Here is a 47,274-nt window from a genome sequence, read left to right as displayed (position 1 = left end):
CAGGACACCTTGAGGTGCTGGACCGGTATCTGCACCACCTGCCAGCAGCCGCTGCCCAGAAACCGCAGATCAGCACCAACTTAACGGAGTCCTACTAGGACCCCTTCCGAGGCCTAGAGGCCAGCAACTGCTCGCGCAGCGCAGTAAGTTGATGCGAAGTCTCCACCGCGCGCCCCTCATCCAACGTAGCCAGCGCAAGCAACAACGCATCGGCCACCACAAGCGCCGTCAACGCCTCGGTAGTAATGCCGGTAGGCGTATGCGGCGCCGTCAGAACCGCGTCCACCCGCCCCCCGTACAACTCCGCCAACTCATCCGTGACCAGAACGACCCGCGCCCCCACCGCCCGCGCCCGCTCGATCAGCACCGTCAGCTCGGCCAACGCCCGCCCCGGCTGGAAGATCACCACGGCGTCACCCTGCCGCACGGCGAGCAGATGGTCGGCGAGGGCGAAACCCGTGTCCCCAAAGTAACGGGCCCGCCGGCCGATCCTTCCGAGCGCCAACGCCAGGTGCCGCGCGGCCAGTTCGGACGCCACGATGCCGTAACAGTGGATCTCCGGGGCCTCGGCGAGGAACCCCACCGCGTCCCGCAGCGCCCCGCCCGGCGTCAGGCGCCGCGCGTGCTCGATGCGCTCCTGCGCCTCGTCGAAGACATCGCCCCAGATGTCGTCCAGGTCCCGCCCCACGTGCGCGATGCGCTGCCGAAGGCGCACCTCCGGCGGCACCGCCGAAGTGAAGTCCGACGCCAGCTCCCGCTTGAGCGCGGGCAGTCCCGCATACCCGAGCCGCTGCATGGCGCGGACCACCGTCGCGTTGCTGGTCCCGCTCGCCGCGCCCAGCTCCTGCGCGCTGGCGAAGAGCAGCGACTCGGCGGGGGCGCTGACCACGTACTGGGCGACGGCCCGCTCGGACGTCGAGAGGGTCTCCCACTGGTCGCGCACGGCCGCCCGCAGCCGCGCGAGCCCCGCGCCGGCCCCCGCCTGATCCTCTGAAATTTCCATTACAGCTATTGACTCTCGTGTGATGGCCGTTACTCTCCTGGGCAACGCATTCCAAAGGGAGAGCTTCTCGTAACCAACGTTACAGCAGCTCTCCGTCGCGAGGAGAACAATGGCACTGCCCCTCATCGAGATATCCGGCACCCCGGCCGGCCGCGGCCGCCAGTACGGCGAAGCCGTCCGCCCGCAACTGCACGCCGCCCTCGCCTATTACGAGGAGGCGTTCGGCCAGTCGTCCGGCCTGACCTGGGACCAGGTCACCGCCCGCGCCACCCGCTGGCTCGAGCCGGTCCGCGACTACGCGCCCCACCTCCTGGAGGAGATGCGCGGGATCGCCGAGGGCGCCGGAGTGACCCTCCCCGACATCCTCGCGCTCAACGCCCGCGGCGAGGTCATCTACGACCGCTCCTTCGCCGCCATGCAGGCCAAGGAGACGGCGGCCGACGAGGAACCCGCCGACGGCTGCACCTCCTTCGCCGTCTACGGAGAGGCCAGCGGCGACGGCCACGTATGGGCCGGGCAGAACTGGGACTGGCGGGCCGGGGTCGCCGACACCGTCGTCATGCTGCGCGTCGTCCAGCCCCCGCACCCGACCCTGATCATGCAGGTCGAGGCGGGCCAGATCGGGCGCCAGGGCGCCAACTCGGCGGGCATCGCCCTGAACGCGAACGGCCTCGGCGGGCGCTTCAGCGACGCCATCGGCCTCCCGCAGACCGTCGTACGCCGCAGTGTCCTGGACCAGCACACCATCACCGACGCCCTCGACGTGCTCTGCCGCACCCGCGCCCACATCGCGTCCAACGCCCTGCTGACCTGCCGCGAGGGCTTCGCCGTCGACCTGGAGACGACCCCGGCGGGGCACGGCTGGATGTATCCCACCGACGGACTCCTCGTGCACGGCAACCACTACCAGGCGGGCGTCCCCGCCGCGATCGCCGCCGACTACCGCCCCATGTCGTCCGACTCACTGGTCCGCGTCCCGCGCGCCGAACAGGGCCTCGGCGCCCTGCGCTCCTCCACCGGCGCCGACGAGTCCCGCAAGATCATCAAGCAGGCCATGTCCGACCACCTCGGCCACCCCGAGTCGCTGTGCACCCACCCCGACCCGCGCAAGCCCGAGGTCAAGCACTGGTCCACGCTCGTCTCCTCCTGTGTCGACCTGACCGGCGGCGACTACCACGTCACCGCCGGCACCCCCTGCGACCGCGACTACCAGCACATGCCCTGGAACCTCTACGACGGCCCGTACGGAGACAACAGATGACGACGACCAGGACGAGCAAATCGATCGGGACGACCAGGGCCACCACGAGGCGTCCGATGGTCGCGGGCCTCGCCACGGCCACGCTTCTCGCCGTCGCCGGGTGCAGCGGCGCCGACACGGCCGCCACCGGGGGCAAGCCCGCCGACGCCGCCAAGCTGAAGCTGAGCGCGACGACCGCAGCCGCCAAGGGGCCGCTGGACAAGGCGGACTGGCTCCTGGAGGACGAGCCGGACTCGCTCGACCTCGACACCCAGGGAACGAGCGCGGGCCGCGTCGTCCTCACCAACGTCTGCGAGCGGCTCTACCAACTGCAGCCCGACATGACGACGAAGCCCTTCCTCGCCGAGAAGGCCCGTACGCCCGACGACAGGGCGCTCGTCCTCACTCTCCGGAACGGCGTCACCTTCCACGACGGGTCGAAGCTGACCGCCGACGATGTGCTGTGGTCGCTGAAGCGGCACGCCGACCCGGACATGGAGCAGGCCGACGAGTTCGGCAACGTCAAGTCGATGAAGAAGACCGGCGACCGCGAGATCACCATCCGGTTCAAGGAACCCGACGCACTCTTCACCAAGGCCCTCGCGGGCGACGCGGGCATCATCTGGAACAAGGAGCAAGTGACCGACGCGGGCGAGGACTTCGGCACGCCGGGTCAAGGCGACGCGTGCAGCGGCCCGTACGCGCTCAAGGGCTGGAAGTCCGGCGACTCGATCACCATCGAGGCGTACGACGGCTACTGGGGCACGAAGCCGCTCACCCGACAGGTCACCTTCCGCTGGGCCTCCGACAGCGCGCTGGTCAACGCCCTGAAGACGGGCGCCGCCGACGGGACGTACGCCGAATCCCCGAACACCGCCTCCGCCCTGCGCACCACCAAGGGCCTCGACCAGCACTACGGCCCCTCCACGGCGTCCCTCGTGCTCATCCCGACGGCCCGGGGCGGCCTGAAGGACCCGCAGATCCGCCGGGCCCTGTCCCTCGCGATCGACCGGACGGGCATCGCGAAGTCCGGGTACGGCGGGCTCGCCCAGCCCTGGGCCACCCCGGTCGGCTCCGGCGCCTGGGGATACGAGAAGCCCGCCTTCGAGGCCGCGCAGAAGAAGCTGTCGGCCGCGGCCCCCGCCACCCCCACCGCCGACGACCTCGCCGAGGCCAAGGAACTGGTGAAGGAGGCGGGTGCGCCGGCCGGACCCATCGTGATCGGCACCGACAGCAGCCAGGGCCGGACGGTCGTCGCGAACGCGGTGCGTTCCGCGCTCCAGCGCATCGGGCTCAAGGGTCAGATCAAGACCGTGCCGACGGCCCAGTTCGAGGAGTTCTACAGCGATCCGTCCGCACGGGCCGACATCGACGTGCTGGTCGGCGACTGGTACATCTCCAAGGCCGACCCCATGGGCTTCTACGACAACGGCCTCTCCGACTCCTCCAACAACTGGGTCGGCTTCAAGGACGCGGCGTACGACAAGAAGGTCCGCCAGGCCCTGAGCACCCTGGACGACGCGAAGCGGGCCGAGCTCGCGATCGACGTACAGCAGCGGTTCGTGGACGCGGGCGTCTGGATCTCGGTCGCGCAGGTCCCGACGGCGCTCGTCGTCAACGACAAGCTGACGGGACCCCCGGCGTCGCAGGCCTACCTCTACTACCCGTGGGCCGCCGCACTCGGCCTGAAGAAGGGCTAGGTGAGCGTCGTGCTCGCTCGGATCTCACGGCGGCTCGCGGGTCTCGTCGCGACCCTCTTCGCCGCCTCGTTCGTCATCTTCGCCGCCGTGTACGCGGCGCCGGGCGACCCCGCGGTGTTCCTCGCGGGCGGCCGGGACAAGCTGACACCGGAGCGCCTGGCCCAGGTGCGCGCGCAGTACCACCTGGACGAACCGCTGGTCGTCCAGTACGGCCGGTGGCTGTGGGACTGCGTCCACTTCGACCTGGGGCGCTCCTTCAAGTACAGCGACCAGGTGGCCGACCTGGTGACGGCCCGCTTCCCGACGACGCTCCAACTGGTCGCCTACGCGACGGTTTTGTTCGTGGTGTTCGGCGTCGGCGCCGGCATCCTGGCCGCGGTCAAGCGCTCCACGTGGGTGGACTCCGCCGTCGTGGGCGGCACGACGCTCGCCGCCTCGGTCCCTTCGTTCGTGGCGGCCATCGCCCTGGTCTCGCTGTTCGGCGTGCAGCTCGGATGGTTCCCGGTCTCGGGCTCGGGAGAGGGCCTCGGCGGCACCCTGCACCACCTGACGCTCCCCGCCCTGTCGTTGGCGCTCGGCGCCCTCGCCATCATCAGCCGGGTCACCCGGCAGGCGATGGCGGACGCCTCCGCGTCCGACCACGTGGAGGCGGCACGCGCGTCGGGCGTCCCGGAACGGGACATCATCCGGCGCCACGTCCTGCGCAACGCGCTCGGACCGATCATCACGATGTGCGGTCTCGTCATGGCGGGCATGCTCGCGGGCACGGTGGTCGTGGAGACGGCGTTCGGCATCAGCGGTATCGGCTCGCTCCTCGTGGGCGCGATCAACACCCATGACTTCCCGGTGGCGCAGGCGGTCCTGCTGCTCATGGTCACCGGCTACATCGTGGTGACGACGCTGGTGGACGTGGTGCACCCGCTGCTCGACCCACGCGTGAAGGAGGCCCGTTCCTGATGGCTGCCGCCGCAGTAACTCTCGCGCCTCTGGCCGTACGCCGACGGCGCCCCGTAGGGGTGATCGTCGCCGCCGGTCTACTCGCCCTCGTCGTCCTGGCGGCGCTGTTCGCACCGCTCCTCGCGCCCTACGCCCCTGACGCGATCGACCTCTCGGCCTCACTGGTCGGGACCTCCGGGGACCACCTCCTCGGCACCGACTCATCGGGCCAGGACCTGCTGTCACGCGCCCTGTACGGGACCCGCACGAGCCTGATCGCGCCGATCCTGCTCCTCGCCGTCGCCGCCGTGCTCGGCATCACGCTCGGCGTGCTCGCCGCGTGGCGCGGGGGATGGGTGGACGCGCTGGTCTCACGGATCACGGACGTGATGTACGCGTTCCCGGGCCTGCTGTTCACCGTCCTGATCATCGCGGTCTTCGGCGCCGGCATGACGACGTCCGTACTGGCCCTCGGCCTCGCCTTCACCCCGACGATCGCCAAGTACGTGCGCTCGCTGGCCCTTTCGGAGTCCCGCAAGCCGTACGTCGACGCCTACCGGGTGCAGGGGATGGGCGGTGCGCGCATCTGCGTGGCGCACCTGGTCCCGAACCTGGGCCGCGCGATCCTCGGCTACCTGGTCGTCCTCTTCGGCGAGGCGTTGATGTCCCTCGCGACCCTCTCCTACCTGGGCTTCGGCGCCCAACCCCCGTCATCGGACTGGGGCTTGATGGTGCAGGAAGGGCAGGCGGCCGTGGTCCAGGGCGCGCTGCTTCCGGCGCTCGTCCCCGGCACGGCCATCGCCCTGGTCGTCGTGTCCTTCAACGTGGTCGGGGTCTGGGCCGCCGACCGGCTAGGGAGGCAGTGACCCATGCTGCTCGAGATCGAAGACCTCACCCTTCGGGTGCCGGGAGCGGCCCGACCGCTCCTCGAATCGGTGTCCCTCACCGTCCGGCCCGGCGAAGTCGTCGGCCTGGTCGGCGAGTCGGGCTCGGGCAAGTCGACCACGGCGAAGGCGGCACTCGGCCTCCTTCCCGCGGGCGCGACGACGTCGGGCTCCGTCCGGGTGAACGGCACCGAAGTCCTCACCCTCAAGGGCGAGGCCCTGCGGACCCACCGCGCGCGGACCGTCGCCATGGTCCACCAGGACCCCCGCGCCGCACTCAACCCGGTGCGACGCATCGGCGACTTCCTGACCGAGCGCGGCGCGACCCGCGACCAGGCGGTCGAACTCCTCGCCACGGTCGGCCTGTCGGACCCCGCCCACCGCGTACGCCAGCGCCCGCACGAGCTCTCTGGCGGCATGCTGCAACGCGTGGTCATCGCGGGCGCGCTCGCCGCGGAGCCGAGCCTGCTCCTCGCGGACGAGGCGACCAGCGCCCTGGACGTCACGACGCAGGCGGAGATCCTCGCTCTCCTGCGCCAACTGCGGGCCACCCGGGACCTGGGCCTCCTCTTCATCACCCACGACCTGCACCTGGCAGCCGCGTACTGCGACCGCGTGTACGTCATGTACGCGGGCCGCGTGGTGGAACAGCGCTCGGCGAAGGCCCTGTTCGACACCCCGGCCCACCCCTACACGCGGGGCCTGCTCTCCTGCTCGCCCACCCTGGGCGACACGACCCACACCCTCCACCCGATCCCGGGCCGCCCACCTTCCCTCTCGGACACGTTCCCTGGCTGCCCGTTCGTGTCGCGCTGCGGGGAGGCGGAGGAGGGGTGCGAGACGTGGGTGCCGGAGCAGTTCGGTCTTGAGGAGGGGGGAACGGTGGCCTGTTCTGTTGTGGGCAGGCGTTCCGCAGGGCGGAACGGGTGGGCACAACCCACGATGCCGAGTACCGATTCGACCGAGGTGAGCCACTGATGCCGCAAAATCTGCTGACGGTGGACAGCCTCAGCAAGAGCTACCCCCTGCCGGGCGGCGGCCGCCACCAGGCGGCCGAGAACGTGACGTTCACGGTGGGGAAGGGCGGCTCCATAGGAATCGTGGGCGAATCAGGCTCAGGCAAGACAACGGTCGCCCGCATGCTGGTGGGCCTGGCCCGCCAGGACTCCGGCACGGTGACGGTGGAAGGCCGCCCCCGCGAGGCCCGTACGCCCCGGAAGCGAGCCGCACGCCTGGCCAGGGCCAGGGAGATCCAGATGGTCTTCCAGGACCCCTACCTCTCCCTGGACCCCCGCCTCACCTCCGCCCAGTGCCTCCGCACGGCCCTGCACCTGCACGGCAGGGACGAGACCCTGGCCGCGGGGCTCCTGGACCAGGTGGGCCTCGGCACCCGCGAGGCCGGTGCCCGCCCCCGCGAACTCTCCGGCGGCCAGCGCCAACGCCTCGCCATCGCGCGGGCACTGGCGGTGGACCCCCAAGTGCTCGTCCTGGACGAGGCGGTGGCGGCGCTCGACGTGTCGATCCAGGCCCAGATCCTCCAGCTCCTCGGCGAGATCCGCCGGGACATCGGGGTTGCCCTGGTCTTCGTCAGCCACGACCTGGCGGTCGTCCAGCACATCACGGACGAGGTCCTGGTGATGCGCAGAGGAAAGGCGGTCGAACAGGGCCCCACGCCCCAGGTGCTCTCAGCCCCCAAGGACCCGTACACGACCAGACTCCTGGCATCGGTGCCACGGGAGGGCTGGAACCCGTCGGATGCGACGGCGCTGACGTAAGAGGCGCCCCATAGGGGCGCGGGGAACTGCGCGCCCAGCCACAGCCGGACCGGCAGGAAAAGAGAAGCCCCAGCCAAGGAGCCAGAGCCCAAGGCCCAGGGGCCAGAAAAAGGCAGGAGCCCCGCCTTCCGCTCTCGCGGGAGGCAGGGCTCCTTGGGTACTGCTATCCATGTCCGGATCAAGTCACCGGAACTGTCACACGCCCCACGTGAATGGGGCGCCCCACTACATGGGGGTGACGTTCTCCGCCTGCGGACCCTTCGGGCCCTGCGTGACGTCGAAGCTCACGGCCTGGTTCTCCTCAAGGGAGCGGAAGCCGTTTGCGTTGATCGCGGAGTAGTGGACGAAGACGTCGGGGCCTCCGCCTTCCTGGGCGATGAATCCAAAGCCCTTTTCGGCGTTGAACCACTTCACGGTTCCGGTAGCCATAAGCCCTCCTTGGGCCAAAGGGTTGCCCTGCTCCAGAACCTGCGATTGTTGAAACAACTGCATAAGTCTGAAAACGACGAGAGCCCGCGGGTCACATGCTCCGCAGGCTCTGTACTGCAAGGGAAACCAAACTGCAACTTGCGGCGAGCTTAGCACGCAGGCAGCCGAATGCAATAGGGGGCAAGATCACGTCACCCGGATGTTTGACGGACCCCCCAGAGGGGTTGACGGGCCAGGTCGAAAGCTCTTGACAAGGACGGGATCGGGGCCCCGCTTTCTGCACCGTACCGCAAGGGGGCTAGCCTCCCCGATGTGGACAATTCTCCCGTTGACGCCATCGCCGGGGAGGGCTCAGATCAGCTCTCCGGTCACCGCCGCACCCCCCGGCCACGCGTCGGTCACATTCAGTTCCTGAACTGCATGCCTCTGTACTGGGGCCTCGCGCGCACCGGCACACTGCTCGACTTCGAGCTCACGAAGGACACCCCCGAGAAGCTCAGCGAGCAGTTGGTGCGGGGCGATCTCGATATCGCGCCCGTGACCCTCGTCGAGTTCCTCAAGAACGCCGACGACCTCGTCGCTTTCCCCGATCTCGCGGTCGGCTGCGACGGCCCGGTGATGTCCTGCGTGATCGTCTCGCAGGTACCGCTGGACCAGCTGGACGGAGCGAGGGTCGCGCTCGGCTCGACCTCGCGCACCTCCGTGCGCCTGGCGCAGCTGCTGCTCGCCGAGCGGTACGGCGTGCGCCCCGACTACTACACGTGTCCGCCCGACCTCGGCGTGATGATGCAGGAGGCGGACGCCGCCGTGCTCATCGGGGACGCGGCGCTGCGGGCCAACCTGATCGACGGCCCGCGGCTCGGTCTGGACGTATACGACCTGGGCCAGATGTGGAAGGACTGGACGGGGCTGCCGTTCGTCTTCGCGGTCTGGGCGGCCCGGCGGGACTACGCGGAGCGCGAGCCCGACGTGGTGCGCGCGGTGCACAAGGCGTTCCTGTCCTCGCGTGATCTCTCCCTCGAGGAGGTCGGCAAGGTCTCCGAGCAGGCCGCGCGCTGGGAGGCCTTCGACGCGGGGGTCCTGGAGAAGTACTTCACGACGCTCGACTTCCGGTTCGGGAGCGCGCAGTTGGAGGGCGTCGCGGAGTTCGCGCGCCGGGTGGGCGAGACGACCGGGTTCCCCGCGGACGTGCGGGTGGAGCTGCTGGGCGCATCGCAGTAACGTGCGGGCCCGCGGTCTACCCTGAGCTGCAGACAATGCGCGCGGCTCGGTGGCCGCGGCCGTGCGGCGCGTCCGGGGGAGGCCTTCGTCATGCACCCGCTCGATCCCGGTGAACCGACCGTCATCGGCCCCTACCGACTGCTCGGCCGCCTCGGTTCGGGCGGTATGGGCCGGGTCTACCTGGGTCGCAGCTCGGGCGGCCGTACGGTCGCGGTGAAGGTCGTCCATCCCCACTTCGCGCTCGACGAGGAGTTCCGCGCCCGCTTCCGGCGCGAGGTGGAGGCGGCGCGGCGGGTGGGCGGCGACTGGACCGCGCCGGTCCTGGACGCCGATCCGGAGGGGGCGGTGCCGTGGGTGGCCACGGGGTACGCGGCGGGCCCTTCGCTGGCCGACGCGGTACGTGACCAGTCCGCACTCCCGACCCACTCCGTACGGGTACTGGTGGCGGGCCTCGCCGAGGCGCTGACGCATGTGCACGGGCTCGGCCTGGTCCACCGTGACGTGAAGCCGTCGAACGTCATGCTCACGATGGACGGGCCCCGGCTCATCGACTTCGGCATCGCGCGGGCGACGGACGGCACGGCCTCGCTCACGTCGACGGGGGTCTCCGTCGGGTCGCCCGGCTACATGTCGCCGGAGCAGATCCTCGGCAAGGGGGTGGCCGGGGCGGCGGACGTCTTCTCGCTGGGGGCGGTCCTGGTGTTCGCGGCGACGGGGGCGTCACCCTTCCCCGGCGACTCGTCCGCCTCGCTGCTCTACAAGGTCGTGCACGAGGAGCCGGAACTCGGGCCGCTGACAGGGGAGCTGCGGGACATCGCCCGGCAGTGCCTGGCCAAGGACCCGGGGGCCCGCCCCGCGCCGGAGGAACTCGCACGGCGACTGGCGCCCTCGGGTGTGGCCGGCCTGGTGGCGGCCGGCTGGCTGCCGGGCCCGCTGGTCGAACGGGTCTCCAGAAGCGCGGTGCGGCTCCTGGACCTGGAGACGGAGGGGGCCGGGGTCGCGGAACAGCAGTCGGGCCCGGTGCCGTTCGGCTCCCCGAGCACACACGCCCCGGCGCAGGGTTTCGGCCCCCCGGACCCGTCGTACGCGAATTTCCCGTCCCCACCCCCATACGTCCCCACGCAAACGTCCACCCCAGCCCCAAAGCCCTCGGGGGTGCCGGGCAGGATGACCGTCTCGGTCGCCGCGGCGTCCACGCCGAGTGGGGCGGACGGGCGTGGCCGCAAGGTCAGTTGCACGCTGGTCCTGGGCGTGGCGGGCGCGCTCGCCGCGGTGACGGTCGGCTCGGTCTTCGTCTTCGGCCTGCTCCCGGGCAACGACGACGACAACGCGAGCGACGCGGGAGGCCACCCCCCGGCCGCGACCGCGAGCGAACAGCCGGGCAGCGACGGCGCGGACCAGGGGGCCGACGAGGTCCCCGCGTCCTACCGCGGCACCTGGGAAGGCCAGGCGGTGGCGGCGAACGGCGCTGTCCCAATGGGCACGTTCAGCCTGAAGATAGAGCGAGGCAAGATCGGCGACCGCTTCGCCGTCATGACCCAGACCGACCAACTGGGCGGGACCTGCGCGGTGGACCTGACCCTGAAGTCGGTGACGGACAAGGAAATCGTGGCCGAGGGAAAGGGCCAGGCGAAAAGCGCGGCCCAGTGCACGAAGAACGCCCACACGGTCCGCCTACGCCCCAAGAACGACACCCTCCTCTACCTCTCGGAAAACGAACAATCAGGCAACCCCGAAGCCACCCTCACCCGTCAGGACTGACGAGCGGCCGTCCGGGCGGGCCGCCACCCGTCAGTCCTGCCGCCGTCACATCGGCGTAGTGACAGTGACCGGCTCTCCGCTGCCCGTATAGAGGAGGCCCTTGCCTGGGGCGATGGGGCCGCCGACCATGCTTCGGGTGGTTCGGATGCCGATCAGTTCGCCGCTTGATGAGTCCTGGGGGGAGAGCAGGATGCCTCGGCGGCCCTTCTTCGCTTCCACCTGCCAGCCGGAGAAGCCGCCGCAGACCTCCTCCTCGTCGCCGCCGATGATGAGGCCGAGGCCCCGTTCGGCGCCGCGCTGGACCAGGCGTTTGAACTCGCGTTCGGCGTCGCAGTCCTCCAGGACCTCGCCGTCGTCGATGATCCAGATGATCGGGTCCTCGGGGGTCGCGGACTCCACGACCTCCTTGAAGTCGTCGCTCTCGATGTCGTCGTCCTTGAAGACCTTCAGGATGCCTTCCTGGCCTTCGAGTTCGCGCAGCGGCGAGGGGCGGGGGGCGGCGATCACGAGGCGTACGCCCTGAGTGAGGTACGAACGCGCCAGGTTCATCAGTGTTGTGCTGCGGCCCGACTTGGCCGGGCCCGCCACGACGAACGTCGGCACGCCCTGTGCGAGGTCGGGGCCGAAGCCCATGATGTCGTCGCCGCCGATGCCCGCGAGCGCCCACAGCTTGGAGCGCGAGGCCTCCGGGTCCCGCATCTCCCACGCGTCGGCGAAGGTGATGCGGCTGGGCAGGCTGTCCACGCGGAACGGCTTGCGGGCGCGTGGCACGTCCGCGTCCCGGACGGCCGCCGCCTCGCCGATCTCGGTGAGCGCCGCGGCCTGGCCCTGGCCCGTGGAGTCCTCGGAGAGGAGGGCGAACTGCGTCTCCGTGCCGTGCTCGTTCTTGAAGCCGCGGCCCGGCGGAATCTCCTCCGGCACCTTGCGCGCGTTCATGCCGAGCATCGAGAAGTCGGAGCGGTCGGCGAGCCGCAGGCCGTACTTGTCCTCGGTGAGCGAGGCCATGCGGCCGATGAGGACCTGGCGGTCACCGGTGATGACCAGGTGGATGCCGACGCTCGCGCCCTCGCGCATCATCGCCTGCAGCTCGTCCGTCAGCTCACCGTGGTCGTACTCGCCAAGCGTCGGCAGCCAGCCCTCCCAGCGGTCGAGCAGCACGACGATGTGCGCGAGCCGCTCCTCCTCGGGCACCGCGGCCCGCTGCTCGCCGATGTCGGCGAAGCCCTTGTCGGCCAACAGATCCTGGCGGCGCGTCACTTCACCCTTGAGGCGGGTGATGAGGCGCACCGCGCGCTCGGTCTGGTTACGGCTGACGACGGCCCCGCAGTGCGGAAGCCGGGTCAGCGCGTTGAGCGCGCCGTTGCCGCAGTCGATGCCGTAGAGGTGGACGTCGGCGGACGAGTGCGTACGCGCGATGGAGCCCGCGATCGTCCGCAGGATCTGCGAGCGGCCACTGCGCGGGGCACCGCCGACGAGCAGGTGCCCGAAGGAATGGAAGTCCACCACCACCGGACGCCGCGCCTGGTCGGAGGGGATGTCCTCGAGGCCGAACGGCGCGGGCGCGAGCGCGCCCGGCTTGTCGCTCGCGGCGGGCCGCGGGATCTCGTCGAGCTGGAGCGTCTCGGAGAGCGCGGGCAGCCACGGGCTGTGCTGCGCGGGAATCCCCATCGTCGCGTTCGCGTCCCGCACGGCGTCCACGAGGACCTTGAGGTCGGTGATCTCCTCCTCCTCGCGCGCCGCGGCCTTGGGCTTCACGAGCGCGGCACGGCCGAGGTCCTCCCACCCGAGCCGGCCCGCCCACGGCGCGAGCAGCGCCGGGTCGGTGGCGCCGGGCCTGCGGCCACCGACACGCCCCGACTGGAAGGGGACGAGCGAGGCGTGACCGAGGCGGACGTAGGCGCGGCCGGGCGTGCTCTTGGCGATGTGCCCTGCCGCCGGGTCGTCGATGACGTCGGCGGACTCGGCGCCGTCCGTCACGCGCAGGGCGATGCGGAGGTTGGTGTTGGCGCGGATCTCGGGCGACACGACACCGGACGGCCGCTGCGTGGCGAGCAGCAGGTGGATGCCGAGCGAACGGCCACGCTGGGCGATGTTGACCAGACCCGTCACGAAGTCGGGCAGGTCACGCACCATGGAGGCGAACTCGTCGATGACGATGAGGAGTCGGGGCACGGGCGGGTGCGAGGGATCACGGCGTACGAGGTCCTGGTAGTCCTCGATGTCCTTCGCGTCGGCCGCCGCCAGGATGTGCTCGCGCCGCTTGAGCTCGGCGCCAAGCGACTCCAGGGCGCGCTCCACGAGGTGCGCGTCGAGGTCGGTGACCATGCCCACCGTGTGCGGCAGCTTCACGCAGTCCTTGAACGCGGAGCCACCCTTGTAGTCCACGAGGACGAAGGTCATGTTCTCGGGGGTGTTGGCCACCGCGAGCGCCGCCACGATGGTCTGAAGCAGCTCCGACTTACCGGAACCGGTCGTACCGGCGATCAGGCCGTGCGGCCCGTCCCGCCGCATGTCGATGCCGAAGGGCCCGTCGTACGACTCACCGATGACGGCCATCGTCGACTGGCCGCTCACCTGCCAGCGCGCGGTGATCTGTTCGGCCGTCGGCGGCTCGAGCTGGAGCACGTCGAGCAGCCGGCTCGACCCCGGCAGCGCCGAGTCCTCGGTCTCGCCGCTGATGTCGCGCAGCGGCGAGAGCGCCCGCGCGAGCCGCCCGCACCAGGCGGGGGACACGAAGTCGGGGCGTACGGAACGGATGCGGGCGGCGTCGGTCCGCTCGACGCGCAGCCGCAGTTCGAAGGGCTTGTCGGCGCCCTGCTCGCCGTCGTCGGCGCTCTGGTGCCACGCCTGGAAGGACGGGAAACCGCCGGGAGCGGCCGGGGCGGGCTGCGCGGCGGCCGACGCGGTGGGCCTGGCCGGCAGGCCGATCTCCTCCGGCCGCGGCTCGGCGATCACGACGGCCTGGCACTCGCCGGGCAGGAACCGCTCCTCGTCGTCGAGGCAGAGCGCGTACATCGACACGGCGGGGCCCTCGCGCAGCAGCTTCACCACACCGGGCATGGACCGCAGCCGCCGGGACCCGTCCCACACCACGACGATGTCGGGGTCCCCGAAGGAGGCCGCGCCGCCCCGGTTGTTCTCCTTGGCGGCCTTCTGGCGGGCGGCGAGTATCTGGGTCAGCTCACCGATGCGGGAGCCGACGGTCTCGGCGTCCGTCCCGATCAGCACGTTGGCGTCCTGCGCACCGGCGGGCCGCGAGTGCGGCAGCCAGCGCGTCCAGTCCCACGTCTCGCGCGCCGAGTTCTCGGTCAGGACGTAGAACTGCACGTCGAGCGGGCTGTGCAGGACCGCGGTCTGCGCGACCGCCCAGCGGCCGAGCGCCTGCGCGGAGTCGCCGGGTCCCGCCATGCCGATCACGCCGAGGTCGCGCAGCGAGAGCGCGACGGGCGCGTCCTCGATCTTCCAGGTGACCTCGCGCTTGTGGTCGTCCTGCTCGGGGTCGTCGAGGACGACCTCGGAGTCGATCCGCCCGGTGCCGACGCGGATCAGCAGATGGTCCCCGTCGGTCCGCCGCCGCTCCCACAGCCGCGTACGGGGGCCGGTGCTCAGCGAGAGGATGCCCGCCGGGCTGAGGATGGCCTGCCGCTTGTCGAGCCGCTCGGCGACGAGCGCGTCCTGGGCGTCCTTCTCGATCCGCGCCTTGTGTTCGTTGTACTCCTTGACCTGCTTGGCATGGGACTTGCGCCCGTGCTTCTTGTCCATGAAGTAGTTGCCGAACAGGATCAGCGGGCTGAGCAGCGCCATGATCAGGTAGTACCAGCGCCCGAAGATCATCACGGATACGACGGCACCGACGAGCGGCGTGAGCGCCATCAGCCAGGGCAGCGGGCGCGCCTCGAAATCACGTACCGGACTCGGCAGCCTGAATTTCGTCTGACGCTCGGGGGGACGGAGTCGGGGCGGCCGGTTGTAATCAAGTCCGGCGCCGTCCTCCGACCACTTCAGGGCGGCATTCGGCGGCGTATAGCGGTCGAGTTCGAAAAGGGTGTTGCCGACCGCGATCTGTGCGCCGAGCGGCCATTCCCCTTTCTTCCACGCATTACTGCCCGGATCATTCTCGACGTCACTGTCGGCAGCGTCGGTGCTGTCGGCGGCGTCGCGCTTCTTCTTCTTTTTGCCCGGCTTGTTGCTTTTCTCGTTCTTCTCGGCTTCTTCTTCGAGTTCGTCGTACTTCTTGCCGTCGAGGGTCACGCCGCCTTTGTCACCATGTACGGCGACTTGGCAGGTGCCATCGGTTGCAACTGACAACGTCAGGGCGCGCGAGGGCAGTTCCGGATCATCGACGCGGATGTACGAGGCGGGCCCGCTGCCGATGTCGTAGCGCCCGATCCCGAGCCGGTGCACCGCGCCGGCCGAGGGGCCTCCCGCGACGCGCAGTTCGACCAGGCCGGTGGGTTCGCCGGGCAGGCAGCCCGCCGGGTCGTGCAGGCTGACGACGGCGCCCTCGCGCAGCGGGGAGGTCCCGATGGTCGCGGCGGCGTCGATGGGATAGCCGTCCACGAAGACGATCGGCGCTCCGCCCTGGCCGGTGCCGGGCTGGAGTTGATGGCCGCCGATGGGGATGATCTGGGCGTCGCCGCCGCCGTACCCCACCTGGGCGGCCAGCTCCTTGGCGATGTCCCCCACGGAGGACTCAGGATCGGCGTCGAGCACGACGTCGGCGTTCGCGCCGCCGAGCGGATCGACGACGGTCAGAGTCAGGCGCACGATCGTCCTCCCCTAGAGCCCCTTTTGACCGCTTCCGGGTTTGCTTTCGCAGTTGCTCCGGAGTGCGGTCACGGCGGCTTGTCCACAGTGCTGTGAGGCTGTCCACAGTGCCTGTGACGATAGCCGCTCCACCCTTCCCGCAGGCAACGGGCTGTGCACCAGCTCATAGCAGAGCTGTGACTCAACCGGGGTGTGCTCACTTCTGCCCCACCCGTAAGCTGCTGACCCAAGAGCGGAAGATCGCATGAACGGCCGGACGGCCTTCGCGCGGCCCGCACGGAGGAGCCAAGGGGGATGGCCCTGCGGCGAGTTGGATTGGATGTGAAGCCACATGGCCAAAGACGCCGATATCACCTATGAGGAGATGCGGACCGCGGCGGGCAAGCTGAACGACGCCAAGGACAAGATCGACGAGAAGCTCGACGCTCTCGAGCGTTTCGTCGAGAACCTGGTGAAGAACGGCTACACGACTCGCAAGGGTTCGCAGGCCTTCGAGGACTCCTTCAAGGAGTTCAAGAAGGGCGCCAAGGACACCATCGAGGGCCTCACGGGCATGGGCAAGTTCCTGACCAGCGCCGCGAAGGCGTACGAGGACCTGGACGACGACCTCGCCAAGGGCGTCAAGGGCAAGTGATCCTCTCCTGGGGCGAGTGATCGGGCCCCAGGGCGAGTGATCCGGCCCTCGGGCAGGTGAACAACCCGGTGCGATGGGCCGCCGCATGCCGCGGCGGTCCATCGCACCGGTCGTATGTCGGTAGGTCGTATGTCGGTAGTGCGATGCATGGGGGCGCTGTGGGTGGCGGTGGCGACCGGGCCAGGCTGGACCTTGACGTGATCAAGGGCATGGGCACCGGGCTCAACAATGTGAAGAAGGCCTTCGAAGGCCTGGAAGACCTCGGCGGTCAGTACGAGGACGACTTCGGGAACGGCGATCTGGCCGACAAGTTCGGGGATTTCGCCGACAACTGGAAGTTGAGCCGCAAAAGGCTGACGGACGAGGTCGACGCGCTCGCCCAGATCGCCAAGGCCGCCGCCGAGGCCTACGAGGACATCGACCATCAGCTGGCCGAGGCGATCCGCGGCGCGGACGACCCCAAGTCGAAGAAGAAGGGCTGACCCATGGCCGGACGCCCACGCGATTGGCACCCGGTCGCGGACAGCGACCCCATCCCCGGTGACGCCGACCGGGTCGCGAACCTGGGGAAGAAGCTCCGCAAGACCGCCGACGAGCTCGAGAAGCAGATCAGGAACATCAAGGCGGTCTCCGAGGTGGAGGCCTGGGACAGCAAGGCGGGCAAGGAGTTCCGCGAGAAGGCCCAGGGCAACGTGAAGAAGCTGGAAGCCGCCTTCAAGCGCTACGACACGGCGGCGGACGCCTTCGGCAGCGAGGTCACGGAGGTCGGCGGCAGGTTCGACGACAAGCTGCACGCCAAGCCGAAGAACTACGCGTCGGACCTGAACCGGGCGCAGGAGATGGCGGACCTGGCGCTCAAGGAGGCGCAGGACGCGGACGAGCGCAAGAGCGCGAGCCAGAAGAGCCTGGACGGCTTGTCCGACAAGGACAAGGACAAGGACAAGGACAAGGACAAGGGCGGCGGGGACGGGAAGGACGGCAAGAAGAAGCTGGAGGAGGCGCGGGACGCCGCGGGCGACGAGATCGAGGCCGCAAGGAAGAAGATCGACCAGGCCAGGAAGGTCCGGGACGACGCGGCGAAGCGGGCCCGTGACGCGATCGAGGACGTCATCGCGGACGACTCCCTGAAGGACGGCTTCTGGGAGACCCTCGTCGACGACATCAAGTCGGTGACGGAGCTGATCTCCACCGTCTGCGGAATCCTTTCCTTGGTGGTCGGCTGGATTCCGGTGATCGGCCAGGCGCTGGCGGGAGTCCTGGGCGCGATCGCCATGATCGCCACGCTGATCACCACGATCTGCACAATCATCCAGGTCTTCCAGGGCAACGCCGACTGGATGGACGTGGGGCTTGCGGCGGTCGGCTTCCTGCTGATGGGCGTGGGCAAGGCCTTCTCCAAGGTGGCGGGGAAGTTCGCCAAGAACGCACTCGGCAAGATGGGCCGGGCCGGAAAGGCGCGGACCACGAAGCAGGTCACCCGGGCGAACAAGAACCTGCGCAAGCTCTCCGGCAAGAAGTTCAAGCTGGAGAAGGGCGAGGGCTGGAAGTCCCTCAAGGAGCCTTTCACCGAGCCGTTCTCGAAGGCGGCCTGGAGCAAGAATCTCAAGACCCTCAAGCCCGGCAGCGGAAACTTCGCTGCCGCGAGGAACGAGCTGGCGGAGCGGGGCGGCGGAAGCGCCTTCAAGGGCATCGGGAAGTCGTTCTCCATGGCCGACCCCGGTGTCGCCTCCGACCTGAAGGCCATCAAGTCGGGAGCGGCCGGACTCGGCAACTTCGACGTCAACGCCGTGAGCCAGATCTCGAAGACGGCGACGCGTCTGGGGGTCACCGGAGCGGGCATCACACTGGCCGGCCTCGGCCTTGACGGTAACCTCAACCCGCTCGTGGCCTGAGCCCCGCTGAAGCTCTCGTGGCCTGAGTCCTCCCACCGCACCGAAGAAGGAACGCAGTGAACACACCAGACGACGACGTCCCGGCGCTGTCCGAGGACTTCGCGGTCCGCATCGACCTCCAGCCCGGCTGGGTCGACCTGACGCTGCGCGAGCCCTCCAAGGCCGAGGCGAAGGCACTCGCCACCAAGACCGTCAACGAGCTCAACCCGCTCTCCCTGGAGATCGAGAAGAGCGCGGTCTTCGACGACATGGCCGAGCGGGCACTCAACCTCAACGAGGACGCTCCGGCGCTGGCGGCGGCGTACTACTCCGAGAGCGGCGAGGGCCTGATCAGCCTCATGGTCGACTCGTACGGGGACGAGGGCGTGCCGCGTCCCACGCCGGACGAGGTGCTGCCCCTGCTCCTGGAGTGGGAGAACGGCGAGGTCGTGGGGGAGCCGGAGGTGACCCGCCTGGAGCTGGCGGCGGGCCCCGCGCTGCGGGTCCAGGCGACGCTGAAGATCAAGCGGATGCTGGGCCTCGGCCGGCGCATCACCGAGTTCGTGAAGTACGCGGTGTTCCCGCCCGGCATGCAGAGCCTCGTCGTGGTGACGGCGACGTGGGAGAAGATCCAGCTGACGGAGGAGAACACACAGCGGGTGGACGAGATCGTCCCGACGCTGAGGCTGTCCCTGGTGGACGAGGACGGAAACGAGATCGCGGACGAGGACGGAAACGACATCGCGGACGAGGACGGAAACGAGATCGTCCCGAAGCCGGAATCCTGACGACCTGAGTGAATTCGAGACCCGGAATCCGATGAAGAACGCCAGCGAATTCACTTCGCCGCCCTCCGACTACAACGTCATCGTCCCCGACGGCTGGTTCCAGCTGCCGCTCGCGCCCGAGCACCGCGACCAGGGCATCATGGCGCTGGCGGACCAGCAGTTCCGGGGCGTGGACAACGCCCCGCACATCAAGAAGCAGTTCATGCGGGAGATGCAGAAGAAGGCCAAGGGTGCCTACGGCATCGGCGGCACCGAGCTCTACATCTCCACCCTGTCCGTCGGCCAGCTCCCGCTGGCCTCCTCGCTCCTGATCAGCATCCCGGGCCCGGACGAGTGGCCGAACATTTCCTCTCCCGAGGAGCTGGCGGAGCACCTGGCGAGCAAGAACGGCTCCGACGCCGAGCCGCAGGACGAGACCGCCGAGGTCGGCGTGGTGACCCTGGAGGCGGCGGGCCGCGCCGTGCGCCAGCGCCGCAGGGAACTGTCGGACGCGTCCGCCCAGTTGGGCAGCACCCTGCCGAACACGCTCGTCACGTACTACGTCCCGATCCCCGCCACCAAGAGCTGGCTGCTCCTGAACTTCTCCACCCCCGTGGACCCGCTCGCGGACCGGATGGTGGAACTGTTCGACGCGGTGGCGGGCACGCTGCACTGGGACTGACGATGACGCAACAGCAAGCCCGTTTCCGCCCTCGGGACGGATTCGGTATCGCTGCCGCCGTGCTGGTGCTCGCGGCCGCGGTGGTCGGCTTCCTCTGGGCGAAGGGCGCCTGGCGCTCCGCGATCCGTCAGGCCCCGGGCCTGATGGTGGACTGGCCGGGCGGGGCGTGGGTCTTCGGGGTGGTGTGCGGCCTGCTGGCCGTGGCCGGAGTCATCGCCGGGCTGTGGATCACTGACGCCTGGCAGGGGACCACCGCGCCGTGGCGGCTCGCCCGCGGCGTGGGCAAGGCCGTGTCCTGGGGACTGCCGGCCGTCCTGACCCTGTACTTCCTCCAGGCTCTGCCCGGCCGCAACTGCCGCTCGTACGAGCCGACTTGCCAAGCGGTCGACGGCGTGGGCCCGGCCATCGTGTCGTACGCCATCACGGCTGGGGCCGTGGGGTGGGCCGTCCACCGGTTTCGTGCGGGCCGCGCGGCGCACCGCCAGGCGGAGCGACAGGCGCGGCTGCGAAAGTTGCGGAAGAAGGGCAAGGGGAAGAGCCGGGCGGCGCGGTAGGCGCATCCCGCGCCGCCGCGCCGCCGGGGCTTGTCAGCGGTTGATGGACTGGATTTCCTCGATCGTGATGTCCTGGACCGCCTCGATCGTGCCGTTGGGCATGGGCTCCGCATTCGCTTGGCCCGTTCCCGTCCAGCTGATCTCCCACGTAAGGGAAGCCTTGAGAGGGACCGTCTCGCCGCCGGAAGAGCGGTGGTACGTGATGCCGCAGGGCGGGGTTTCCTCGGACTTGCCCTTCGCGTAGGGCTCACCGATCCTGCCGTCGACGATGGGGCATTCACCGTCGGCGGGGATGATGGTCGCGTCCTTGGTCCCGGGGTCGAGCGTGAGGGACTTCGGCTTGGCGGTCGTGGTCGCCTCGAGGTTGAAGCCGGGGACGTTGATGGCCGCCGTCGCCTTGACCTCGTCGAACACGGCCTTGTCGAGCCAGGCCCAGGTGGGCAGATTCACCTTGGTGACGGCCTCGGGCGCGAGGGTGACCTTGGTGCCCGGCAGTTCCATGTGCTGGTAGGCGAGGGCGGCCAGCATCTCCGAGGTGATGGCCTCCTCGTGCTGGGGCGGCGGGGGCTCGCCGTTGTCGACCCAGAAGGGAATGTCGGAGCACGACATCCGCGCGAGGGCGTCCGGCTCATTGGGGTTCTCGACGCCCGCCCAGAACATCCCCTTGCCGTCCTTCTCGACGTTGTAGTCCTTGTAGCCGGGGGTGTCCGTCCAGCCGAAGTTGTCCTCGTAGTGGCGCTGGAGCTGCCCCAGGGCGGTTCCCCCCGAGCCCAGTCCGGGGGTATCCAGCTGATCCTTGATGTTCGCCGACATCTTCTTCTTGAAGTCCTTGGCACCGAGGTACGGGGCGTACCAGCAGGGCGGCGGGTCCCAGTTGACGTCGGCGGAGGTGACGTTTCCGCTGCTGCCGTCCTTGGTGACGGCTCCGGAGTACTGCACCTTGGCGGCCGCGAAGATGCCGGTGCTGTCGCTGCCGCCCTGCTCCTCCTTTTCGCCGCCCTTGCCGTTGCCGAAGTCTTCGTCGGCGTGGGCGACCCCGCTCGCCAGGAGACCGCTGATGGCGACGGACAGAGTGAGGCAGGTGATCGCGGCTCGGTTCAGGCGCATTGGCCCGCCTTTTCCGTCACGTACACGACCGAAGCACGCCACAAGTCATCATCCCCCGGAAACTTGGACATAATAATCTTGAAGAAGTCGTACGAAGCTGGTCCGGGTGCCCCCTTGCGCACCTTCTTCGACTTCACTTCCTTCGAGTAGAACTTGCTGGAGTCCACGCAGAACGAGACCTCGACCGCATTGCCGTTCGGTGACTTCCGCACCTTCTCCTGGAAGTGGCGCCGAGTGCCTGTGGAGGTCAGCCCTGCGTCGATGCGGCCCTGGATCTGGGTGCGGGCGTAACTGAGCCCTTTGTCCATCGCGTAAGCGGAGACGGCCGGGTCGTTGGCCTTCTGCTCCGCGACTCCCCGATAGATCGACTGCACGAAGTGCCGGGCATCATCCAGTGCCGCGGCCTCGTCCTTGTCATTCGGCTTCTTCCAGTCGAAGACAAGGTTGATGTCCTTGGGCAGCGTCAGATCCACGCCGTCCGGCTCGTCCTCCGCCGGAGCGGACGACGGCTCCGTCGATTTCTTCGGTTTCCCCTGGTCGGCGCCAGCGATCTTGTCGTTGTCCTTGGAGCCGTCGTCTCCGCTGCCGCACGCCGTCAAGAGCAGGGCTGCGGTCGCGGCGAGCGCGGCGGTGACGGGCATGGTGCGGCGATTCACGGTCGGCTCCCGGTGGGGCGAGGGGTGTCTCAAGCAGCCTGACGCTATCCGTGGGGTTACTGGTTCCGCCAGGCTCCATAGCGGGACAAGCCACCTGATACTGGCGGACTGTCATCGTGTCGTGACGCGAAGCGGGCGGCTCGCAGGCTCAGTTGAGCTTCTTCTCCTGTGACTTGACCACTGCCGGGAAGATCTCGCCGTTACCCGAACGCGACTGCAAGAACGCGTTGGCGTCCACCGCGAAGTAGAGGGCGATGGTGTCGCCGTGGCGGGTGGCCTGCGTGCGTACGGTGTGCGTGTCGCTCTGGTACTTGGTCGTGGCCCTGAAGGCGAGGGACTCGTCGGCGTCGGGTGTGGGCGCCGTCCCCGAGGTTTCGGTGGTGACCGACTCGTACACGTTGGAGGCCTTGTCGCCCTTCGCCGTGAAACCGCCCTCGCACGCGCTGAGCGCCTTCTTCATGTCGGCCATGGCGTCCTGCGCTTTCCCGGGCGCGTACGTGGCGAGGGTGACGTAGGTGAAGGCGCCGTCGAACTCCTTCTTCTCGGCGACGCGCACGAAGCTGTCCTGCGTGTCGCCGACGGGGAACTGGCTCATCGCGTACCCGAGCGGGGCGCAGACGGGCTTGTCGAGCTTGACGGTCTCCCTCGACTTCGCGAAGACGAAGTTGTCAGAGGGCTCCACCATGGTGTGGGCGGGTACCTCGCGCTTGGTCAGGGCGAGCTGGGCGGCCGACTTCGTGGGCTTCTTCTTGGCGGCAGGCGCGGAGGATCCGGTCGCCTTGTCGGCACTCCCGCCCTTGCCGTCCTGGCCTCCCTTGTCGTCATCGCCGCTGCCGCAGGCCGTCAGTGTCAGGAGGAGCGTGGCCGCCGTGGTGAGGGAGACGGCGATGGTCGAGGTGCGGCCGTTCACTGAGGGCTCCCGGTGAGGGTGGGGGACGTGTGAGGGTGGAGGGGATGACGTTAACGGTGGGGTGGTCGGCTCTACCAGGCCCGAAAATGGGGTGATTCGCCTCATCGCGGTGGACTGTCATCGTGTCGTGACGCGAGGCGGCGTTGGTCAGGTGTTGAGCCCTCGCCCCCGCGAGGAACGGGGCCTCACCCCCGGTCCCGCCCCCGCGAAAAGTCCCCCCGCCCCACCCGCGCCGCGAGACCCTCGCCTTCGCCCTCCGAAACCCGGAGCAGCGACCCGTACCCTGTGGCAGCCCACACGCTCCGCTCGGCGGGCACCTCGAAGTACGGAATCCTGTGACCCTCGGGGCCCTCGTCCGTGAGTACCTGCGGGGCCCGGCGGGCACGGACGGCCGCCCCGCACTCCTCGCACACCGCGATGTGCAGCTGATCGCGCCGCCCCAGCGGGCGCCACCGGGTGCGGCGGTCGGCGCGGCCGTGCAGGGGGTTGAAGAAACAGAGGGGGAGCGGGGGCGTCGCGCCCTCCGCCCGGTCCAGCGCGTCCCGGCCTTCCGCCACCAGGGCCAGCACACCCGCAAGGTCCGGCAGGCCGCGTGCTGCGTCGAGGACCGTGCCCGCGGCGGCGTAGGCGTCGAGTGCGCGTCGCAGCCCCGGAGTTGAGGTGTCCGCCGCCTGGACGGCCTCGCCCAGCGCGAGGACCTCCGCCTCGGTCTGGCGGCGCAGCGCCTCCTCGTCAGCCGTATGTGCTGCCGCGAACACCGCCTGGGGAAAGGCGAAGGGTGCTCCGGTCGCGCTCGGAAAGCGCCGAGGGCCGCCCCTCCGGCTCCGTGCCCGGCCGCGTACGAAGAAGAGCAGAGCCCCGGCCGCCAGGGCGAGAGCGACGGTGACCGCGACCGGCAGCAGCCAGGGAGTGCCGCCGCCGTCCGCTCCGGCGGTGTCCTCGCGAGGCAGGCTGCCGCTCCCGCTGTCACCGTCCCGCAGGTGGTCCGTGGCGTCCTCGTACACCTTCGTGCCGTCGCCTTCCGCGATCAGCTCGATCGCCTTCTCCGTCCGGTCCGCGAGCCCCGCGTCCTTAGTCTCGTCCAGGAAGCCCACCGCGCCCACCGCGTCGTTGGCCTGGTGCTGGTCCGCGGGCCACTCGTAGCCGTTGAGGTCTCCGCTCCACTTGTCGCCGCCGGTGATGAGGACGAGTTCGCGGCGGTCGACGCGGTCATGTACGACTTCCGCGAAGGCGTCGGCCTCGCCGTCGTACGCGTCGCCCTGCACGATCGGCACCAGGGCCACCTTGATCGGCAGACCGGTCTTCTCGATCTGCCGGACGAGCTGCTTCTGACGGGCGGGAGGTACGGAGTCGGCGTACGCGGAGTCGACGTACACCGGAGACTTGCGCAACGCGTCGGCGACCTTCTCGCCCGGACTCGGCGCCCCTGGCGCTCGCGCGACCGCCGGCGACACCGAGGCGACCAGGGCTGTGAGGGCAACGCCCGCCGTCGTGAGGGCCACACCCACCCTCGTGAGCGCGCGCTTCACATCACTGGACACCGGCGTACTCCCTGACCTGGCGGATGAGTTGAGGGATTCCGTCACGAGCCGCCGGCAGCGGACCCGGCGCCTCTTCGTACGGCACGCGCTCACCGCGCCGCGGGCCCGGCAGCGTCAGCCGGAGCGTGTAGGCAAGGCGCGGCTGCTCGGCGACCAGGACGCGGCACTCCGCGCACACCGGGATGGTGCGCAGGCGCTGCTCGTCAGCCGCGTACTGGGCGTCGCGCCACCCCGTGGCCGGGCCGTGCAGCGGGTTGAGCGCACAGCAGGTCTTGTCGGCCCTTACGAGCGCGCCCCGGCCGGCCCGCGCGAGGACGATCGCGGCGGCGAGATCGGCGGGCGTGGCGTCGTCGTCGACGTGGCCGTCGGGGTCGCGGTCGGCGAGGAGCGTCGCGGTGTCGAGACAGTCCCATACACGCGTGCGGACGGCGGAGGCGAGCGCGGCGCCCTGCACCTCCGCCGCATCGAACTCGCGGGCCAGGGCATCGAGTTCGTCGCGCGCTGTGCGGCGCAGATAAGCGGGGGACGGGTCCGGGGGAGCCTCGAAGGAGGTGGTGGCGGAAGGGGCCGACGTCGTACGCGGCCGTCGCAGACCCGGCACCATGAGCCGCAGCAGCCCGAGCACGGCGGCGACGACCCCGAAGACAAGCCCGGCCGCGACCGCGCCGACCAGGAGCCCCGGCCAGAAGTCACCGGAGAAGAGCGGCGAGAGCTCGTTGTCGTCGACGGGCTCCGGTGCGTCGTCCATGCCGAGCGACGAGGTCTCCGGCTGAGCGGTGCGCGGCGCCTTGTCGAGGAACGTCATCAGGTCGTCGAGCCGCTTGCCGAGCCGGTGGTCGGTGGAGCGGTCGTCGTCATCGCCGTAGCGGATGGAGTCGGGGAGTTCGAAGCCGATGAGGTCGGCGTCGATGCGCACGTCGTACGTGACGACGTCGATGGAGCCCGCGATCGGATCGGCGACGACGTACACGCCGTGGTCGCCCTTGGCCCCCATCTTCTGCCGCACGGCCTCCACGAAAAGCTCGGGCTCGCCCTCGGACTCGTCTTCGGTGAGCTGCGGAACGAGGGCGACGAACACCGGTCCGCGCCCGAATTCACGGGCCCGCTCCCTGAGTTCCCGCTCCTGCGTGGCGTCGAGTACGTGGGGGCTCTCGGGATCGCTGTAGAGCGGACCGCTCTCCCGCAGCCCGTCGGCGACGCGCTCGACGCGGCTCGACAGGTCGGATGCGGTGGGTGGCGGCGCGGCGCTGGAGGTCTCCTGGTCGAAGACGAGCGAGGCACCGAGGGCGATCGCTCCGGCGGCGAGCACGGCTGCCCCGGCCTCGAGACGGCGGGCGCTCAGGCGGCGGTGCGGGCCGCTGGTGGTGGCCGTCCCTGTGACGCGCCGCCGCCATCGGCGTATGTACGGGCTGAGACCGATGATCAGCAGCGGTACGCCGCTGAGGGCGATGCCGGTGACGAACGACTGGTTGTCGCGGTCGACGGGAGCGATGTACATCTTCGGCACATCGCCGCCGGAGGACTCGTTCTTCTCACGGGCGCTCTCCGCGCGCTCGGCGGCCTTCTTGCCGCCCAGGGCGATGACGTCGGTGAACCGCTCGAATTTGAGCAAGGGTCCCGCATCGTACGGAAGTTCATAGAGCGCGACGGTCGACGCGTCATCGGCGGGCGCCCGCACCCCGAAGGCCGCGGCGTCGACGACACCCATGTCGTCGACGAGCACATACAGCCCGTCCCGACCCAGCCGGTCATGCACGGCCGCGAGCAGCCGTTCTCCGCCGACGCCGCCCTGGTCGGGCAGCACGAGAACGTAGGTGGGCACCTTGGTCCGCTGGGCCAACTTCCTGAACTGCGGGGCGGTGGAGCGGGGGACGTCGCGGGGGAGCTGGTCGGTCACGTAGACGGGGTCGGCGCGGAGGAGGGTGGCTAGGGCGGCGGCTTGGGTGGGGGCGGCGTCGTCCGGCGCGGTGGGGGCCGCGAGCGCGGGAGTGGCGCCGCCGATGAGGAGGAGGAAGGAGAGGGCGGCGAGCAAGGCGAGGAATCGCGATCGCCGCGGTCGCCGTTGCCGCCCCCTCGACCCCACACCCGCAACCGCAACCGCACCCGCACCTACCACCTGTCGATCCCCCACCCGTCCCGCCTTCACCCATCCCACCCCGTTGCTCATTGGCCGCACTTTACTGTCGCGACGGAGGCGGTTCCATGGGGGTTCTGTCACGGGAGGGTCTGAGGGGATGACGTCGTCCGAGTGCCGAATCGTGACGACGAAATCGCCGTCGGGGCGCCGCGTGACGAGGGGAGTACCGGCGGCGGAATGTGCGGCGGCGAAGGTCATGACCGTCACGCGAAGCCGGCCAGCCGGCCGTGTGCGATCAGCGGTTGACGGACTGAATCTCTTCGACGGTGATCGGCTGATCGTTGCCGTACTCGCCGTCGGGCAGCTCGCCGCCCGGACTGTTCGTGCCGGTCCAGGTGATTTCCCAGGTGGCGGTGGCTTGGAGGTTGAAGGTGCCATCGCCCGAAGAGCGCTGATAGGTGACGCCACAGGGCGGAGTCTGCTTCGACTTGCCCTTTGCGTACGGCTCCCCGATCGAACCGTCGCCGTTGAGCTCGCACTTGCCGGAAGCGGGGATCCGCACGGCGTCCTCGGTGCCCGGCTTGATGCTGAGCGCGACCGGCTTCGCGGTGGTCGTCGCCTCGATGTGCAGCCCGGGAGCGTCGAGCGAGGCGGTGACGGACACGGGCTCGAAGTCCCCCTTGTCGAGCCAGGCCCAGGTGGGCAGGTTCACCTTGGAGGGGCCGTCGGGGGCGAGGGAGACCTTGGTGCCGGGGACCTTGATCTGGTTGTAGGCGAGCTCGGCGAGAGTTTCGGCGTCGATGGCCTCGGGAACGCCGGGGTCTTCACCGTTCTCGACCCAGAAGGGCGGCTTGTTGCACTTCTGCTGTTCCTCAAGCGTGGCGTCGGGGCTGAACTGGGCGCCCCACCACATCCCTTCCTTCTCCTTGTCGATGTTGTAGTTGTCCTTGGCGTAGCCCTGGTTCTCGTCGGACATGTTCTTCAACTCATCCCGTGGAGCCCCGGGATCGTGCCGCGCGGTGAAGTACAGCCGGTCGCGGAATTTCGCGAACTCGCCGGCCTTCCATTCCGGTGCGTACCAGCATGGTGGCGGCGTCCAGTTGGGGTCGACGGAGGTTACGGGGCCCGATCCCGGCCCGTCGTTCCCGGACGACTTGTAGCTGATGCGCGCCATGGCGCCGACGGTGTTGTCCTTCTTCGTGGCCGACGTATTGCTGTCGCTGATCACGGGGTCCTCACCGGCCACCGCCGGGCCCGCGGCCGCGAGCAGCAGGGCGGTACTTGTGGCAGTCAGGACCAGCGATATCCGGCGAGTGGTCACCTGCACTCCTCAGCCTTCTCCTGCACCTGCACCTTTTGGGCCCGCCACAGACCCTTGGCGTTCTTGGAGGGGGTCATGAGGACCTGCCAGGAGTAGTAATCGTTGACGCTCGGCTTTGTGTGATGGACCTTCTTGGTCTTCACTTCTTTGCTGTAGAGCTTGGTGCTGTCGCTGCAGAAGGAAACGACGCTCGTCTTCTTGTTTACGGCGGGAGTGACCTTGGTGCGGGAGAAGCGCATTTCCCCGCTGATGGTCAGCCCTCGGTCGACGCGCTGCTTGATCTGGTCCTTCGCGTACGCCTGAGCGGGGCTCTTGTACTCCGAATAGAACTTGTACGCCGCGCTGTCCACGTCCTGCTCGGTGATGCCGTACCGGATGGCTCGCACGAAACTCTGGGCGTCACTCGCGGCTGCGGCCTGCTCGGGCTGACTCACGTTGACCTCGTCGAAAACGAGGCTGACGTCGGAGGGGAGCTGCATCATCGGGCGCTCGATGCCAGGAACGTCGCTTTTGCTCGCGCTCGGCGAAGTGGACTTCTTCGCTCCACCCTCATCCGCCCCGGCGATCTTGTCCTTGCCCGAGTCCTTGTCGTCGCCTCCACCCCCGCATCCGCTCAGCAGCAGGGCAGTGGCCGCCGTCAGTGAGACGACGGCGGCGGGCAGGGCGCGACTGCGATTCACGTGTGACTCCCGGTGGGGCGACAGTTCTTCAAGCCATCCGAAGGTACTGAAGGGGTCGATGGCTTCGCCAGGTTTCACAATGGCAAGTAGTGAATGCCTCGTGAGACGAGTGACCGTACAAATAGCCCCAGTTCGGTCGCAGTCCGGACGAACACCCTGCCCTGCCCGCCGGAATGGAATACTCCGCCAGATGAAGTACGTACAGGCCGACTGGGACGAGGAATCCCACGGCTTCCGAGTCGACCCACGGGAATACCTGGCAGTACTGCCCGCCCTCAGAGGGTCGCTACCCGACGGCGCATGGGCCTTTGCTTCCGACGCGGGGCATTACGACTTCGCGAACGTTCGCTGCGTAAAGGACCTGGAGCTCACGGACATCTCCCTCCCCACGAAGACGGCGAGCGGTTCGGGCAGGGCGGCGCTTACTTTCGCCCCGAACCAGTGGAAACACGACAAGGGGCTACGTATCGCATACGAAGGTGTCACGCACTTCTCCATCGAGTACGCGAGGTCGATCGACTGGATGCAGACGATCACCCTGCTGCTGGACGAAGTCCTGCCGTGCGACGCCGAGCGCGATGACGGGTGCGGAGGCGCGTGTGGGGGAGTGACCCACGAGATAGAGCTGACGGACGCAACGATCAAGGTGCACTGCGCGGACCTGACGGCGACGTGGGGGAGGGGCGGGGGCGGATGCAGATAATTCCCGCTCATGTACCGGTAGGGGCCGACGCTGATGGGACTTTCCTGCAATCCCGCGCCAAGCCGCTCCACACCCCACCCACGGACTCAGCCCGAGGCACCCCCACCCAGGAGCGCCATTCCGCCTCGTACGCTGACAAGCCGAAGTCGACAGAGAGCACACAGGGGACGGGGACAACAGCATGGCCCGCTACACCGAAGCGCAGACCATCGCCCGCGGCGGATTCAGCATCAAGGTGCCGGAGACCTGGTGGGAGTTCGACGTCCGGCCGGAGTCGCGCGACGCGAGCATCCGGCAGATGATCAACGACCGCATACGCGAGCGCCCCGAGCTGGAGCCGCACCGGGGCACCTTCGAGGGCTTCCTGCGCAAGGCGTCCAAGGAGGCCTGGCAGTCCGGGGCCCTGTACTGCGGCTGCATGGCGGAAAGCTTCGGCGGTGACGTGCCGGTCACCGGCTCGGTCACGGTCTCCCTGGTCGGCGCCCGCACGTCGAACGGCGACGTGCTGCCGACCGACCCCGCGGCGATCGTGGCCCAGCTCGGCGTACGGGAGGCCAAGCGCGAGGGCGACACGTATCGCAAGGTGACGACGGTCGAGATACCGGGCGTGGGGCCGGCGGCCCGCACGTACGGCATCGAGGACGTCTCGGTCCCCGGCGACGACCGCACGATCCGCGTCGTACTGATGCAGACGTTCATCCCGGTGCCGGGCCAGGAGGGCAAGGTCGCACTGGTGGCGGGCAGCAGCCAGGTCCTGGACCTCGCCGACTCCTTCTTCGACATCTTCGACGCGGTGACGTCAACGTTCCGCTTCGCGGAATAGGTGGGCAATATGCGAGGGAGGAAGGAGGAATGCTTCTGTGGAGCGGACGATCGAAGAGGCAAGGCGCAGCAGAGGCGACCGGTTGGCCTCGGACGAACCGGGCCTCACCGTGCAGTCCGGCCCTAGCATCGTGATCTTCTATTGCGTGTGCTTCGCGGTTCTTCTGGCTGTGGCGCTCGCCTGCTTGTTCCTCGGTTCCGATCAGTGGTTGTCCGTGGCCCTGATAGCAGGGTTGGCGGCGGTGGTCGCCGTACGCCCTCTGATCGCGATCAGTGCAGGCTCTATCGGAACAAGCTCCTGATGGGCCGAGTACGCAAGGCGCTGGGCGCCGGGTTGCCGACGCGGGCGCATGCCGTGCGCTTCGGCCTTCACGCGCACAGCGCACCTGACGCCTCACCGTGGGATGCGGCCCCGGTGAAGGAGGGCGCCGTCATAGTGACGGCTGACGGTCTACAACTGCTCAGTCCTGTGGATTCCACCGACCTTCCTCTCGCCGATGTACTGGGAGTTGTTGTGATGTCGGGACGAAGGTTCACCCCTGACCGATTCGACGTCCACCTTCGTTCGGGGGAGGCGATCGAGATGAACACGCTGGGGGCGGGCGCGCTCAGCGCGGATATGTTGCAGGCGGGCGTCAAGGTGTTGCGGGAACTCTGAGAGAGGTGGGCCGGCCGTCCACGGTCCCGGCGGTCTCTGATGCGGGAGGGCCCGTGAAAAGGATGAAGGGGCAGCGACGGCGGCATCGGGCGGAAGGGTAGGGCGTAGAGGACGCGGGCAAGCCGGCGGAAGCTCGGCCCGGCTTTGGGCCGGGCCGAGCCCCCAAGGTGAATCTGGGCTCAGCGGCGGTTCATCGCTCGCTTTATCTTCTTGCCCGCAGGCGACTCATCCAGCGTTTTCCACAGCTTTGATGAGCTCACCGATGTGTAGACGCCCGGGGCGCCCTGGGCGCCGCAGCCGTCGCCGTACGAGACCACGCCGATCTGGATCGGGGCCCTGCGGCCGGGGACCGTGCGGAAGATGGGGCCGCCGCTGTCGCCCTGGCAGGAGTCCTTCGTCTCGACTCCCGCGCAGAAGTTGACCTTTGCGTTGTACTCGGCGTAACTCGTGCCGCATTCCGCGTGCGAGAGGATCGGGACCTTTACCTCGCGGAGGCGGTCCGGGGTGTGGGGGAGTTCCGTGTCCGTGTTGCCCCAGCCCGCGACCGTCGCCTTCTGACCCGGGCGGATCAGGGCGTCCGTGCCCTGGGTGGGGAGCGCGATCGGGCTTATCCCCTTCACCGGCTTGCTGAGCTGGATGAACGCTACGTCGTACGCCTCCTGGCCCTTGAGGTAGCGCGGGTGGACCACCACGCCGCCCTTCACCACGTTGCGTATCTGGCCCTGGCCGGACTTGGAGAGCACCGTGCGGCCAACCGCCACCTGGAGCTTCTTCGGCTTCAGGGGCTTGCCCGCGTCGTCCACCAGGCAGTGTGCCGCCGTCATGATCGTGTCCGCCGTGACGAGGCTGCCGCCGCAGAACTGGCGGTCCAGCGCGCTGCCGGAGCCCTTGTCCATGACGGCCGCCATGAAGGGGTAGGCGTCGTTCGGCACTTCGGTGCCGCCGATGATCGCGTGCGCAGGCGTTGCCGTGGCGATCAGGGTCAGGGATGCGGCTGCCGCCATTGCCATCGCCGCGGCTGTGGGGGTCACGTTCATCCGACGCTTCGAGGGGGCGGAGTGAAAGGAAAGTCTCATGGGGGTTGAATTTCTCTTCCGTGGTGCGCAGAGCAGGAGTTGTTGTTTGTAGCTTGTTCTGCACGTGAGACGGGTTAGCGCGCGTGGGGGTTCATCGGGTGATGGGCGGGCTTTCGAGGTCGAGAAAAGTGTCGAGAGGAGTGGGGACTGACTGTGCCGGAGCCGCGTGAGGCGGGGGCCTCTCTGACCGGGGCGTGGATCGACGCGTGGGTATCCCGCGTACGGGAGGGGGTGGATTCTCATCTCCGGGGGTTCGAAGCTCGGGTTGGTTATCCGCCCGACTGCAACTCGGTCGGCCCCGCGCGCAAGTTGGAGGAGACCGAGCGCCTTGAGATCGCGGCGGCTTCCGCTGACCTCGCTCTCCTCTACTGCCACCTGAGCCACCTCAGCCTCCCCGACGTAGGTCCCGGGCTCTTCGTGCACTCCGCCCAGCAGACAGTGGCCGGGCTGCGCGGAGATCTGCCCACCCGGATCGAAGGTGCGGTCGGCGACACCCCCGATGGCGCCCGCAACGGCACCCTCGACCACCCCGTCGTCGTCTTCGGGTCCGACGGTGGCGGCGCGCTCTTCGCGCTCAGTCGAGGTGACGGCGCGACCGTCTATCGCCTGCCAGTAGGCCGAGTTGACGGTCAGACCTACCGCCCGGCCCCCTCCACCTCCACGCCGACCGAAGTCCTGGCCCCGAGCCTCCAGGCCTTCCTCACGTACGTCGAAGACCAGCTTCGGCAGCAGCCCTGAGCCCTGCCTCCCCCCACACAACATGGCCGAAGCAGGACCAACCAATCCCCCCGGGAACCACTCCCACCCCTCCCCGCGTCATCCGTGCGGCTGAACGACCAGCACCCCATCAGCCGCCCAGCAGCCAGTGGTGTTCCTCATCACCGTGGCCACCACCACCCGTTGAGCAAACAATGGATATTCGCGTACGCACATCCTCCTCTCCACCCGAGATCCCGGAATGCGTGGGAACCATGGAGTACGGATTGCGCGTGGATAACGATGAGGGGTGCGGGCCGCAGCAGTCTTAACGCGCCTTGAGGGGCTTATGTGCTGCTGATACGGTGCGATGACTTGACACTGTGCCTGGGGCTGAATAGCCCGCCCGAGGCGGGCGAAGAGAGTCGCGAGTGTCTAAAAATGACCGAATCTTCTTGGGCGTGCGGGGAGCAGTTGCGTGAAGATCCAAGAGCGTACGGGGGCGGGCAACAGCCGTTCCGCCGCGCCGGTTCAGCCAGCGGTCGGTGAGCGCCTTCCCGCGCCGCCTCGCGAGCGCAAACCGGCACTCGCCGCCCTGGCCGTTCTGCTCATCCTCATCGGCGCCCTCGGTGCCACCGTCCTCGTGCTGCGCGCGGGAGATCGTGTAGAGGTCGTGAAGGTGACGGCGGAGATCCCGGCGGGCGAGTCGGTGACCAAGGACAACGTCACCTCCGTCATGGTCGCCGACGACGCGAGCATCAATTACGTCAAGTGGTCGCAGCTCGGCCAGTTGCGGAAGCTCAAGGCCACCAACACCATCCCCAAGGGTGTCGTGGCCGTCGGCGAGATGTTCTCCGGCAAGGGCGGGCTGCCCGCGGGCAAGTCCGCGGTCGGCGTCTCCCTCAAGGAGGGGCAGTACCCCGCGTCCGGTCTGAAGTCCGGCGACACCGTCGACGTCTACCAGGTCGGCGACGCCGCCGCCCGGGGCGGCGACAAGGAGACCGGCGGCTCCGCCGGATCCAGCGCGAGTGACTCGCCGATCGTCTCGGCCGCCCGGGTCAGCTCCGTCGCGGACAAGAGCGACGCCACCGTGAGCACCGGTGCCCTCGGCGTCACGCTCCAGGTGGACAGCGCCGACGCCGCCGCCGTCACCAGGGCCGCGTCCGCCGGTGCCGTCTCGCTCGTCCAAGTGTCTCCCAACGGCAACTAGAGGCGAGTAGAAGAGACATGGCGCTCATTGCTCTCGCCGCGGACAAGGGTTCTCCCGGAGTCACCACCGCGGCCGTCGCGCTCGCGGCCGTCTGGCCGCGCCGCGTCCTCGTCGCGGAGACCGACCCCGCCGGTGGCGACCTGGTCTACCGCAGTGCCGCCGCGCACGGCGGTCCGCTCAACCCCAACACCGGGATGCTCAGCATCGCGGCCACCGCCCGGCGTGGACTTGTACCTGATCAACTCTGGGATCACACGCAGCCGTTGAGCGGTGGACTCGAGGTGCTCGTCGGGCTCGGCATCGCCGAACAGGCCGCCGGGCTCGCCGGGCTCTGGCCGACCCTCGGCCGTGCCTTCTCGCAGCTCGCCGACTCCCCGAACGCGCCCGCCGATGTCATCGCTGACTGCGGTCGCATCAGTGGTGACACCCCCGCCGTCGAGCTCTTCCCGCAGGCGGCCCTCGTGCTGCTCGTCTCGCGGACCGAGCCCGAGGCCATCGCGCGCGTACGCGACCGTGCCGCCGCGCTCGCCGCCAAGCTGCACGGCGGATCGCGTGGGGCCGCTTCGCTCGCGACCCCGCTCATCGGCGTACTCCTGATCGCCGACCCCTCGACGTCCGGCAAGCTCGTCCACCAGGTCAACGACATGCTGATGGCGGCGCAGACCGGCGCCCGCGTCGTCGGCACCCTCGCCGAAGACCCGGCGGGCGCCGAGCAGTTGGCGGGGCGCAAGCGCGGACGTCTCGACAAGTCCATGCTCATCCGCTCGGCCCGCAAGGTGACCGTCGACCTCTACCAGCAGTACGGCGCCGCCTGGGCCAACCCGAACGCGGGCCCGCACGGCAGCGCGGGCATGCAGGGCGTGCAGGGCACGCGCGGGGCCGGCCGATGAGCGTTCCCGTCGATCACCAGCTCGTGAAGCGGTTCCGGCAGGACGCCGGTGACCGCATCGCCGAGCAGCGCCGCCTGGACCAGGTCTCCGGCGTCACCCCCATGTCGGGCGAGGACGAGCGGCAGTACGCCCGCGCCGTCATCGCCCAGATCCTGGAGGAGTACGCCCGGATAGAGATCAACGCCGGGCGGACCCCGCTGGACGCCGAGACCGAGGAGAAGTACGCGGCCGCGGTGCACGCGGCGCTCTTCGGCGTCGGCCGGCTTCAGCCGCTGCTCGACGACCCCGAGGTCGAGAACATCGACATCAACGGGTGCGACCAGGTCTTCGTCGGATACGCCAACGGCCGCGAGACGAAGGCCGATCCGGTCGCCGAGACCGACGAGGAGCTCATCGAGCTCATCCAGATCCTCGGCGCGTACTCCGGACTCTCCTCGCGCCCCTTCGACTCCGCCAACCCGCAGCTCGACCTCCGGCTCCCCGACGGCTCACGTCTGTCGGCCGTCATGGACGTCACGCGGCGGCCCGCGCTCTCCATCCGACGCGCCCGCATGGGCAAGGTCTTCATGTCGGACCTGGTGGGCAACGGCACGCTGACGCCCGAGGTCGCGCACTTCATGGCGTGCGCGGTGCGCGCCCGCAAGAACATCATGATCGCGGGTGCGACGAACGCAGGAAAGACCACGCTGCTGCGGGCGCTCGCCAACGAGATCCCGCCGCACGAGCGCCTGGTGACGGTGGAGCGCGCCCTGGAGCTCGGCCTCGACCAGTTCGCCGATCTGCACCCGAACGTCGTCGCCTTCGAGGAGCGCCTGCCCAACTCCGAGGGCCAGGGCATGATCTCGATGGCGGAGCTCGTGCGCCGCTCGCTCCGCATGAACCCCTCCCGCGTCATCGTCGGTGAGGTACTCGGCGACGAGATCGTGACGATGCTGAACGCGATGTCGCAGGGCAACGACGGCTCGCTCTCCACGATCCACGCCAACAGTTCGAGTGAGGTCTTCAACCGCATCTCGACGTACGCCCTCCAGGCCACCGAGCGGCTGCCCATCGAGGCCAGCCAGATGCTCGTGGCCGGAGCCGTCAACTTCGTCGTGTTCATCCAGCGGCGCAACAACTACCAGACCGGCGGCAAGCTCCAGCGCATGGTGACCTCGGTCCGCGAGGTCAACGGCGTCGACGGCCGCGTCCTGTCCAGCGAGGTCTTCGCGGAGGCCGCGAACGGGCAGGTCGTCGCGCACGCGCCGATCGCCTGCATGGACGACCTGGCCGCGTTCGGCTACCGCCCCGCCGGGCAATGGGGGTGAGCACGACATGAACTCAAACTCAGTGGAGCTTGCCGCTCTGAACTCACTCGGCTCGATGGGCGGCCTCTTCTCGCTGCCCGTCCTGTACGCACTGGGCTGCGGCATCGCCGTCGGCGGTGGCATCGCGGTCCTCGCGATGGCGCTGCGCGGTCTGCCGGTGAAACCGGAGCACGAGAAGCAGAAGGCCAGCGAGCGGATGAACGAACTCATCCGGTTCGCTGGCCAGCGCGGCTCGCTCGCCATCGGCGTGGGCCTTGTGGTGCTGCTCCTCACCCGGTGGGCGGTCGCGGGCGTCGCCTCCGGCATCCTCGTCTTCTTCTGGGACAAGCTGTTCGGCGGCGCGGCGGAGGAGCGGTCGCAGATGCGCCGCGTCGAGGCCCTCGCCGCCTGGACGGAGTCCCTGCGCGACACCATCGCGGGCGCGGTCGGCCTCGAGCAGGCCATCCCCGCTTCGGCGCGGGCGGCGGCCCCGGTCCTGCGCCCGCACCTGGACGCCCTGGTGGACCGGCTGCGTGCGCGTACGCCGCTGCCCGAGGCCTTGCAGATCCTGGCCGACGAGATCGACGACGCCTCGGCCGACATCATCGTGGCGGCGCTGATCCTGAACGCGAAGCTGCGCGGTCCGGGTCTGCGCCAGGTCCTCGGCGCGCTCGCCAAGTCGGCGCGCGAGGAGGTCGACATGCGCCAGCGCGTGATGTCGCAGCGTGCGTCGACGCGGCGCTCGGTGCAGATCGTGGTCGCGGTGTCGATCGCGTTCGTGCTCGGCCTCTCGATCTTCAACCGCGACTTCGTCTCGCCGTACGGCACGGCGGTCGGCCAGCTCGTACTCGCCTGTGTCTGCGGCCTGTTCGCGCTCGGCTTCTGGTGGCTGCGCAAGCTCTCGACGGTGGAGACGCCGGACCGCTTCCTGGTCCGTGACGAGCCCGGCGTGCAGTTCGTGCGGCCGCGGGGAGCGGGTGCGGGCGCGGTTTCCGGCGCCGGTGACCAGGCGCCCCTGCCGGGACACGCCGGTCCGTACGGGCAGCCGGGTCAGCCCGGCCACACCGGCCATGCGAATCCCGAGGGGGTACGTCGATGAGCCTGACGATGCCGATAGTGATCGGCGCCATCATGGGCCTGGGCATCTACGCCCTCGTACGCGCCCTGATGCCCTCCAAGCGCAGTGCGGTCGCCACGGTCGCGCGGATCGACGCCATGCGGGCCAGGGGCGCGGCGTACGAATCGCACCGCGGGTCCGCCGACAGCAAGGACGACTCGGGGCGACTGGGCACGGCCCGAGCCCGGGTGGGTGCGAGGGTCGCCGACTTCTACCTCCAGCAGGGCTGGGAACAGCGTTCGCTGCGGGCCGACCTGGCGGTGCTCGACCGCAGCTGGGAGAAGTTCCTGGCGACGAAGACGCTGCTCGCGGCCGCGGGTGTCTTCTTCGGGCCCTTCCTCTTCGCCGTCATCTGGACGATGGGTGTCGGCGACAGCCCGATCATCCCGGTCTGGCTGGCCCTGATGTTCGGCGCCCTCTTCTTCTTCCTGCCCGACTTGGAGGTGCGCCGGGACGCCGCCGACAAGCGGCGCGACCTGCGCCGCGTCATCGGTGCCTATCTCGACCTGGTGTCGATGAGCCTGGCGGGCGGCCGGGGCCTTCCCGAAGCCCTGATGGCGGCGGCGGAGATCTCGGACGGCTGGGCGACGCAACGCATCCGGAACGCGCTGGCCGATGCCCGGATCACCGGCATCAGCCAGTGGCAGGCGCTCGGTACCCTCGGCGAGGAACTGGGCATCGAAGAGCTCAAGGACCTGTCGGCCTCGCTCGCGCTCGTGGCGGACGACGGCGCGAAGGTGCGCGAGTCGCTCGCCTCCCGCGCGGAGACGATGCGGCACCGCGAAATGGCCGAGATCGAGGGCAGTGCGGGCGAGAAGTCCCAGTCGATGCTCGTCGCCCAGCTGCTTCTCTGCGCGGGCTTCCTGGTCTTCCTCATCTTCCCGGCGGCGATGCGCGTGTTCCAGGTCTAGCGATCTTTACGGCGAAGGACGGGCCGGCCGACGGGGACGGCCCGACAGTCTCCCCCCACTCCTGAGAGGACAACTCACCATGAACGGACGGAACTTCAGTACCGGCATCCCGGCTGTCGACTTCCTGGTCACCTTCCTGCGGGGCCGCGTCGAGCGCGCCCGCTCCGGCGAGCTCGACCGCGGTGCGTCCGCGGTCGAGTGGGTCATCATCTCGGCGGTCGTCGTGGCGATCGTCGGCGTGGTGGCCGCGATCATCAACACCGCGCTCAAGGGCGGGGCGGACAAGGTCGGGGACTGCATCGAGGGCGCGGACGCCGGCAAGACCTGCTGATCGACCTGCTGATCGATCGGCTGACGGGGAGCGAGGGCGGGGACGAGTGCGCGGGTGCGTGAAGCGATGGGTACGCCGCAGGGTGGAGGCAGCCTCCACCCGCGGTGAATCCGGCATGACCGCGATCGAGTTCGTGCTGCTCACTCCGGTGCTCTTCTTCATGATCTTCGCGACGGTGCAGTTCGCGCTGTACTTCTTCGCGGATCATGTCGCCCAGGCCGCGGCCCAGGCGGGCGCGCGCAAGGCCCGCGCGACGGCGGACGAGAACCCGGGCGGCTGGCGCGGCGACGCGCGCGACGTGGTCGACGCCTACATCCAGCAACTGGGCCCGCAGTTGGTGATCAGTCCCGACGTGAAGACGATGGAGCCGAAGGCGAACACGGTCGGGGTGGAGATCACCGCGAGCGTCCCGTCGGTCTTCCCGGGCCTCGACCTGACGGTGCACGCGCAGTCGGCGGGGCCGGTGGAGCGGTTCGTGGAGGAGGGGGAGGGCGGCTGATGAGGAACGTATGGGCACGTGCCCTTCGTCGCCGACGCGAGGCGCTCGTCCGCGGGACGGACAGGGGCCTCTCTACCATCGAGGTGGTCATCCTCGCTCCCGTCATGATCCTCTTCATCCTGGTCCTGGTGGCCTTCGGTCAGCTCGTCGACGGCCGGGGGGCCATCGACGGAGCGGCGCGGGACGCGGCGCGCGCCGGATCGATCCAGAAGGATCTGGGCACGGCGATGGCGGAGGCGAAGGCGGCCGCGGAGGCGGACCTCGCGGACATCTGCTCGGGCCCGATCAGCGTCAACAAGACCAGCGCCGGCTTCCAGGCCGACGTCGACCCCTTCTTCACGGTGGAAGTGAGCTGCAAGGTGCGGGGCTTGGACATGATCGGCCTCGACGTGCCGACGACGCTGACGGCCAGCTTCAGCTCCTCGCTCGACCCGTACCGGAGGTCGGTGTGAGTACCCCCCGCCTGCGCGCGTGGGTCTCGTCCCGCCGGGAACGCCTTGACGACCGCGGCTCGGGCGCGGGCGCCGTCATCATCTTCGCGATCGTCTTCCTCTCGCTCTCGGCCTTCGTCATCGACGGCGGCCTGTCCATCTCCAAGCGGGAGAGGGCGGCGGACATCGCGGAACAGGCGGCGCGGTACGCGGCGCAGGACGTCGACCGCGAGGGCATCTACGAAGGCGCCAAGGGCGCCCCCATCAACTACGAGAACTGCGGCGCCCGAGCCCAGGCGTACGCCCGCTCGACGGACATGACGGCAGCGGACATCGCGGCGACGCACTGCGTGACGGCCAACGCGGATCAGGTGGAAGTCGAGGTCCAACTGACGTACAGCCCCGTCTTCACGGGTCTGTTCTACGGCGGTGACGTGACGGTGCGGGGGAGCGCGGTTGCGGAGAATGAGGTGGGCTGAGGGGTTCGGGTGAGGCCGGCCACGTCCACCGGCTGGTCCGCCGTCCGCCGTCCACCCGGAGGGTCATCGGACTCATCCGACTTTCACTCCGCCGGTCGTCGCTCCTGCGGTGACTTTCGCCAGGTACGCGGGGTTTTACCGCCTGTTCCCCTTCGGGGAGATACGGGAGGTCGGGCTCGGTGCGTGCGTGGGTGGGGTTGCTGTGGGTGGGGGCGGTTTGTGTGGTGGGGGTGGGGTGTGGTGGGAGTACGGAGCCCCAGGGCTCCGACCAGATCGCCGGCGTCGGTCAAGGGGCGGAGAAACCGACGGCCGTGGCGTCCCCGGGCGACGGGATCGCGCGGCCCAGGATCACGCTTCCCAGGGGCGATCAACTTGTCTTCGAACCGCAGGGGACGGGTGACGCCAGGACGGACGCGGTGCTGCGTGACAACGCCGAGTACTTGCGTGCCGTGGACGAGGCGATCGGCGACCGGGAGCCCACATCCAAGGCGGTGGCCTTCTACAGCACGGGGTCGGCCTACCTGGACTCGGTGGAATGGATCGGTGGTTTCGTCGAGGACGGCGCCACGGTGACGGGGACGGTGCGTTACGTCGACCGCCGGGTGACGTTCGACGAGGACGGATCAGCCGGACTCACGTACTGCGGGGACGAGTCCAAGGGCTACACCAAGGACCGCAAGACGGGAAAGACCGACGTCACCCCGGTCACCAAGGATTCGTACGTCTTCTACAACGACCGGCTGCGGAAGAACGCCAAGGGCGTCTGGCAGGTCACCAAGAGCGTCTCGACGCGGGGCCACAAGGCGTGCCGCCCATGAACGGTCACCGCAGGGCAGCCGTATCCCTGACCGTCTGCAGCACCCTCCTGATCGCGTTGCAAGCCGCGCCGCCCGTCTCGGCAGATCGGACCGGCGGTGGGTCCGGCAGGGAAGGGAAAGGCGGGGCGAACGGCAGCGTCATCACGGCGGAGACCCGTGTGCGGACCTCGGTCCGTGGCGGAGGCACAGGTCACTCGGGCCACTCATCCGCGACCGGCTCCCCGTCCCCGGTGGACGTCAACTGGAAACCCCCGGCCTGCTGGTACGAGCCCGCCTTCTCGCCGAGAGAGATCCAAGGCATCGTCAAGGCGTGGCGGGCCTTTGGGGCGAGTGCTCCGCTCGTCGGGGGTATTGGCCTCGCCATCAGCGAAGCGATCGAGCACCGTTACAAGGACGGCCACCCGTACAAGAACTACAACCTCTCCCGGCAGGGCGAGGGCATGTTCTGGGCATCGGTGATCAACCCGAACCGCGAGGACGACCCCGAGGCGACGTCCTGCGACCGCCAGCCCTTCTGGGTGGACAAGGGCCGGACCCCGACGGAACCCATGGCGGCCTCACCGAAGATCCTCGCCCAGTACGCGTACGACGAACTCCCCGTCCCCGGCACCGAGATCAAGATGGCCCCGAGGGGCCGGTCCACGGTGAATCTGCCCACCTGGGTCTGGCTGGACAAGGCCAGGTTCAAGAAGATCAGCGTCACGGCGAGCCTGCCCGGCACGGGCCTCGCGGCGACGACGACAGCGGAGCCGGAGTCCTTGCGCATCGAACCGGGCACGGCCGCCGCCGAGGTCTCCCCGGCGTCCGGGAATTGCGCCTTCACCCAGCGGGGAGGCGGCATCGGTGAGCCTTACGCGCGAGGCAAGGCGAGCGAGGTACCGCCGTGCGGCGTCACGTACTTGCGCTCTCCGGGCCCGAACAGCACCTACGCCCTGCGGGCCACCCTCACGTGGGAGATCCGCTGGTCCAGCACGACGGGCGAGGGCGGCACACTGCCGGCCGGCTCCTTCGGCACGACCCGGCACATCCCCGTACAGGAGATCCAGTCCGTGAACCGCTGAGGGCTGACCGGGGGTGGGGGGTACGGGGAGGGCGGCTAGTCGCCCTCTCCCTTGCCCTTCCCCTTGCCGCCCTTCTCCTTCACGCCCTCCGAGACGTCCTTCGCCAGCTTGTCGTCCAGCTTCTTGAACTCGCGGACGACGGCGTCGGACATGTCCGCCAGCGCGGTCAGCTGCTGGGTGATGTCCTCGCGGCCGTCTTCCCAGTTGGACTCGAAGTCTTCGAGCGCGTCGTACACACCGCCGTCACCGATGTCGTCCTTGTAGGACTCGAAGGTCTTCTTCGTCCGGTTCATACGGTCCTTCACGGACCGCAACCGGCTTCCGTAGTCCTCCAGATCGCTGAGCGGAAGCGCGAGGTCGCTCTTCCCTTTGCCTGCCATCCCGTGTTCCCCCTCAGTCTGGCTCCGGAGACGATTATGACCTGCTCCGTGGTTCCTGGGACGGGAGTTCCTTGTCGGCTTCGGGCCAGTCCTCGCCCGTCAATGTGGCCGTCAAGCGCTCCGCGTCGCGGCCCACGGCTACGTCCATGCCGTTCGCCGCGGGCTCGGCGAAGGCTGTGGGTGGGGTCGTGTCGAGGACGAAGACGACGTGCAGGGTGTGGGGCGGTGGGGCGTCGTGGGGGGTTCCGTCGGCGTCGAGTTGGAGGTTGGCCTGCCAGGCCGCCTGGCAGAGGACCGAGACGAACAGTCCCAGGAAGTCGGCCTGCAGCAGGGCGTCGGCGTGGTCGATCAGGACCGCGACGTCCTTCGTTTCGCCGCCGTGGCCGTGCCAGTCGTGGAGGCAGTCCACGAGGGCGTCCCAGTTGCGGCCGAAGTAGGCGGGGAAGCTGAGTTCCTGGGCGAAGGTGGCGAACAGGGTGGGCGGGTTGCTCAGCTTTCTGCCGTCCAAGTGGATCACTCGGCCGCCCAGCTTCTGCAGCTCGGCGGTCTCCGTGCTCAGCCATGGGTCGTCGTGACGTGCGAAGACGACCCATGGTGAGCGTCGCCGGGTGAGGGTGGCGCCGGTGTCCATGGTGTGGAGCTCCTGGACGGTCAGCGGTTGATCGACTGGATTTCCTGGACGTCCATGTCCTGGGTCGTCTCGAAGGTGCCCTCCGGCAGCATGTGCTTGCCGTCGTTGTCCGAGCCCTCCCAGCTGATCTCCCAGGTGATCGACGCCTTCAGTTCGTACGGCTTTCCGTCCGTGGCGCGGAGGTAGTTGATGCCGCACGGCGGGTCCTGCTTCGACTTGCCCTTGGTGTAGGGCGTGCCGATGCTGCCGTCGTCGTTGATCTCGCATTCGCCCGACGCGGGGAAGGTTTCCGCGTCGGCCGTGCCGGGTTCGAGGTGCAGGCTCTTGGGCTTCGCCGTGGTTTCCGCCCACAGGTTGGTGTGCGGGAGCTCCGCGCGCACCTTCACGTCCTTGAAGGTGCCCTTGTCCAGCCAGACCCAAGTGGGCAGATTCACCGTCGACTTGGCCTCCGGCTTCAGCTCCACCTCGGTATCGGGGACCTTCACCTTGTCGTAGGCGTACTCGGCGAGCATCTCCGGCGTCGGGGCGTTCGGGATGTCGGGGACCGTTCCCGCGTCCTGCCAGAACATGATGCGGCCGCAGTCCCAGGAATCCGGGTGGGTGTCGTCCGGTGCGACACCGCGCCAGAAATAGCCGTCCTTGCCGATGTTGTAGTTCTTGTAGCCCTCGGCGTAACTGTTCTCGTCGTCGAAGTTGTCGTTGGCCTCGCCCTTGTCGTAGTGATCGATGAAGATCGCGTCCGACCAGAACTCGTGGATGCCGGCGTCGTCGACCTCTCCGGCCTCCGCGGCCTTCTTGAGCTGCTCGGGCGTGTAGGCGGGCTCGTACCAGCAGACCGGGGGCTCCCAGTTGGGGTCGATCGGCGCCAGGTTCCCCTTCTTGCCGCCCCCGCCCCCACCCTCGTACGAGATCTTGATCGAGGAGTGCGTGACGCCGGCCCCGAGGTTGCCTTTGTCGTCCGCGCTGCCGCCCTCGTGACCCGGCCCGCCCAGCGCGAGCGCGGGCGAGGGAACGAGAGCGGAGACGATCGCCAAGGGGGCGATCACCCGTACGACGGCGGTGCCTATGGTGCTGCGAGTGGTGCGCATGATCAGCATCCCCCTGGATCGGTCTCCACCGAGGTGGTCTTCCAGACGCCGTTGTCGCCCTTCTCCAGAGCGGTGCGGTACTGGACCTTGGGGGACTCGCCCTCGGGGGTCCCCTCCTTCTTGCCGGTCTTGAGGTCCTTGCTGTAGCCCTTGCTCTCGTCCACGCAGTAGAAGAGCGTCGCCCGGCCCTTCTCGCGGATCTCCGCCTGGGGGCTGTACGCCTTGACCTCGCCGGTGATCGTCAGCCCCTTATAGCCCTTGACCCACTCCTCGCCGGTGGCGAGGGCGGACCGGGCGCTGTAGAAGGCCAAGTAGTCGGCCTTCGGGTCGGCCTCACCGATCGCGGCATACGTGCCGCGGAGCCGCTCCTTGCCGTCGTCCAGGATCGACTGGATCTTCGGGTCGCTGTCCGTCCAGCCCGCGAAGTCAGCCTTGAAGGACTCCGGCAGCGTGATCTTGGGACGGTCGACGTCCGACGACTTTGAGGCGGTGGCGGACGGTTTCCCCGCCCCCTTCCCCGCCCCCTCGATCTCGTCCGACGAGCCGTCGCTTCCGCTGCCCCCGCAGGCAGTCAGGAGCAAGGTCGTGGTCGCTGCCAGGGCGGCGAGGGCGGGCATAGAGCGACGGGCCACGGTTGCAGTCCCCCAGGGGTCGGCTGTGTCGGCGGAGTTCGGCATGTGTGCGGGAGAAAATGGAGCCGGACGAAGTTATCAGGCGTGGGTTACCAGTACTGGTGGGACCTGTGAAGGCTCTCGCGTTCCGTGCGATGACGGAAGCGAAGGAAAGCGAAGGGCCCCCAAGTGCTACGCCGACGCAGCGAACCCGTGCCGGAACTGTGACGCCCGGCAGTGAATGCCTGGTGCCGCCTGCCCTAGGCGAGGTGAGGGAGGGCAGAGGGAGGCCGAGCCGAAGGTGGGCCTTCTGGTCAGCTCGGGAGATAACGGGTGCTCCCGTGGCCCCTCGGGGTGCCCGCGAGGCCCGCTGCCCCTGTCTGACCTTCAGCCCCTTCCGTACCATCACCTCAGTACGCTCAGCCCAGCCCAGCGCGGCACAGACCGCTGATCCCCAACCGCTCCCTCTCAGAGGACAACAGGAAACCCGCCATGGCGCGCACCACTTCAAGTTCGACAGGCGGCCCGTCGGCTCCACGGAACCGGACGCCGCAGCCGCTGCCCCGGCGTCGTCGTACGTTCGGGGACTTCGTCAAGGCGTTCCTCGCCTTCGTCGCGTTGGCCGCGCTCGTCTTCGGCGTGCCTGGTGCCCTCGCGATCGCCGTGGGGTGGCCGCTTCCGGGCGGTATGCCCTCGCTGGACTGGTTGCAGCAGGAGATCACGGTCGGGACGTTCGTCAACGTACTGACCGTCGTCGTCTGGCTCGCCTGGGCCCAGTTCACCGCCTGCGTGCTGGTGGAGGTCAAGGCCGCGCTCTCCGGTGTGGGGATGCCGGGGCGCATTCCCGGCGCCGGCGGCAGTCAGCTGCTCGCGCGTCAGCTCGTCGCCGCGCTGCTTCTGGTGGGCGCCACCGCCGCCAGCTTCGCGCCGGGGCTCTCGCAGTTCGGGCAGTCCCTGGAGGGGAACCAGAAGCCCGCGTCCGCCGCTTCCGCCCAGCAGACCCCCGGCGGGCTCTTCGGGGACCAGGCCGGGGGCGCCGCCAACGCCGTCGCAGAGCAGGCCGAGCAGGCCGCCGACCGGGCGGGGAGCAGCGCCAAGGACGGGGACACCAAGTACTACCGGATCCAGCCGCCCGAGGGCCGTCACCACGATTCCATGTGGGAGATCGCCGAGCGGCACCTCGGGGACGGGCGGCGGTACAAGGAGATCTACCAGCTCAACAAGGACCGTGAGCAGCCCGACGGGTCCCGCCTGTCCGAGGCCAGCCTCATCCGGCCCGGCTGGATCATGGAGATGCCCGCGGACGCGCACGGCGGCGAGCTCGTCGAGATGCCCGACGAGGCGCCCAAGGTCTCGCAGGACGTGAAGGAGCAGATCTCCGACTACGCCAAGTCCGGGGACCACCAGCAGGGCGGCGGCGCCCAGGAGCAGGGTGGCAGCGGCTCCGGATCCGGCTCCGGCGACCGCGACACCGCGCACATCACCATCCCCGAGCAGCGGCCCTCCGAGAGCGGCAAGGGCAAGCAGGAAGCCCCCGTCGCCGGCAGCGGCAGCGAATCCGAGGGATTCTCCTTCGGGCTGCCCGAAGCCCTCATCGGTGCGCCCCTCCTCGCCGCCGGCCTGCTCGGTGCGCTCGGACGCCGTCGCCGTCACGCCCTGTGGCAGTCGGCCATGGGTGCCGTCGGCGGGCGGCGCGGCATGGAGCCGCCGACGCCGACCGGGGGCGCCGCCGATGTGCAGGACGCGCTGCTCGTGGGCGCCGACCCCGAGGGCGTACGGCTGCTCGATCTGTCGCTGAGGGGGCTCGCCGCGTCCCTCGCCGAGGAATCGCGCGCCCTGCCCACCGTCTACGCGGCCTGGCTCAGCAACGGCGACCTGCACCTCCAGCTCGCCCAGCCCGCCGGACGACCGCCCGCTCCATGGCAGTTGGGGCAGGACCAGACGTTCTGGATGCTGGCACGGACTGACGCCGAGCGGTACGAGGACGTGGACACCGCCGCTCCCTACCCGGGCCTCGTCAGCCTCGGCACGCTCGATGACTCGCGGCTGCTGCTCAACCTCGAAGCCGTGCCCGGTGTCGTCTCGCTGAGCGGGCGCGAGGCCGACCGTGCCGCCGTCTTCGCCTCCGTGGCCGCCGAGCTCGCCACCAACGGCTGGTCCGACCGCATGACCATCACCCTCGTCGGCTTCGGCCAGGACCTGACGCCGCTCGCGCCAAACCGCCTGCGGCACCTCGACGACATCGAGGCGCTCATCGAGACGATGGAGGCCGAGACGCGGCAGCGGCGCGGCGCGCTGGGCGCCGCCGGGCACGACTCGGTCCTCACCGGGCGTACGGGCCCCGCCCAGCACACCCGCTGGGCGCCGCATCTGGTGCTGCTCGCCGCGGAGCCCGAAGGGGACGACGCAGTGAAGCTCGCCGAACTGGCCGCCGACGCGAGCCGGTTGGGCATCGGGTACCTCGTCGGCACCGAGTCCGGCGACCTGCCGGGTGCCGCCTGGGAGATGGAGATCACCCCCGAGGGCAAGCTCCTCGCCCCGCTGCTCGGGCTCGAACTGGAGGCGCAGGCGCTGCCGGAGGCCCAGCAGCGTGCCGTCGTGGAACTGTTCGTCGAGGCCGACCCCGGTGAGGACGGCACTTCAGGTCCCGGCTCTGGTCGTACGGCGACCACCCCGCCGTTCCTCGTCGACGTCACCGAGCAGGGGCGGCCCGCGGTCTACGCACGCCTCGTCGGCACGTACGAGATCATCGGCCTCGAAACGCCGGACGGCGAGCGCAGCCCGCTGATGCACGAGGCGCTCGCGCTGCTCCTGCTGCACCGCGAGGGCGTGCACCCGCGGGTGCTCTCCTCCGCGCTGTGGCCGCGCGGTGTCACCGAGGACGTACGGGACGCGCTCATCGACCGGCTGCGCGAGTGGCTCGGCACCGAGCCGGACGGGACGCCGCGACTGAAGGCCGACCGCAGCGGGCGGCTCACGCTCGCCAAGTCCGTCGTCTCCGACCTGGACGTCCTGCGGTCGCTGTACCACGAGGCGACCCAGGGGCGCGGGGCCAACAGC

46 protein-coding genes (1 of these 46 only partly in view) are annotated in these 47,274 nt (G+C 69.3%); 31 read left to right on the top strand and 15 right to left on the bottom strand.

Annotation, left to right across the window (positions count from 1 at the left end; translation table 11 throughout):
- Nucleotides 1-94: 94 nt before the first annotated feature.
- Nucleotides 95-1,003, bottom strand: coding sequence for a MurR/RpiR family transcriptional regulator (locus AB0M70_RS27600; RefSeq protein WP_365823768.1), 909 nt, complete (start codon nt 1,001-1,003; stop codon nt 95-97).
- A 109-nt stretch (nt 1,004-1,112) separates the two neighbouring features.
- Here AB0M70_RS27600 and AB0M70_RS27595 point away from each other — a divergent pair, with 109 nt between their 5' ends.
- The 6 genes from AB0M70_RS27595 to AB0M70_RS27570 are packed head-to-tail and all read left to right on the top strand — an operon-like array spanning nt 1,113 to nt 7,538.
- Entirely contained in the window at nt 1,113-2,264 is a 1,152-nt protein-coding gene (locus AB0M70_RS27595) for a C45 family peptidase (RefSeq protein ID WP_365823766.1), read from the top strand.
- A 56-nt stretch (nt 2,265-2,320) separates the two neighbouring features.
- Nucleotides 2,321-3,943 carry an ABC transporter substrate-binding protein gene (locus AB0M70_RS27590; protein WP_365823822.1) on the top strand — a complete coding sequence of 541 codons (1,623 nt, stop codon included), beginning with the start codon at nt 2,321-2,323 and terminating at the stop codon, nt 3,941-3,943.
- Between the two features lie 9 nt (nt 3,944-3,952).
- Entirely contained in the window at nt 3,953-4,900 is a 948-nt protein-coding gene (locus tag AB0M70_RS27585) for an ABC transporter permease (RefSeq protein ID WP_365823819.1), read from the top strand.
- Nucleotides 4,900-5,745: an ABC transporter permease gene (locus tag AB0M70_RS27580; RefSeq protein WP_365823764.1), complete on the top strand. Its 846-nt coding sequence runs from the start codon at nt 4,900-4,902 to the stop codon at nt 5,743-5,745. Before AB0M70_RS27585 ends, AB0M70_RS27580 begins: the two co-directional genes overlap by 1 nt.
- A gap of 3 nt (nt 5,746-5,748) precedes the next feature.
- A complete protein-coding gene (locus AB0M70_RS27575; RefSeq protein ID WP_365823762.1) occupies nt 5,749-6,741 on the top strand; it encodes an ABC transporter ATP-binding protein in 993 nt (330 codons plus the stop codon).
- A complete protein-coding gene (locus tag AB0M70_RS27570; protein WP_365823760.1) occupies nt 6,741-7,538 on the top strand; it encodes an ATP-binding cassette domain-containing protein in 798 nt (265 codons plus the stop codon). Before AB0M70_RS27575 ends, AB0M70_RS27570 begins: the two co-directional genes overlap by 1 nt.
- Before the next feature lie 225 nt (nt 7,539-7,763).
- Here AB0M70_RS27570 and AB0M70_RS27565 read toward each other — a convergent pair whose 3' ends face one another.
- Nucleotides 7,764-7,967, bottom strand: a complete 204-nt coding sequence (locus AB0M70_RS27565) for a cold-shock protein (protein ID WP_006138897.1) — start codon at nt 7,965-7,967, stop codon at nt 7,764-7,766.
- Nucleotides 7,968-8,303: 336 nt separating this feature from the next.
- Here AB0M70_RS27565 and AB0M70_RS27560 point away from each other — a divergent pair, with 336 nt between their 5' ends.
- Nucleotides 8,304-9,188, top strand: a complete 885-nt coding sequence (locus AB0M70_RS27560) for a menaquinone biosynthesis protein (protein WP_365823817.1) — start codon at nt 8,304-8,306, stop codon at nt 9,186-9,188.
- Nucleotides 9,189-9,278: 90 nt separating this feature from the next.
- Entirely contained in the window at nt 9,279-10,949 is a 1,671-nt protein-coding gene (locus AB0M70_RS27555) for a protein kinase (protein WP_365823757.1), read from the top strand.
- 45 nt (nt 10,950-10,994) lie between these two features.
- Here the strand turns inward: AB0M70_RS27555 and AB0M70_RS27550 are convergent, their stop codons facing one another.
- Nucleotides 10,995-15,716: an FtsK/SpoIIIE domain-containing protein gene (locus AB0M70_RS27550; RefSeq protein ID WP_365823755.1), complete on the bottom strand. Its 4,722-nt coding sequence runs from the start codon at nt 15,714-15,716 to the stop codon at nt 10,995-10,997.
- Between the two features lie 331 nt (nt 15,717-16,047).
- On the opposite strand from AB0M70_RS27550, the gene AB0M70_RS27545 reads away from it, so the two are divergent.
- The 6 genes from AB0M70_RS27545 to AB0M70_RS27520 all read left to right on the top strand — a co-directional run bounded on the left by AB0M70_RS27545 (nt 16,048) and on the right by AB0M70_RS27520 (nt 20,224).
- Nucleotides 16,048-16,350, top strand: a complete 303-nt coding sequence (locus AB0M70_RS27545; protein ID WP_365823753.1) for a WXG100 family type VII secretion target — start codon at nt 16,048-16,050, stop codon at nt 16,348-16,350.
- A gap of 197 nt (nt 16,351-16,547) precedes the next feature.
- Nucleotides 16,548-16,832 (top strand): hypothetical protein, encoded by a 285-nt coding sequence (locus AB0M70_RS27540; RefSeq protein ID WP_365823751.1) that lies wholly within the window; start codon nt 16,548-16,550, stop codon nt 16,830-16,832.
- A 3-nt stretch (nt 16,833-16,835) separates the two neighbouring features.
- The gene (locus AB0M70_RS27535; RefSeq protein ID WP_365823749.1) at nt 16,836-18,242 is read left to right on the top strand and encodes a hypothetical protein; all 1,407 of its coding nucleotides are present in this window, start codon (nt 16,836-16,838) and stop codon (nt 18,240-18,242) included.
- 56 nt (nt 18,243-18,298) lie between these two features.
- On the top strand, nt 18,299-19,009 hold the full coding sequence (locus tag AB0M70_RS27530) for a hypothetical protein (protein ID WP_365823747.1): 711 nt from the start codon (nt 18,299-18,301) through the stop codon (nt 19,007-19,009).
- Nucleotides 19,010-19,040: 31 nt separating this feature from the next.
- Nucleotides 19,041-19,670 (top strand): hypothetical protein, encoded by a 630-nt coding sequence (locus AB0M70_RS27525; RefSeq protein WP_365823745.1) that lies wholly within the window; start codon nt 19,041-19,043, stop codon nt 19,668-19,670.
- A 2-nt stretch (nt 19,671-19,672) separates the two neighbouring features.
- Nucleotides 19,673-20,224: a hypothetical protein gene (locus AB0M70_RS27520; protein ID WP_365823743.1), complete on the top strand. Its 552-nt coding sequence runs from the start codon at nt 19,673-19,675 to the stop codon at nt 20,222-20,224.
- 33 nt (nt 20,225-20,257) lie between these two features.
- Here the strand turns inward: AB0M70_RS27520 and AB0M70_RS27515 are convergent, their stop codons facing one another.
- The 7 genes from AB0M70_RS27515 to AB0M70_RS27485 all read right to left on the bottom strand — a co-directional run bounded on the left by AB0M70_RS27515 (nt 20,258) and on the right by AB0M70_RS27485 (nt 28,516).
- The gene (locus tag AB0M70_RS27515; protein ID WP_365823741.1) at nt 20,258-21,331 is read right to left on the bottom strand and encodes a hypothetical protein; all 1,074 of its coding nucleotides are present in this window, start codon (nt 21,329-21,331) and stop codon (nt 20,258-20,260) included.
- A complete protein-coding gene (locus AB0M70_RS27510) occupies nt 21,322-21,972 on the bottom strand; it encodes a hypothetical protein (RefSeq protein WP_365823739.1) in 651 nt (216 codons plus the stop codon). The genes AB0M70_RS27515 and AB0M70_RS27510 overlap by 10 nt, the downstream gene beginning before the upstream one ends.
- Nucleotides 21,973-22,135: 163 nt before the next feature.
- Nucleotides 22,136-22,897, bottom strand: a complete 762-nt coding sequence (locus AB0M70_RS27505; protein ID WP_365823737.1) for a hypothetical protein — start codon at nt 22,895-22,897, stop codon at nt 22,136-22,138.
- A 185-nt stretch (nt 22,898-23,082) separates the two neighbouring features.
- Nucleotides 23,083-24,438 carry a hypothetical protein gene (locus tag AB0M70_RS27500; RefSeq protein ID WP_365823735.1) on the bottom strand — a complete coding sequence of 452 codons (1,356 nt, stop codon included), beginning with the start codon at nt 24,436-24,438 and terminating at the stop codon, nt 23,083-23,085.
- Nucleotides 24,428-26,470 (bottom strand): hypothetical protein, encoded by a 2,043-nt coding sequence (locus AB0M70_RS27495; protein WP_365823733.1) that lies wholly within the window; start codon nt 26,468-26,470, stop codon nt 24,428-24,430. The genes AB0M70_RS27500 and AB0M70_RS27495 overlap by 11 nt, the downstream gene beginning before the upstream one ends.
- Before the next feature lie 340 nt (nt 26,471-26,810).
- Nucleotides 26,811-27,836 carry a hypothetical protein gene (locus AB0M70_RS27490; protein ID WP_365823731.1) on the bottom strand — a complete coding sequence of 342 codons (1,026 nt, stop codon included), beginning with the start codon at nt 27,834-27,836 and terminating at the stop codon, nt 26,811-26,813.
- The gene (locus AB0M70_RS27485; protein WP_365823729.1) at nt 27,833-28,516 is read right to left on the bottom strand and encodes a hypothetical protein; all 684 of its coding nucleotides are present in this window, start codon (nt 28,514-28,516) and stop codon (nt 27,833-27,835) included. The genes AB0M70_RS27490 and AB0M70_RS27485 overlap by 4 nt, the downstream gene beginning before the upstream one ends.
- 190 nt (nt 28,517-28,706) lie before the next feature.
- On the opposite strand from AB0M70_RS27485, the gene AB0M70_RS27480 reads away from it, so the two are divergent.
- From AB0M70_RS27480 to AB0M70_RS27465, 4 genes are all read left to right on the top strand, one after another.
- Nucleotides 28,707-29,219 (top strand): hypothetical protein, encoded by a 513-nt coding sequence (locus AB0M70_RS27480; RefSeq protein WP_365823727.1) that lies wholly within the window; start codon nt 28,707-28,709, stop codon nt 29,217-29,219.
- 181 nt (nt 29,220-29,400) lie between these two features.
- Nucleotides 29,401-30,042, top strand: coding sequence for a hypothetical protein (locus AB0M70_RS27475; RefSeq protein WP_365823725.1), 642 nt, complete (start codon nt 29,401-29,403; stop codon nt 30,040-30,042).
- Nucleotides 30,043-30,079: 37 nt separating this feature from the next.
- On the top strand, nt 30,080-30,343 hold the full coding sequence (locus tag AB0M70_RS27470; protein ID WP_365823723.1) for a hypothetical protein: 264 nt from the start codon (nt 30,080-30,082) through the stop codon (nt 30,341-30,343).
- Complete coding sequence (locus tag AB0M70_RS27465; protein ID WP_365823721.1) at nt 30,343-30,699, top strand: hypothetical protein; 357 nt, start codon at nt 30,343-30,345, stop codon at nt 30,697-30,699. Before AB0M70_RS27470 ends, AB0M70_RS27465 begins: the two co-directional genes overlap by 1 nt.
- A 179-nt stretch (nt 30,700-30,878) precedes the next feature.
- On the opposite strand, the gene AB0M70_RS27460 is transcribed toward AB0M70_RS27465, so the two are convergent.
- Nucleotides 30,879-31,736, bottom strand: a complete 858-nt coding sequence (locus AB0M70_RS27460; protein ID WP_365823718.1) for a serine protease — start codon at nt 31,734-31,736, stop codon at nt 30,879-30,881.
- Nucleotides 31,737-32,006: 270 nt separating this feature from the next.
- Between AB0M70_RS27460 and AB0M70_RS27455 the strand changes: the two genes are divergently transcribed.
- The 12 genes from AB0M70_RS27455 to AB0M70_RS27400 all read left to right on the top strand — a co-directional run bounded on the left by AB0M70_RS27455 (nt 32,007) and on the right by AB0M70_RS27400 (nt 41,504).
- The gene (locus AB0M70_RS27455; protein WP_365823716.1) at nt 32,007-32,513 is read left to right on the top strand and encodes a hypothetical protein; all 507 of its coding nucleotides are present in this window, start codon (nt 32,007-32,009) and stop codon (nt 32,511-32,513) included.
- A 436-nt stretch (nt 32,514-32,949) separates the two neighbouring features.
- Complete coding sequence (locus AB0M70_RS27450) at nt 32,950-33,681, top strand: RcpC/CpaB family pilus assembly protein (protein WP_365823714.1); 732 nt, start codon at nt 32,950-32,952, stop codon at nt 33,679-33,681.
- Nucleotides 33,682-33,698: 17 nt separating this feature from the next.
- On the top strand, nt 33,699-34,571 hold the full coding sequence (locus tag AB0M70_RS27445) for a hypothetical protein (protein ID WP_365823712.1): 873 nt from the start codon (nt 33,699-33,701) through the stop codon (nt 34,569-34,571).
- Nucleotides 34,568-35,878, top strand: a complete 1,311-nt coding sequence (locus AB0M70_RS27440; RefSeq protein ID WP_365823710.1) for an ATPase, T2SS/T4P/T4SS family — start codon at nt 34,568-34,570, stop codon at nt 35,876-35,878. Before AB0M70_RS27445 ends, AB0M70_RS27440 begins: the two co-directional genes overlap by 4 nt.
- Before the next feature lie 7 nt (nt 35,879-35,885).
- Complete coding sequence (locus AB0M70_RS27435) at nt 35,886-36,956, top strand: type II secretion system F family protein (protein ID WP_365823708.1); 1,071 nt, start codon at nt 35,886-35,888, stop codon at nt 36,954-36,956.
- A complete protein-coding gene (locus tag AB0M70_RS27430; RefSeq protein WP_365823706.1) occupies nt 36,953-37,885 on the top strand; it encodes a type II secretion system F family protein in 933 nt (310 codons plus the stop codon). Before AB0M70_RS27435 ends, AB0M70_RS27430 begins: the two co-directional genes overlap by 4 nt.
- A gap of 79 nt (nt 37,886-37,964) precedes the next feature.
- On the top strand, nt 37,965-38,216 hold the full coding sequence (locus tag AB0M70_RS27425) for a hypothetical protein (protein ID WP_363212777.1): 252 nt from the start codon (nt 37,965-37,967) through the stop codon (nt 38,214-38,216).
- 46 nt (nt 38,217-38,262) lie between these two features.
- Entirely contained in the window at nt 38,263-38,715 is a 453-nt protein-coding gene (locus tag AB0M70_RS27420) for a TadE family protein (protein WP_363212776.1), read from the top strand.
- Complete coding sequence (locus tag AB0M70_RS27415) at nt 38,715-39,167, top strand: TadE/TadG family type IV pilus assembly protein (protein ID WP_365823703.1); 453 nt, start codon at nt 38,715-38,717, stop codon at nt 39,165-39,167. Before AB0M70_RS27420 ends, AB0M70_RS27415 begins: the two co-directional genes overlap by 1 nt.
- Nucleotides 39,164-39,625, top strand: a complete 462-nt coding sequence (locus AB0M70_RS27410; RefSeq protein ID WP_365823701.1) for a pilus assembly protein TadG-related protein — start codon at nt 39,164-39,166, stop codon at nt 39,623-39,625. The genes AB0M70_RS27415 and AB0M70_RS27410 overlap by 4 nt, the downstream gene beginning before the upstream one ends.
- A gap of 311 nt (nt 39,626-39,936) precedes the next feature.
- Nucleotides 39,937-40,443, top strand: coding sequence for a hypothetical protein (locus AB0M70_RS27405; RefSeq protein WP_365823699.1), 507 nt, complete (start codon nt 39,937-39,939; stop codon nt 40,441-40,443).
- Entirely contained in the window at nt 40,440-41,504 is a 1,065-nt protein-coding gene (locus tag AB0M70_RS27400) for a hypothetical protein (protein ID WP_365823697.1), read from the top strand. Before AB0M70_RS27405 ends, AB0M70_RS27400 begins: the two co-directional genes overlap by 4 nt.
- Nucleotides 41,505-41,539: 35 nt before the next feature.
- Here AB0M70_RS27400 and AB0M70_RS27395 read toward each other — a convergent pair whose 3' ends face one another.
- From AB0M70_RS27395 to AB0M70_RS27380, 4 genes are read right to left on the bottom strand one after another with little or no spacing between them, the layout of a single operon-like run.
- Nucleotides 41,540-41,884, bottom strand: a complete 345-nt coding sequence (locus AB0M70_RS27395) for a hypothetical protein (RefSeq protein WP_365823695.1) — start codon at nt 41,882-41,884, stop codon at nt 41,540-41,542.
- A gap of 34 nt (nt 41,885-41,918) precedes the next feature.
- Complete coding sequence (locus AB0M70_RS27390) at nt 41,919-42,515, bottom strand: barstar family protein (RefSeq protein ID WP_365823693.1); 597 nt, start codon at nt 42,513-42,515, stop codon at nt 41,919-41,921.
- 20 nt (nt 42,516-42,535) lie between these two features.
- Complete coding sequence (locus AB0M70_RS27385; protein WP_365823691.1) at nt 42,536-43,603, bottom strand: hypothetical protein; 1,068 nt, start codon at nt 43,601-43,603, stop codon at nt 42,536-42,538.
- A 2-nt stretch (nt 43,604-43,605) separates the two neighbouring features.
- Entirely contained in the window at nt 43,606-44,235 is a 630-nt protein-coding gene (locus AB0M70_RS27380; protein WP_365823689.1) for a hypothetical protein, read from the bottom strand.
- Between the two features lie 471 nt (nt 44,236-44,706).
- Here AB0M70_RS27380 and AB0M70_RS27375 point away from each other — a divergent pair, with 471 nt between their 5' ends.
- On the top strand, nt 44,707-47,274 hold the 5' portion of the coding sequence (locus AB0M70_RS27375) for a BTAD domain-containing putative transcriptional regulator (RefSeq protein WP_365823687.1). Its footprint extends 414 nt past the window's final position; only the first 2,568 of its 2,982 coding nucleotides appear in the window; it begins with the start codon at nt 44,707-44,709; its stop codon lies beyond the right edge, outside the window.

This window comes from Streptomyces sp. NPDC051214, from assembly GCF_040682375.1.
GTDB lineage: Bacteria > Actinomycetota > Actinomycetes > Streptomycetales > Streptomycetaceae > Streptomyces.
The sequence above is the reverse complement of the archived record's forward strand: the minus strand, read 5'-3'. Positions and strand labels throughout refer to the sequence as shown.

What these genes read in the sequence shown, in the direction of transcription:
- AB0M70_RS27600 (WP_365823768.1), bottom strand. Translation starts at nt 1,003, where the DNA reads ATGGAAATTTCAGAGGATCAGGCGGGGGCCGGCGCGGGGCTCGCGCGG.
- AB0M70_RS27595 (WP_365823766.1), top strand. Translation starts at nt 1,113, where the DNA reads ATGGCACTGCCCCTCATCGAGATATCCGGCACCCCGGCCGGCCGCGGC.
- AB0M70_RS27590 (WP_365823822.1), top strand. Translation starts at nt 2,321, where the DNA reads ATGGTCGCGGGCCTCGCCACGGCCACGCTTCTCGCCGTCGCCGGGTGC.
- AB0M70_RS27580 (WP_365823764.1), top strand. Translation starts at nt 4,900, where the DNA reads ATGGCTGCCGCCGCAGTAACTCTCGCGCCTCTGGCCGTACGCCGACGG.
- AB0M70_RS27575 (WP_365823762.1), top strand. Translation starts at nt 5,749, where the DNA reads ATGCTGCTCGAGATCGAAGACCTCACCCTTCGGGTGCCGGGAGCGGCC.
- AB0M70_RS27570 (WP_365823760.1), top strand. Translation starts at nt 6,741, where the DNA reads ATGCCGCAAAATCTGCTGACGGTGGACAGCCTCAGCAAGAGCTACCCC.
- AB0M70_RS27565 (WP_006138897.1), bottom strand. Translation starts at nt 7,967, where the DNA reads ATGGCTACCGGAACCGTGAAGTGGTTCAACGCCGAAAAGGGCTTTGGA.
- AB0M70_RS27555 (WP_365823757.1), top strand. Translation starts at nt 9,279, where the DNA reads ATGCACCCGCTCGATCCCGGTGAACCGACCGTCATCGGCCCCTACCGA.
- AB0M70_RS27545 (WP_365823753.1), top strand. Translation starts at nt 16,048, where the DNA reads ATGGCCAAAGACGCCGATATCACCTATGAGGAGATGCGGACCGCGGCG.
- AB0M70_RS27535 (WP_365823749.1), top strand. Translation starts at nt 16,836, where the DNA reads ATGGCCGGACGCCCACGCGATTGGCACCCGGTCGCGGACAGCGACCCC.
- AB0M70_RS27525 (WP_365823745.1), top strand. Translation starts at nt 19,041, where the DNA reads ATGAAGAACGCCAGCGAATTCACTTCGCCGCCCTCCGACTACAACGTC.
- AB0M70_RS27520 (WP_365823743.1), top strand. Translation starts at nt 19,673, where the DNA reads ATGACGCAACAGCAAGCCCGTTTCCGCCCTCGGGACGGATTCGGTATC.
- AB0M70_RS27515 (WP_365823741.1), bottom strand. Translation starts at nt 21,331, where the DNA reads ATGCGCCTGAACCGAGCCGCGATCACCTGCCTCACTCTGTCCGTCGCC.
- AB0M70_RS27510 (WP_365823739.1), bottom strand. Translation starts at nt 21,972, where the DNA reads ATGCCCGTCACCGCCGCGCTCGCCGCGACCGCAGCCCTGCTCTTGACG.
- AB0M70_RS27480 (WP_365823727.1), top strand. Translation starts at nt 28,707, where the DNA reads ATGAAGTACGTACAGGCCGACTGGGACGAGGAATCCCACGGCTTCCGA.
- AB0M70_RS27475 (WP_365823725.1), top strand. Translation starts at nt 29,401, where the DNA reads ATGGCCCGCTACACCGAAGCGCAGACCATCGCCCGCGGCGGATTCAGC.
- AB0M70_RS27465 (WP_365823721.1), top strand. Translation starts at nt 30,343, where the DNA reads ATGGGCCGAGTACGCAAGGCGCTGGGCGCCGGGTTGCCGACGCGGGCG.
- AB0M70_RS27460 (WP_365823718.1), bottom strand. Translation starts at nt 31,736, where the DNA reads ATGAACGTGACCCCCACAGCCGCGGCGATGGCAATGGCGGCAGCCGCA.
- AB0M70_RS27445 (WP_365823712.1), top strand. Translation starts at nt 33,699, where the DNA reads ATGGCGCTCATTGCTCTCGCCGCGGACAAGGGTTCTCCCGGAGTCACC.
- AB0M70_RS27440 (WP_365823710.1), top strand. Translation starts at nt 34,568, where the DNA reads ATGAGCGTTCCCGTCGATCACCAGCTCGTGAAGCGGTTCCGGCAGGAC.
- AB0M70_RS27435 (WP_365823708.1), top strand. Translation starts at nt 35,886, where the DNA reads ATGAACTCAAACTCAGTGGAGCTTGCCGCTCTGAACTCACTCGGCTCG.
- AB0M70_RS27430 (WP_365823706.1), top strand. Translation starts at nt 36,953, where the DNA reads ATGAGCCTGACGATGCCGATAGTGATCGGCGCCATCATGGGCCTGGGC.
- AB0M70_RS27425 (WP_363212777.1), top strand. Translation starts at nt 37,965, where the DNA reads ATGAACGGACGGAACTTCAGTACCGGCATCCCGGCTGTCGACTTCCTG.
- AB0M70_RS27415 (WP_365823703.1), top strand. Translation starts at nt 38,715, where the DNA reads ATGAGGAACGTATGGGCACGTGCCCTTCGTCGCCGACGCGAGGCGCTC.
- AB0M70_RS27400 (WP_365823697.1), top strand. Translation starts at nt 40,440, where the DNA reads ATGAACGGTCACCGCAGGGCAGCCGTATCCCTGACCGTCTGCAGCACC.
- AB0M70_RS27395 (WP_365823695.1), bottom strand. Translation starts at nt 41,884, where the DNA reads ATGGCAGGCAAAGGGAAGAGCGACCTCGCGCTTCCGCTCAGCGATCTG.
- AB0M70_RS27390 (WP_365823693.1), bottom strand. Translation starts at nt 42,515, where the DNA reads ATGGACACCGGCGCCACCCTCACCCGGCGACGCTCACCATGGGTCGTC.
- AB0M70_RS27385 (WP_365823691.1), bottom strand. Translation starts at nt 43,603, where the DNA reads ATGCGCACCACTCGCAGCACCATAGGCACCGCCGTCGTACGGGTGATC.